Source organism: Longimicrobiales bacterium, assembly GCA_035764935.1.
GTDB lineage: Bacteria > Gemmatimonadota > Gemmatimonadetes > Longimicrobiales > RSA9 > DASTYK01.
In genome coordinates this window covers 1-57,671 of the sequence record DASTYK010000009.1, presented here as the reverse complement: position 1 = coordinate 57,671, position 57,671 = coordinate 1, and the positions used below count along the sequence as shown (strand labels likewise).

The following is a 57,671-nucleotide window of genomic DNA, read 5'->3' as shown; positions in this document are numbered from 1 at the left end:
GTGCTGGGCGTGGAGCCGCGCCTGGCGCGTTTGCTCACGCTCGGACTGGCAGCGCTCGTGGTCGTTATCCTGGTGATGGACGTGGGCGCCGCGGGGTTCGGGGCGGGGCTGGCGCTGGCCGCGCTGCCGGTGCCGGTCTACCTGGGCCTCGCGCTCTGGCTCGACCGCTTCGAGGCCGAGCCCGGTCCCGTGCTGCTGCGCGCGTTCCTCTGGGGTGCCATCGTCGCCATGATCGTGTCGCTGCTCGCGAACCAGGCAGCGTTCACGATGCTGGCCGGTGTGTTCGGCACGAGCGTCGGCGACTGGATGTCCGGCGTGCTCGCCGCGCCCGTGATCGAGGAGACGGCCAAGGGCGCGGCGCTGCTGCTGCTGTTCGTGCACCACGACGACGAGTTCGACAACGTGACCGACGGCGTCGTGTACGCCGCCATGGTCGGACTCGGGTTCGCCATGACGGAGAACGCCGTCTACTACGGGCGCGTGTGGGATACGACCTCGCTGAGCACGGTGTTCGTGCTGCGCGGCGTGATCGGCCCGTTCGCACACCCGCTGTTCACCGCGATGACGGGCGTCGGCATCGGCCTGGCGCGCGAGCGGCACGGCGCCAGCGGCACGTGGGTGGCACCGGCGATCGGCTTTGCGGTCGCCGTGCTGCTGCACTCGCTGTGGAATGCGGCCGCGTCCGCGAACCTGCTGTTCCCGGCAACGTACTTCCTCATCATGGTGCCCGCGTTCGTCGCGGCGCTGATCGTGGTCGTGCGCTCGACGCGGCGGGAAGTAGCCATCCTGCGACGTCACCTCCGCCCGCTCGTCGACGAGGGCTGCCTGCGCGGCGACGAGGTGGACGCGATCTGCACGCTGCGCGGGCGGGTGCGCGCGCTGCTCGGCGCCCTGCGCACCGACGGCCTGCGGGGGGCTGCGCGGCGCCGCCGTTTCCATGACGACCTGACCCACCTCGCGTTCCAGGCCTGGCGGCTGGAGCGCGGCATCGACGGAGACGGTGTGGCACGGGCGCGGCACCGTACGTACGTGGCGCGTGTGCGGGCGTGGCGGGTGAGCGACGCGGCGTAGGCCGGGGACAGAGGAGCGGCGCGACGGGGGCGACTGGCGGATCAGCGACGCGGCAGCCGCTGGCAGAGGAGCGACGCGGCGCAGGTCCGGGTGCCGGCGGCAGGACGTCGCATGCCTCCGTGTTGACATGACGGAGCGCGCCTTCGACATTCAGCATGCGCGGCGTTTTCCCCGACTTGGCGGGCCGCGCGCCGATTCATTTCGGCCATCCGTCTAAGTCGCGGCATGGGCCTGCGGCTTCGGAGCGCAGGCCTTTCGTGTTCCGGGGCGCCAGGGGTGTGCCGCCACCAGGCAGAGATGCACACCTGAACCGCAGGAGCATGATGTCCGACCGCAGCCGCTTCGTCTTCACCTCGGAGAGCGTCTCCGAGGGGCATCCCGACAAGGTCTCCGACTACATCGCCGACAGCATCCTGGATGCGCACTTCGCGCAGGACCCGGGCGCGCACGTCGCGTGCGAGGTCCTGGTCAAGGACGGCCATGTGGTGCTTGCGGGGGAGATCAGCTCGAACGCGGAGGTCGACACGGAGTCGATCGTGCGCGGCGCGATCGCGGAGATCGGCTACACGGACGAGTCGCAGGCGTTCTGCGCGAATCGCGTCCGCATCCAGTCGCTGCTGAGCGAGCAGGCGGGCGAGATCGGCGCGAGCGTGCGGCGCAGCGACGAGCAGATCCTGGAGCAGGGCGCGGGAGACCAGGGCATCATGTTCGGGTACGCGACGAACGAAACGCCCGAGCTCATGCCCCTGCCGATCCTCCTCGCCCACCGCCTCGCCCGGACCCTCGCGCAACACCGCAAGCAGAACGATGTGAGCTGGCTGCGCCCCGACTCCAAGACGCAGGTGAGCGTGGTGTACGAGGACGGCAGGCCGGTGCGCGTCACGGACGTGCTCGTCTCGACGATGCACGCGCCGGACGTCGGACAGGACCGGATCCGCGGGTTCGTCGGCGAGCAGCTCGTGCCCGAGGCGCTGGGCGAGTGGTGGCATGACGAGCTGCGGCTGATCGTGAACCCGTCGGGCAGCTTCGTGCAGGGTGGGCCGTCCGCCGATGCGGGTGTGACGGGTCGCAAGATCATCGTCGACACGTACGGCGGCATGGGCCGGCACGGCGGCGGTGCGTTCAGCGGCAAGGACCCGTCCAAGGTGGATCGTTCCGGTGCGTACTTCTGCCGCTTCGTTGCGCGCGAGCTGGTCGCGGCAGGACTCGCGGAGCGTGCGGAGATCCAGGTCGCCTACGCGATCGGCGTCGCACAGCCGGTCAGCGTGAAGGTCGACACGTTCGGCACCGGCGACGAGCGCGCCGCGGGGGACTTCGTGCGACGCTACGACTTCCGGCCGCGCGCGATCATCGAGCGCCTCGGGCTGCTGCGCCCGATCTATCGGCAGACGACCAACTACGGACACTTCGGAAAGCCGGAGCTGCCGTGGGAGGGCGCCGCGGTAGAGGCCGCAGTCCCGGCGGCAATCCAGGCGTGATCGTCAGATCGACGGGCACCGGGCTTCTGCGCCCGGTGCTCCGTCAGCGCTGCTGCGGCAGCCCGGGCGTGATCCGCTGCGCGTTCTGATAGTACAATTTCCGCAGCACTTCCTCGGGCAGGTCGATCCCGTACAGCTTCCAGAACGCGTGGTACGGCCGGTAGTAGTCGAAGTAGTCGTCGGCCGTCTCGAACACGCGCCAGTAGTAGGGATACTCGTCCGGCTGGAAGGAGTCCTTGCCGAACAGGATCCTGTCCTGGTAGCGGATGAAGAACTCGCGCGCAGTGCGCGGCTGGCGGCCGATGTCGTAGAGAACCGCCCCGACTTCCGTGTAGACATTGGGCAGCTCGTCCAGCAGCCGGCCGAGCGTGGCGAGGTCGTTCGCCTGCCAGCCGAGATGCGCCGTCACGAACGTCGTGTTCGGATGGCGGCGGAAGAGGTTGTCACGCTCCGCGACGAGCTGCTGGAAGCTGGGATACTCCTCCTGCGGGTAGCGGCGGTTTGGAAAGAGCGCGAGCTCGAGCCAGCGCTCATTGGTGTAGTCCAGCTCGCGGAAGAACTCGGCCGGATCCGCAGTGTGGATGAACACGGGCACGCCGAGTCGCGCGGCCGCCTCCCAGATCGGGTCCATCACCGGGTCGTCGATCGCGAGCCTGGAGCCGTCCGGCTTGCGCAGTGACAGGCCGAGCGACTTCGACACCTCACCAATTCCGACCGCGCCCGCCGCAACGTCCGCTTCGAGCTGCGCGACGGCGCGCTCGACCCAGCCGGGCTCGAGGTCGCCGAACTCGATGCCGGTGAACACGCGCACACGGTCGCGCATCGCGGGGGAGGCCTGGATCATCGCGAGCATCGCGCGGAGCCGCTCTCCCCGGACGTTGCTGGCGACGACCATCACGCCGAGGCCGATCCGGTCCATCTCGGCCTGCAGCCCGGCGAGGCTTTCCGGACCATCGAGTCGCGGGTGACCGTGAAAGTCGATGGCCGGATACTTCGGCTTCGGGACCAGGTGCTCGGGCACCACGAGCGTCGAGCGCGGCCGGTAGTCCAGGATGCCGGGCGGCTCGAGCTGCGGCGGCATGCACTGCAGCGGACGGATCTCCGTCATCCCGGCGGGGCAGGCTTCGCCGGGCTGAATGGGGGTCGTGTTCAGACGCTGCCCGGCCGAGGCGGCCGGAAGCAGGACCAGGGCAAGGATTCCGGAGCTGACGGCGGATCGAAGGCTCATGTCGATGGCGGCGGTGCAAGGGGGCGTATCCGCTGAAAGTGGTGTTGGGACGGGGGCGGCGCCAGCCAGAACCGCGGTGGGCGCACGGGGTAGATCAACGGATGACGTCTCCCGCATCCCCGCTGGCCCCGTTTCACCCGCTCGTTCAGCAGTGGTGGCGCCGCCGCTTCGCCGTGGAGCAGGCACCGTACGCCCCGCCCACCCCGGCGCAGGCCGACGGCTGGGCCGCGATCCGCGCCGGGCACGACACGCTGATCGCCGCACCGACCGGATCCGGCAAGACCCTCGCCGCATTTCTGCACTCGATCGACGCGCTGACACGCGAGTCGCTGGAGAACGGCGGATTGCCGGACGAGGTCCGCGTCGTCTACGTCTCGCCGCTCAAGGCCCTTTCGGGCGACATCCATCGCAACCTCGCCGAGCCACGCCGCGAGATGCGCGAGCTGGCGCAGCAGATGGGGCTGCCGCCGGTGCATCTGACCGCCGCGGTGCGCAGTGGTGACACGCCGGCGTCCGAGCGTGCTGCCATGCTGCGCAAGCCGCCGCACATCCTGGTCACCACGCCGGAATCGCTCTACCTGCTGCTCACGGCCGAGCGCAGCCGCGAGATGCTGCGCACGGCAACGACAGTGATCGTGGACGAGATCCACGCCGTGATCGAATCGCGCCGCGGACCGCACCTCGCCCTTTCGCTCGAGCGGCTCGATCACGTGGCGGGCCGGCGGCTGCAGCGCATCGGTCTTTCGGCGACGCAGAAGCCGATCGAGGAGGTTGCGAGCTTCCTGGTCGGCGTGCAGCGGGACGGGACGACGCTGCCAGCACGGGCCGTTGCCGGTGCGGATGGCGCTGCACGACCCGGTTCTGCACCGGTCGATGACTGCCCGGCGAGAAGCGTTCGTGCACGGCCGGCCGTGATCGTCGATCGCGGTCATTTCCGCGAGCTGGACGTCGCGCTCGAGATGCCGCTGTCGCCGCTCGAAGCAGTGATGTCGGGCGAGGTGTGGCAGGAGGTGTACGACAGGATTGCTGCGCTCGCGAACGAGCATCGCACCACGCTGGTGTTCGTCAACACGCGACGCCTGGCGGAGCGTGCCGCACGCGCGCTGTCGGAGCGCCTTGGCGGGGAGGCCGTCACGGCACACCACGGCAGCCTCGCGAAGGAAGTGCGGCTGGACGCCGAGGAGCGGCTGAAGAACGGCACGCTGCGCGTGCTCGTCGCAACCGCGTCACTGGAGCTGGGCATCGACATCGGCCACGTCGACCTGGTCGTGCAGCTCGGCTCGCCACACCGCATCGCGTCCTTCCTCCAGCGGGTCGGCCGCAGCGGGCACACGGTGAGCGGCACGCCGAAGGGACGGCTGGTGCCGCTCTCGCGCGACGACCTGGTTGAGTGCACGGCACTGCTGGCAGCGGTGCGCGCCGGTGAGCTGGACCGCATCATCATGCCGGACGCGCCCATCGACGTGCTCGCGCAGCAGATCGCCGCGGAAGTGGCGGCGGCAGAGTGGGACGAGGAGGCGCTGTACGCGCTCGTGACGCACGCCTGGCCGTACCGCAACCTGTCGCGTGAGCAGTTCGGCGAGACCGTGCAGATGATCGCGCGCGGCTTCTCCACGCAGCGGGGCCGCCGCGGCGCGCTGATCCACTACGACCCGGTGAACCGCACGCTGCGCGCACGCAAGGCGACGCGCATCCTCTCGCTCACCTCCGGTGGTGCGATTCCCGAAGTCTCCGATTACCGCGTCGTGCTGGAGCCGGAGGGCGTCGTGATCGGCAGCGTGAACGAGGACTTCGCTGTCGAGTCCATGGCCGGCGACGTGTTCCAGCTCGGCAACACGTCGTGGCGCGTGCTGCAGATCCAGCAGGGCACGATGCGGGTTGCGGATGCCGAGGGCGCGCCGCCGAACATCCCGTTCTGGTTCGGCGAGGCGCCTGCGCGCAGCGACGAGCTGTCGGCGGCGGTCGGCGCGTTGCGCGAGGACGTCGCATCGAGACTGGTTGACCGGCCGGGCGATGCGGAACGGCGCGCGGAGGTCGTGGCCTGGCTCGTCGAAGCGTACTCGCTGCCGCAATCCGCTGCCGAGCAGCTCGTGCTGTACCTCGGCGATGCGCAGCGGGTGCTCGGCGCCCTGCCGACGCAGCACACGCTGGTGCTCGAGCGGTTCTTCGACGACGGCGGCGGCATGCAGCTCCTGCTGCACGCGCCGTTCGGCAGCCGCGTGAATCGTGCGTGGGGTCTCGCGCTTCGCAAGAAGTTCTGTCAGAGCTACAACTTCGAGCTGCAGGCGGTCGCCACCGAGGAGGGCGTGCTGCTCTCGCTCGGGCCGACGCACAGCTTCCCGCTCGAGGACGTCTTCCGCTACCTCAACCCGGAGACGGTCCGCGAGACGCTGATCCAGGCGATGCTGGACTCGCCGATCTTCGAGACGCGCTGGCGCTGGAACTCGACGATCTCGCTGGCTGTGCGTCGCAACAGCAACGGTCGCAAGGTACCCGCCCAGTTGCAGCGCATGGATGCGGAGGACCTGCTCACGGCCGTGTTCCCGGATGCGACCGCCTGCTTCGAGAACATCCAGGGCGAGCGCGAAGTGCCGTCGCATCCGCTCGTCGACCAGGCGATCCGCGACTGCCTCGAGGAGGCAATGGACCTGCCGCACCTCGTCGAGGTGCTGAAGGCGATACGCGCTGACGAGCTGACACTGGTTGCACGCGATACGCCGGAGCCGTCCACGCTCGCCGCCGAGCTGGTGAATGCGCGCGTCTACCAGTTCCTCGACGACGCCCCGCTGGAGGAGCGCCGCACGCTGGCGGTACAGACGCGGCGCGCAACGGAGCCGTCATCGGCGAACGATCTCGGTGCACTGGACGCTGACGCGATCGAGCGTGTACGCGCGGAGGCGTGGCCGTACGCACGCGACGTGGACGAGCTGCAGGACGCGCTGGTGTCGGCCGGTGTGATCGTCGAGAGCGAGGCCCCGGCGGAATGGGGGCCGTTGTTCGAGCGGCTGGTCACCACGGGCCGCGCGACGCGCTGTGTTCCGATCGACGGCGCGCCGACGTACTGGCTGGCCGTCGAACGCCTGCCCGAAGCGCGCACGCTCTGGCCGGACCTGAGGTGTGCACCCGACCTGACCGTGCCACCCTCGCTCGAGCGGGAATGGCCACGCGAAGAGGCAGCGCGCGAGATCGTGCGCTCGCGTACCGAAGTCAGTGGACCGGTGACGATTCCGGGACTCGCCATCCTGCTCGCGCTCGACGAGAACACGGTCGAAGGGGCGCTGCTCGCACTGGAGGCGGAGGGCCGCGTGCTGCGGGGTCGCTTCACGCCCGGGCTCGACGTCCTCGAATGGTGCGACCGCAGGCTGCTCGCGCGCATTCATCGCTACACGCTGAACCGGCTGCGCGCGGAGATCCGGCCCGTCTCCCTCGCCGAGTACATGCGCTTCCTGTTCCGCTGGCAGCGCGTGGACGGCGAGCACCGCGCGCGCGGTGTGGAGGGGCTCGCGGCCGTGCTGGAGCAGCTGGACGGTGTCGAAGCTCCCGCCGCGGCGTGGGAGACGCACCTGCTGCCCGCACGCGTCGACCGCTATGACCTGCAGTGGCTCGACATGCTGTGCATGAGCGGACGCGTGGCGTGGGGACGTCGTACGCTCGCTCCAGCTAACAGCAATGGGCGCGGTGCGGCGCGACCGCTGCGCGCGACCCGCATCGCGCTGTTCAGTCGCGCGAGCGCCGCGCGCTGGATCGATGATGCCGGGGCCGCCGGTGCATACGCGCGGGTCAGCGGCGGTGCACAGCAGGCATACGACTGGCTCGCAGAAAACGGCGCGTCGTTCTTCCACGAGATCGTCGCAGGCGCGCACATGCTGCCGACACAGGTCGAACGTGCGCTGGGCGAGCTGGCCGCGAATGGACTGGCTACCGCAGACGGGTTCGCAGGATTGCGAGCACTGCTCACGCCCGAGAACAAACGGCCGCGCCGCGCACGTCGTCGCGGCGGCGTCGCACCGGCGTACGGCATCGAGAGCGCGGGGCGCTGGTCGGTCCTGCGGCGGGTCGCCGGCGACCGCGTGCCGTCACCGGAATCGAAGCGCGCCGCAGCACTCGAGCACGAGGCGGAGCTGGAGGCGTATGCGCGCATGCTGCTGCGACGCTGGGGCGTCGTGTTCCGGCGCGTCGTCACGCGCGAGCGCGGGGCACCCGCATGGCGCGAGCTGGTCTTCGTGCTCCGCCGCCTCGAGGCGCGCGGTGAGATCCGCGGTGGCCGCTTCGTGGAGGGGCCGCTCGGCGAACAGTTCGCACTGCCGGAAGCGATCCCGCTGCTGCGCTCGATCCGGCGGGATGGTCCGACCGGCAGTTTCGTCGTCATCTCCGCGGCCGATCCGCTCAACCTGGTAGGCATCGTGACGCCGGAGCCGGAGCGCGTGCCTGCACTCGCGCGCAACCGCATCGCGTTCCGCGACGGCATGGCGGTCGCCGCACGGATCGATGGGACGCTGCGCCGCTATCCGGGTGCCGAGGACCTCGACGACGACGCCCTTCGCACTCTCCTCGCCCGCGGCCGCCTCGCGTCGCCCGCGCAGCCGCTCAATGGACTCGAGTTACGGATGGAACGCTGGCGCGCGCGCGGTCGGGGCAGGGCGCCGCTGATTGTCGAGCCGGAGTAGCGAGCCGCGCTGGCGTATGCGGTTGCCGCCTGCGGCAGCGCGCTCAGCGCGGCGTATCCGCGAGTCGTGCCGTACCGCTCACCGGATCGAACGTCGCGCCCGGCGGCAGCAGGTGCATGCGGATGCCGGCGGCACCCAGCGCAGGTGACGCCAGCGGCGTGAGGTCGGCGTCACGGGCGTCGTATATGACGACCGCACCGCGACCGCGCACGGTCCATCGGCCGTCAGGCGCGACTTCGAGTGCAGTTCCTTCCGCGATGCCTGCACCGATCATGGACGGTCGTTCGAGCACCACGCTCAGCAGGCGGTTGTGCCGCTCGCGCTCGATGAAGTGCTGGTCGATGATCGCGCCCTGCAGGAAGCCGAAGCCGGTCACGATCTCGATCGACCCGCGCACGATGCGGCGGTATTCGTCGCCGTGATAGCCGATGGTATCCTCACCCGCCGCGACCTGGCTGCCCGTCAGCATCGAATCCGACATGATGGCCGCACCTGCGGACGTGCCGCCCAGCACGGCACCGGAGTCGTAGCGAGCGTGGATCGCACGGAGCACGGGCGTGTCCTCGAGCGCGTCCACGAGTCGCGCCTGGTCGCCGCCGACGAACCACACTCCCGTGACGTCGTCCAGCAGTGCAGCTGCAGAGTCCGTCATTGCCTGCGCGCGGGACAGGTTCAGGTTGAACGCCTCGGCACCGAACGCCACGAGCTGTTCCACCTTGCCGGCACCGGACTCCTGTGCAGCGCCGCTCGCCATCGGCACGACGGCGATGCGCGCGCGGCCGGGTCCGCCCGCGAGCTCGACGAAGCGGGTGACCAGCGCGTCCGGCTGACGACCGCCGCCGACGATGAACAGCGTGCCGCGCTGCTGTGCTGATGCGGGCAGGGACGTGAGCAGAAGGCAGAGCAGCGGCAGGCCGCTGCGAGCCAGGGATCCGGACATGACGCACCCCTCGGGTCTGTTGTGAACGGGCAAGCTAGGAGCGTCGATCCGCGGATGCCACTTGGCATTCTGTGCGGGCGCAACAGCTATCCTTGCCCTGACCGCACTTCCGCCGTATCTCAGTCGTCAGCGCGCATCTCCTCTCCGACTCCAACCACGGAACGGCCATGGCTCCCCATGCTCCACGCGGCCGGCTGCTGCTCACGCTGCTGGCTGCACTGCTGTCCGTATCACCCGCGCAGGCACAGGACTCGACGTTCTGGAAGGCCTTCGACTGGCGCAACATCGGCCCGGCAAACATGTCCGGTCGCATCACGGACGTGGAGGGCGTGCCCGGCGGCCGCGTCTTCTACCTCGCCTCGGCGGCAGGCGGCATCTGGAAGACGGTGAACAGCGGGACCTCATTCATTCCGCTCTTCACGGATGAGCGCGTGGTCTCCATGGGCGACATCGCGATCGCGCCGAGCGACACGTCGATCATCTGGGCGGGCACGGGCGAGGAGGACTCGCGGAATTCGATCTCGCCCGGCGCCGGCGTCTACAAGTCGACGGACGGCGGCCGCACCTGGCAGCTCATGGGGCTCGAGAAGACGCAGGCGATCGGGCGCATCCTCATCCATCCGACGAATCCCGACATCGTGTGGGTCGCAGCGCTCGGCGCGATCTGGAACCACAATCCGGAGCGCGGTCTCTACAAGACGGCGGACGGCGGCCGCACGTGGCGCGCGGTGAAGCAGATCAGCGACCGCGCAGGGTTCGTCGACATCGCCATGCATCCTGACAACCCGGACGTGCTCTTCGCTTCGAGCTGGGAACGCGTGCGCGGGCCGTACTTCCTGAAGAGCGGCGGGCCCGGCAGTGCGCTCTGGAAGAGCACCGATGGTGGCGAGACGTGGACGGAAGTTGCCGGCGGCGGGTTCCCGGAGACGGAGCTCGGCCGCATCGGCATCGCGATCTCGCCGTCGAATCCGGACGTCATGTACACCATGGTCGAGGCGGCTGCCGCGGAAGAGGGTGGTGAGCGCCTGAGCGGCCTCTACCGTTCGGCGGACGGCGGGCGCACATGGGAACGCACGAACAGCAACAACGTGCGTCCGTTCTACTACTCGCAGGTGCGCGTCGATCCGCAGGACCCGGATCGCGTGTACTGGTCGTCGACGCCGGTCAACTACTCGAACGACGGCGGCCGCACCGCGGGCACGACGACCGTCGGCATTCACGTCGATCATCATGCCATGTGGATCGACCCGCTCGATCCGAAGCACATCATCGTCGGCAACGATGGCGGCATCGCGATCACGTGGGATCGCGGCGGCAACTGGGACTTCGTCAACAACTTCGCGATCGGCCAGTTCTACGCGATCAGCTACGGCATGGAGATCCCGTACACGGTGTGCGGCGGGCTGCAGGACAACGGCTCGTGGTGCGGCCCCAGCCGCCGTGCGGACGGTGTGATCGACAACCACATGTGGGCGACCATCAATGGCGGTGACGGGTTCTACACCGCCCAGGATCCGGTCGATCATCACGTGGTCTATGCGGAGTCGCAGGGCGGCAACATGGCCCGTCTCAACCTGCGCACCGGTGAGCGCACCTCACTGCGCAAGCCGAGCTGGATCGACCGGTGGCGCGTGTTCGAGGACTCGATCCTGATCTACGGGGAAGGCGACCTCACGCCCGTCGTGCAGCGTCGCATAGAGGCACTGCGCGAGCGGCAGCGCGCCGATTCCGCGACATATGACCTGCGCTACAACTGGAACACGCCCTTCTTCATCTCGACGCACGACCCGCGCGTGTTCTACGCGGGCGCGAACCGCGTGCTGAAGTCGAGCAACCGCGGCGACGACCTGCAGCCGATCTCGCCGGACCTGACATATGCGGACACCATGAAGATCCGCATCAGCACGCGGGAGACGGGCGGTATCACGCCGGACGCCACGGGTGCGGAGACGTACGGCACGATCGTGACACTGGCGGAATCGCCGCTCCGCGGGGGCTGGCTGTACGCGGGCACCGACGACGGCCGCGTCTGGATGACGCGGGATGACGGGGCGAACTGGACCGAAGTGACGGACCGGCTGCCCGGTGTCCCTGCGAACACGTACGTGAGCCGGATCGAACCGTCATGGCATGACGAGAACGTGTTCTACGTCACGTTCGACGGTCATCGCACCGGCGACTTCACGCCGTATGTCTTCATGACGACGGATGGCGGCCGCAGCTTCGGCTCCATCGCGGGCAACCTGCCGCGCGGCAGCATCGACTTCGTGCACGTGATCCGCGAGGATCCCGTGAACCCGAACCTGCTGTTCGTCGGAACCGACGTCGGCGCGTACGTGTCGCTCGATCGCGGTGCGACGTGGCGGCGGTTCATGGAGGACATGGGATCGACGCCCGTGCACGACCTGAAGGTCCATCCCCGGGACCACGAGCTGATCGCCGGCACGCACGGCCGCTCGCTCCTCGTCGTCGACATCCTGCCGCTGCAGCAGATGCGGGGCACACGGCCGCCGCAGGAGATCACCTTCTTCGCACCGAAGCCGGGACTGCAGTACGGCGACATCTGGATCGGCGGTGAGTCGGCAGGCCAGCGCGTGTTCGAAGGAGAGAACGTCGAATACGGTGCGGAGCTGACGTACTGGATCCCCGAGGCTGCAGCAGCGGTGACGACACAGGACGATGCGGATCGTCGCAGCAGCACCGACCGGCAGGGGAGCGGTGATCCGGCCGGCAACGGAGCGGAGGCGACCGCACGGCAGCAGAGGCCGCAGGCGGAGATCGTGATCCTCGATGCGCAGGGCGACACGGTGCAGACGCTCACCGGGCCGGCGGATGCGGGGCTGCATCGCGTCTACTGGAACTTCCGCGTGCGCGACACCGACGATGAGCCGCTTTCGCGCTCGGAACGCGCGGACAGCATTGCGTTCATGGCGCGCGCCAACGCGATCGCGGACTCGCTCGTCGCGAGCGGTGCCGACAGTGCCGCCGTTGCGCGGATCCGCACCGCAATCGCGACCGGCGACATCCGCAGCCTCTTCCGTCGCGGTGGCCGCGGCAGCGAGCGCGGCGATCCGCTGCGCCCTGGCGAGACGCCGCCCGCTGCGTCGGCGGCCGGCGGCGACGTGGCCGACCTGGGCCGCGCGATGTGGCAGCAGCTTCGCCGCGAGGGCGGCGCCGTCAGCCGTGGGATGGAGGTCGTGAGCGGCGGCGGCTTCTTCGGCGGCGGTTCGGAGCCACCCGCCCCGCCCGGGCGGTACACCGTTCGCATCGAGATGAACGGCCAGACGCTGACGCAGCCGCTCGATGTGCTGCGCGCACCGGGCTACACCGAGGACCTGACGGCACAGTAGGTGGTCGGACCTCCGGATACCGGCGCCGGTCGATCCGGCGGTCCACCAGTCCGGCGCTTCAACGAGGAGGATGGAATTGGCGGAGCAGGAGAAGAGCTACCGGAAGCGCAGCATCGACGGGCATGCACTGCGCCCCGAGACGATGATGATGGGCTACGGCTACGAGCCCGCGCTTTCCGAGGGCGCGCTCAAGCCGCCGATCTTCCAGACGTCCACGTTCGTGTTCGGGTCGGCGCAGGAGGGCAAGGAGTTCTTCGAGGTCGCCTACGGCCTGCGCGAGCCGGGACGCGGCGAAGAAATCGGGCTCATCTACTCCCGTATCAACAACCCGAACCTGCAGCTCGTCGAGGAGCGGCTCTGCCTGTGGGACGGCGCGGAGTGCGCGCTGCTCTTTTCCAGCGGAATGGCGGCGATCTCGACCACGCTGTTCACGTTCCTGCGCCCGGGCGACGTCATCCTCCACAGCGAGCCGATCTACGGCGGCACCGATTACCTGGTGCGCAACATCCTGCCCGAGTACGGGGTCCGGCGCGTTCCATTCATGGCAGGCGATGACTCTTCACTCGAGCCCGCACTGGAGATGGCGCGCGGCATCGGCCGCGTGGCCGTGATCTACATCGAGACGCCCGCCAACCCGACGAATGCGCTCGTCAACATTGCTCGCTGTGCGGAGCTCGCACGCTCGATGACACAGCCGGACGGGTCACGGCCGCTCGTCGTAGTCGACAACACGTTCCTCGGTCCGCTCTGGCAGCAGCCGCTCGCGCACGGTGCCGACATCGTGCTGTACTCGCTCACCAAGTACGTCGGCGGGCACAGCGACCTGATCGCCGGTGCAGCACTCGGCGCGGAGTCGCTGCTGTCCAAGGTGCGCGGCATGCGCACGATCCTGGGCTCGGTTTCGGACGCCTGGACGGGCTGGCTGCTGCTCCGCTCCCTGGAAACGCTGAAGCTCCGGGTTACCTCGGGCATGAAGAACGCCCGCTACATCGCCGAGTTCCTCGCCGACCACCCGAAGGTGCGGCGCGTCCACTACCTCGGGATGCTCGACGACGAGAAGCAGCGCCGGATCTTCCAGAAGCAGGCGACGGCGCCCGGCTCCACCTTCTCCTTCGAGGTGCATGGCGGCGAGGCGGAGGCGTTCCGTGTGCTGGACGCGCTGCAGGTCGTCAAGCTCGCCGTTTCCCTGGGCGGCACCGAGTCGCTCGCCGAACATCCCGCTTCCATGACCCACTCCGACATCCCGCCGGAGGATCAGAAGCGCATGGGGATCACACCATCGATGATCCGGCTTTCGGTCGGGGTCGAGCATCCGGAGGACGTGATCGCGGACCTGAGGCAGGCGCTGGACCGGATCTAACACTGGTTGACCTCTGCGTCACGGGCTTCCTCGTTTTCACGCAGAGGCGCGGAGGAGCAGAGGCGCAGTTTTTTTCACACAGAGGTCACTGGGGACACAGCGGACACAGTGGGTTTGTCCCCGTCCGACGGAACTCTGTCAAGTCCGCCATCCCTTTTTTGTAATGGCTTCGCGGCCGCAGCACGATCATCGTGCCACGTCACGTTCGGGGCCGGTAAGCCCCACTACAAAAAGAAATGTTTCGATGCGGAAGAAGCTGCGGGTGTCTCGATCCACTGTGTCCGCTGTGTCCCCAGTGACCTCTGTGTGAAACAAGAAACCTGCGCCTCTGCTCCTACGCGCCTCTGCGTGAAACGAAACCGGCCACTCCCTGCGCCTCTGCTCCTCCGCGTCTCTGCGTGAAACGAGGCCAGCCACTCCCTAGTCCCACGGATCCCGCACCTTGCCGTTGACCCACACGTTGCGGAGCGAGTCCTCGACCCAGGGCCAGAGCGAAGAGCATGCGTTCTGGATCGGCTGCATGCGTTCGATCACCTGCTCGAGCGTGACGCCGTGCGAGCGCCAGGTTCCGCCCTGCGTGTGCAGGTTCTGCAGGAGCGGCTGCAGGCGGTCGAGTGCGTTGGCGAAGCGCGCGTCGGGGGTCTGGTTCGCCTCGAACTCTTCCCAGCAGGCGCGCAGCTCGTGCGCATGGTCGTCGGGGAGGAGCGCGAAGAGACGATCGGCGGCGCGGCGCTCGCGTTCCTCCTTGTCGAGGCGGCCGACTTCGTCGTAGGCGAAGGTGTCGCCGGCGTCGATTTCCACGATGTCGTGAACGAGGAGCATCTTCATGACGCGCATGAGATCGACGGGCGCGTCGGCATGCTCGTGGAGCAGCACGGCCATCAGTGTGAGGTGCCAGGAGTGCTCGGCGCTGTTCTCGCGACGGGACAGGTCGGTGAGCATGCTGCGGCGGAGCACGGTCTTGAGCTTGTCGACCTCCACGATGAAGGCGAGCTGGCGCTGGAAACGGTCGAGTTCGAGATGGTCAGCCATTGCGATCCACGTTGTCGCCGCCGGGTCGCGTTGGTGTCCGGCGTCGTCGTCGTCAGTCCCGGACCGCATCGCGATCCCCGGATCGTGGTGGTCGCGGGATTACCTGGTACGGGAAAGGTATCAGGAGCTGCATCGAGGGTGAACCTCGCGTGGCCGTGCGGTGCTCACTCCTGGCCGATCTGCAGCTCCGCCGCGTAGATCAGGTCGCCGAACGGGGAGGCGTCGTCGTTGCCGGCGTTGCCGACGACGTGCACGATTACGGGGGCGTCGCCGCTGAGGCCTTCCGTTCTCCACTCCAGCGCCCACTCGTGCACCTCACCCTCCACGAACGTGCCGGGCAGCGTGTGATGGATGTAGACGACGTCGCCTGCGACGGTGGTCGTCGTGCGTTCGTCGACGCTGCGCAGAACGCCCGCCTGCGTGCCGTCCGGCGTGCGCGTGCTGAGCATGAATCCGGCGCGCTGCATGCCCGGCTGCGCGAGCCGTACGACGACGCTGTACGTCGTGTCCGGCAGCACGCGGTCCGGCAACCCGCTCACCTGCAGGGTACCGGGGCCCTCATTGAGGCCGGCATCGAAGTGGCACTCCTGGCAGGTCGGCTCACCGAAGCCGCCGGTGTGCGCGGGTGGCGGATCCTGCGGCTCACTTCGCTCCAGCGCGCTGCCCGCTGCAGGGACGTCGCCTGCCTGAACTGCCGCGGCTGCGGTCACCGTGGCGAGGGCGAGCAGCGCGAGGGAGCGTCGGGTCATCGGGGAAGAACGATGCGCCCGATCGTGTTGGTGTCCGTGCCGAACCAGATGGTGTTGGACGGTGCGTCGAACACCATGTGCCGGATGGTCCCGCCGCCGCTCGGCACGGCGGTGGTGCCGAAGAACTCCTCCGTCCTCGGGTCGAATCCGACGAACCGGTTCGGCTCCGCGCCCGTCTCCACGGCCCAGATCCGGTCCTGTGCGTCGACGGCCATGGCGTAGGGGCGGCTGCCGGTCCCTCCGGGCAGGGCCCACTCCTGCACGTCGCCGCTGGCGGGATCGAGGCGGCCGAGGAAGCCCTGCGCGTAGTCGACGTACCACACCGCGCCGTCGGAGGTCAGGCCGATGCGCCGCGTGCGTGCGTCCTCGCGCTGGAGCGCGATCTCGCGCAGCTCGAACGTCTGCGGATCGACGGTCGCGAGCTTGTTGGAGCCGAACAGGTTGATCCAGGGGCGCCCGCTGTCGTCGACGACGATGCCGTAGGGGCGGGAGCGTGGAGTCTGCGAGGCCACGAGCCGGACCTCACGGGAACCGGTGTCGAGCCTGCCGATGAAGTTGCCGCCCTGGACGGTGAACCAGATGTCGCCGTTGGCGTCGAACGCGAGCGTGTGCGGGTCGCGCGCCGCGTCGTCCGGCATCGGGATCTGCTCGACCTCCCCCGTGGCCGGGTCGAGTCGGCCGATGTGCGCGTTGCCGTTGCCGGCGTACCAGACGATGCCGGCATCATCGACGATCAGGTTGTGTGGCAGTGCGCGCTCGGGCAGTTCGAAGCGGCGGAACTCGCCCGATTCGGGGTCGAGCGCTGCGACGTAGTTGCCGCGCTGCCCGACGAACCAGACCTGCCCGTTGCCGTCGACGAAGGGATCGCGGGGGCGCGAGTCCTCCCAGGGGACGGGCCACTCGCGGATGTCGAGCGACTGTGCGGCGGACGGCGCCGCCAGCGCTGCAGTCAGGACAAGAGCCAAGGCGGGAGCGATCGATCGCATGGTCTGGCCTCCTGTTGCAGATACGCGAACGGCCGCCCTTGTCGAGCGGCCGTGCATCGCCTGGAATGAAACGGTCGGGCGCGCGCTCAGGCGCGCTCGATCCGGTAGCAGACGCGCCAGTCCTTCAGGTTCTCCGGGTCCTCGTCCTCGTCGTGCGGCGAGTGCTCGCCCAGCCACGCGGAGGGGTCGCCCCGGAACGTGCGCTTGTACAGCTCGAGCGTGTCGTTGCCCGACGTCGTGTCGACTTCCTCGCCATGGAGCTGGATCTCGAGGCTGTCGCCCACCGGGCCATCGAAGATGACGCGGTCGAAATTGACCCGGTTCCAGGCCGGATGGTCGGAGATCTCGAACGTGCCGTCCTCCGGGATCCGCGTCTCCTGCGGGGCACCATTGCCGCGTACACTGGCGCGGAAGAAGAACTCACCGCGCTCCTTGTAGAACGGCTCCTTGTTGTCGAGGATCTGGACCCAGCGCAGCGTGACACGGATGCGCGTGTTCTCCGACATGACCGGCTCCTTGGCGGCCCGGTGCAGCAAACACCGTTCGGAACCGCCGCTAGTTGGTGCGCGAAGTTGTCTCGTGAGACGTGGTTTCGCTGGGCATTCTAGGGCTGCGTCCGGCTGCTGTAAAGGCGCGTGTGTTGCTGCATGCCGGCTGCTTCCTTCCTTTCGCGCTGGCCGGGGCCTTGCCGCTGTTGCCCGGGGGACCAACCTTCCAGGGCTCGTCGGCTTCCTGGGTGGCGGTGTGGTACGGGGGCGGAACGGCCGGAGCTTCGCATCACCGGAGGTGCCGCTGTGCGGAACGAACAGAAGCGTGACGGGCTCGCCAGCCTGCTGCTGGAGCGGATCCGCGACCACGCGATGATCGCACTGGACGATGCGGGCGTCGTGACGGAGTGGAACACGGGAGCGACGCGCCTGCTCGGCTGGGACGAACGCCAGGCGGTCGGCCGATCGATCCGCGAGCTGCTGGCGGAGGACCCCGGTGCGCAGGAACGCAAGCAGTCGGCGCTGGAGGCCGCGCGGGCGGCCGGCGAGTTCGAGTTCGAGGGCTGGCACCCCCGCGCGGACGGGACGCGCATCTGGACGCACACCCAGATCCTGCGCTATGCGCCGGAGCGGGGAGGTGCCGGCTTCGCCATCCTGCTGCGCGACCTGACGGAGCGGCGTCGCACGCAGGAGCAGCTCGAGGAGCACGGCCGGAGACTCGACGAGGCGCAGCGTGTCGCCCGGCTCGGGAGCTGGTCGTGGGACGTCGACACCGGCAAGCTGCAGTGGTCCCCGGCGCTGTACGACGTCTACGGCGTCGATCCCGACGGCTTCACCCCCTCCTACGACGCATTCCTGGAGCGGCTGCTGCCGGAGGAGCGCACGCGGGTGACGGCCGCCGTCGAGCACGCGCTGCAGACGGCCGGCGCCTTCCAGTGGGAGGAGCGGATCCAGCGGCCGGACGGCGCAGTGTGCGTGCTGCAGACGCACGGCCGGGCAGTGACCCGGAACGGCCGGGTCGTCCGCCTGGTCGGCACCTGCCAGGACGTGACGGAGCAGCGCGCCGCGGCCGAGCGTGAGCGGCAGCTGCTGCGTGAGCAGGCGGCGCGGGAAGCCGCCGAGTCCATGCTGGAGGAGAAGGGCGCGCTGCTGGCCGAGCTGCGGGCGTCGCACGAGCAGCTCGAGCAGCAGGCGATCGAGCTGGAAGCGCAGGCGGACGAGCTGATACAGCTGATGTCCGAGCTCGAGGAGCGCAACCGTGAGCTCCACGCCGCCAACGACGCGCTGCATGCGTCGAATGCCGCGGCCGAGCAGGCACGGCGCGTGGCCGAGGAGGCAAACGCTGCCAAGTCACAGTTCCTCGCCGCAATGAGCCACGAGCTGCGCACCCCGTTGAATGCGATCGCCGGCCACGCGCAGCTCCTCCAGCTCGAGATCCACGGTCCCATGACGGAGGCGCAGCTGCAGGCGCTGGAGCGCATCCAGCGCAGTGGCCACCACCTGCTCGCACTGATCAACGACATCCTCAACTTCGCGAAGCTGGAGGCGGGGAGCGTGCGTTTCGCCGCCCGCGACGTGGACCTGCCGAGTGCCGTGCAGGAGATCGTGACGCTGCTCACGCCGCAGCTGAATGCGCGTCGGCTGCACTGCGTGATTCCGCCCTCGCTCGCGGCCGCGCATGCGTTCGCCGATCCGGATAAGCTCGATCAGATCCTGATGAACCTGCTGTCCAACGCGATCAAGTTCACGCCGGAAGGCGGCCGCATCACCATCGAGTGCGAGGTCGACAGTACGAGCACGCGGGTACACGTGACGGACACCGGCGCGGGTGTCCCGGAGGAGCGGATCGAGGAGATCTTCGAGCCGTTCGTGCAGCTCCGACCCGACGCATCGACACTGACCGACGGCGTCGGCCTCGGACTGTCGATCAGTCGTGCGCTCGCGCGCGGGATGCGGGGCGACCTGCTCGCGTCCAACGTGCCGACCGGTGGCGCCCGCTTCACGCTCGTGTTGCCCGCCGCCGCCGGCGTGCTCAGCGCACAGGCGGTGGTACGGAGTTGAGCGTCCGGCCGCGACCGCTCGCCGGGATCCGTGTCGTCGACCTCTCGCAGAACATCGCGGGCCCATTCTGCACGCAGATCCTGGCGGACCTCGGCGCCGACGTCGTCAAGGTCGAGCCACCCGGCGGCGACCCGGCTCGCGAATGGGCGCCGCCGCAGTGGGGCGCGGACGGCACGATGTTCCTCTCGGTGAACCGTGGCAAGCGCAGCATCACGCTCGACCTGAAGCGCGACGACGCGCGAGCCGTGCTCGATGCGCTGGTCGCGCGCGCCGACATCTTCGTCGAGTCCTTCCGCCGCGGCGTCGCCGAGCGACTCGGGTGCGGCGCAGAGGCGCTGCGCGAGCGGCATCCTGCACTCATCTACGGTTCCGTGCGTGCCTACGGCGCAGATGGGCCGCTCGCCGACCTCGCGGGATACGACGCCCTCGCGCAGGCTCACGGCGGACTCATCAGCGTGACCGGTCAGCCGGACGCTCCCGCACGAGTGGGCACATCCGTCGTCGACTACGGGACTGGAACGTGGGCGGCGCTCGCGATCCTCGCGGCCCTGCGCGAGCGCGATCAGTCAGGGCAGGGGACACACGTGGTCGCGGCACTGTACGAGACGGCGATCGGGTACAACGCCTACCATCTCATGGGCTACTTCGCGGATGGCACCGTGCCGCAGCGCCACGGCACCGGGTTCCCCGCGATCGCGCCCTACGGCGCATTTGCCGCTGCCGATGGTGAGCTGATGATCGCCGGCGCGAACGACGCGCTCTTCCAGAAGCTGTGCGCAGCGCTCGACCTGGACAGCGCCGCACGCGAGCCACGGTGGCAGACCAACCCGCAGCGCGTGGCCGACGAGGCCACGCTGCGTGCCGAGATCGAGCGCGTCACGCGTCAGCTCCCCGTCGCAACGCTGGAGGCACGACTGCGCACCGCCGGTGTACCCTGCGCAGCGATCCGTTCGATCGACCAGGTCGCGGACGAACCGCAGACGTCAGCCGGCGGCCTGCTGCATGCAACGCCCCGCGACGACGCGCCAGCGCTGCGCGGCCCGCTGCCGCCGCTCCGGTGGAACGGCGCACGCGCCGCGGCAGACCGCCCGCCGCCACACGCAGGCGAGCACACGCAGCAGATACTCGAAGAGCTCGGCTTCGCACCGAACAGACCGGGCATCACACAGGAGGAGTGAGCGTCGTGAGCACGATGAGGTATCCGGAAATGATGATCGCCCCGTACCGCCAGCAGGTTACCCGCCTCGGCGCGCAGGAGCTGCGCACCCCCGAGCAGGTGGACTCGTTCGTCCAGCAGCACGCCGACGGGGCGCTGGTCGTGATCAACTCGATCTGCGGTTGCGCGGGCGGCACCATGCGCCCCGCACTCGAGATCCTGCACGATGAGGACGGCCTCCCCCAGGCGTTCGGCGTGGTGTTCGCCGGCGCCGACATCGAAGCCACCGACCGCGTCCGCGAGCTGCACGCGCCCGTCCCGCCATCCTCGCCCGCCATGGTCTACTTCCGCGACGGCAAGGTCGCGTTCATCATGGAGCGCAAGGACATCCAGGGCCGCGCGGTGGAAGAGGTCGCGGCTACGCTGAAGGAAGGGATCGCGGCGGGGCAGGGCTCGGTCTGAACGGCGCGTGTGGGCGGCGCGAGCGCATCGCCCTTGAGTATGGCAGGCAACGTTGCGCGCATTCCAGGTAGGCGTGATGCGAGCAACATTGGCTTTGATTATGGCAGGCGACGTTGCACGCATTCGAGATGGGCGCGATGCGAGCAACATTGGCTTTGATTATGGCAGGCAACGTTGCACGCATCACAGGAAAGCGCGATGCGAGCAACATTGCCCTGGATCGACGCAGCTCGGCGAGCGTGATCCGGCGCCAAAGCCGCCCCCGGCCCGTAATTGCGCCCGACCTGTCTGCACCCAGCGCGCGCCGAGGGCGGGCGCGTCACGCCCGCCCCTGTCTCACCCGCAATTCAACTGAACAGCGTTACAGCTCGCGGGACGTCCTGGACGCCACCGACGCCGCCGCGTCCCGTGCGACGTCGGCGTCGCTTGTCCTGGAGGGGTCCTCACCCGGGTTGATGTAGAGGTCGGACTCGAGCTGGTGCTGCCGCTCGTAGAGCCGGCGGTAGAGCCCGCCCACATCTATCAGCTCGCGATGGTTGCCGCGTTCCACGATGCGTCCCTCTTCCATGACCAGGATCTGGTCGGCACTGGTGATCGTGGAGAGGCGGTGCGCGATCACGAAGGTGGTGCGCCCGCGGCGCAGCTTGCGCAGGCCGTCGCGGATCAGCGCTTCGCTCTCGCTGTCGAGTGAGGACGTCGCCTCGTCCAGGATCAGGATGCGCGGGTCGGCCAGGATCGCGCGGGCGATTGCGACGCGCTGGCGCTGCCCGCCCGAGAGCTTCACGCCCCGCTCTCCGACGACGGTGTCGTAGCCGTCCTCGAAGCGGCTGACGAACTCGTCGCAGTGCGCGATGCGGCCGGCCTCGCGGATCTCCTCTTCCGTGGCGTCGGGCCGTGAGAACGCGATGTTCTCGCGGATCGTCCCGTCGAACAGGAAGTTGTCCTGCAGCACGACACCGATCTGGCTGCGGTAGTCGCGCAGGCGCAGCGCTGTCAGGTCCTTGCCGTCGACCAGCACGCGTCCGCCCTGGGGACGCGCGAACGCCATGACCAGCCCGATCAGCGTGCTCTTGCCGGCGCCGCTGGGGCCGACGAGTGCGGTGGTCGTGCCCGCGGGCGCATGGAACGAGACGTTGCGCAGGACGGGGGCGTCGGGCTCGTACTCGAAGCTCACATCGTCGAATACGACGTCGCCTTCCAGGTCCTCGGGTGCCTCGAGACCCCGGTCGAGATCATCTTCCGTTTCCATCTCGCGCAAATCGCGGATGCGGTCGAGGCCGGCGAAGGCCTCGCTGACCTGCGTGCTGATCGAGGCGATGCCGACGAGCGGAGTGACCATCATGCCGACCAGGAAGATGAAGCTGGTCAGCTCACCGACCGTCATGGTGCCGCTGAGGATCGCCCGCCCGCCGACCAGGATCACGAGCACGCTGATCGCGCCGACGATCACGGTCGAGAATGCCGTCACGGCAGACGTGCCGGTGATCGTGCTCGAGATGTTCTGGAAGAGGCGGTCCACGCCACCTGCGAACACGCTCTCCTCGCGGTTCTCGGCGGTGTAGACCTTCACGAGCCGCACACCGCCCAGCGCCTCGCCCAGCCGTCCGGTCACGTCCGCGGTGATCTCGCTCCGCTTGCGGAAGATCGGGCGCAGCTTCTTGAACGCGTAGCCGACCACACCCGCGAACATGAGCAGGATCGCCACCGTGGCCAGCGTGAGCTTCCAGTTGCGCTGGATCAGGAAGACGAACGCGATCACCGCAGTGAACAGCCCGCCCACGAGCTGGATCAGCCCCGTGCCGACCAGGTTCCGGATGCCCTCGGGATCGTTCATGATCCGTGAGATCAGGACCCCCGACTTGGTCGTGTCGTAGTAGCTGACGGGCAGCCGGATGACGTGGGACTGCACGACCTTGCGCATGTCACGGATCGCGCGCTGTGCGGTCACGCTGACGACCTTGGCCAGGCCGAAGCTGGTCAGCGCCTGCAGCACGGTCGCACCGGCGACGGCGAGCGCGAGCGGAACCAGCAGCTCCGGGCGCGTGCCGCCGATCACGTCGTCGAGCAGGACCTGCGAGCTGAGCGGCAGCACGAACCCGGCGAGGCGGCTGATCGCCATCAGCAGCAGGCCGAGGCCGAGCGGCCCGCGATGCTCCCACATGAGACGCTTCGCTTCGCCACTCGCCGTCCCGACACCGAAGAGGCCCTTCCGCTTCTCCTTCTTGCCGGGCTCATCGGGCGGGCGGGGCACACCGCCGCGCGCGCGACCGGGTCGTTCGGGATTCATGTGAACCGGCCCGCCGCGCAGCGAGTTGAGTCCGCTGCGCTGTGCGGGCAACGCATGTATGCCAGCAGTCATCGTGTCGTCCAGTTTTGGGCGGCCGCGTTCACGGCGGCCGGCCTTGCATCGATCATTCGCGACGCCGCCCGCTGGCGACGCGCACTTCTGTATTCACTGGCTCACTGCACCGGTGCCTCTCGCAGCAGCCGCTGCACGGCGAAGGGCGCGAGGTCGAGCTGGGTCCTTCCGTCGAGCGTGAGCTGCGCAATCATCTCGCCGGTCGCGCTCGCGAACTTGAAACCGTGGCCGGAGCAGGCGCTCGCGATCACGACCTGTTCATGGTACGGGTGCCGGTCGATCACGAAGTGATGGTCCGGCGTATTCGTGTACATGCAGACGCACGCATCGCGCAGCGCGCCGTTGGTGTCCGGGGCCAGGCGCGCGAGCAGCCAGCGGATCGCGCGCTCGTCGGCCTTGATCGGTGAGCGCTCCAGTGTTTCCGGATCGCACGTCGGTCCGCCGTGATGCAGCCCCGCCTTGAAGCCGTCGCCCAGATCCGGGAAAGTCGCGAAGATGCGACCGCGCTCGAACTCCCACAGTGCGATCGGCGAGTGCTCCGCATCGAACCGCTCCGCCTTGCGCGCGGGATCAAACCACATCAGCACCTGTCGCTCGATCTGCAGCACCGGCGCCAGCTCGGGAACGAGCTGTGGCAGCCACGCGCCCGCAGCGATCACGAGGCGCGACGCGTGGTACCGCTGCTGGTCCGTTTCGACCACGACGCCGTTGCTGTCAGCCTTCCACGCGATTGCTCGCTCATCCGTGCGCAGCTCGGCGCCGCGCGCGCGCGCGCACGCATGGAACGACTCGATGCACGCCTCCGGCAGCAGCAGCCCCGCCCGGTTTTCCACCAGCGCGACCCAGTCCGGCTGCAGCTGGTACCCCGGAAAGCGCGATTCGAACGAGGGTGCATCGAGCAGCTCGTGCGCGATCCCATGCTCGCGGGCGCTGGAAAGGGCTCCCGCGACGAGCTCGCCGTCGGGCGGGCCGATCATCGCGCCGCCGGTGGTCACGAGCAGCGTGCGGCCGGACTCCGTTTCCAGCGCGCGCCACAGGTCCAGGGAGCGTCGCAGAAAGGGTACGTACAGCGGGTGCTCGTAGTAGGCCTCACGGATGATGCGCGTGCGGCCGAAGCTGGAGCCGCGATCGTGCGGTGGTGCCCAGCGATCGATGCCGATCACGCGGGCACCGCGCGCGGCGCACTGCCATGCCGCGGCGCTGCCGGCTGCGCCCAGGCCGAGGACGAGGACGTCGGCAGTCACCGCCATGAAGCACCCGCACCCTGTTCGGGCACCCGGGCGGGCATCGGCACTGCACGCTGGGCTGCTGTCATGACTGCATCCGCGGAGGAGGTCGCCTGCGGCACTGTCCGTGTTCGGAACATACACACTCACGGGGTTCAGGATAACCACGCGGCGTGAACCGGGCCGCGGGGGGCTCGGGGCGGCGCCGTCGAACTCCGGCAGGCCGCGCCGCCGGACGCGGCCGTGCCCGCGCCGTCGAACTCCGGCAGGCCGCGCCGTCGGACCCGGCCGTGCCCGCGCCGTCGGACTCCGGCAGGCGACGTCGTACCCGGATCCCGGCAGGCTGCTTCGTCCGGCTTTCGCACCCGCGCCGTCCCGATTCCGCAACGCCCGCGCCCCGTGCCGCTCCTCCCCGCATGCCTAATTCTTTCACCGGCAACGACTTGGAAAACGAATGCGACTGGCGCGCTCCTTTCGTACGGCCCCGACGGGCAGCGCGTTCGCGCCGCCTGCACACCGGCCGCGGGCCGGCCGACCCTCGAGCGCCACGTATGGACACCCTGATCGCCGATCTGCGGTACGCGTTCCGCAAGCTGGCCGGCTCGCCCGGCTTCACTTTTGTCGCTCTTCTGACGCTCGCGCTCGGGATCGGCGCGAACAGCGCCATCTTCAGCGTCGTGTACGGCGTCCTGTTCCGGCCGCTGCCGTTTCCGGATTCGGAGCGGCTGGTCCGGGTGAGCAGCACCGTGAACGGGAACGCCCCGATCGACGCGTTCGCGTCCGCAACGTACCTGGACCTGGCCGGGCTGACGGAGGTCTTTACCGGCGTCGCGGCCGCCTCGAGTGGCACGCTGACCCTCACGGGTGCCGGTGAGCCGACGGACCTGGACGTGCGCGTGGCGAGCGCGAACTACTTCGACGTGCTCGGCATCCGTCCGCAGCTCGGCCGCAGCTTCGCCCGGGCGGAGAACGAGCCGGGTAGCACGCGCGTGGTCGTGCTGTCCAACGCGCTCTGGCAGCAGCGCTTCGGGGCCGATCCCGCGATCCTGAACCAGACGGTGCTGCTGGGCAGCGAGGCGTACACCGTCATCGGCATCATGCCCGCAGGGTTCGGGTATCCCGGGGACACGGACGCCTGGGTTCCGCTGGAGTATTCAGAGGGGTTCCGCAGCGACGGATCACGCGGCGGGTTCTACCTGGACGTGATCGGACGACTGCGCGGCGACGTATCGCTCGAGCGTACGCGAGCTGCGGTCGATGCACTCGCCCATCGGGTCAACCAGACGCTGGAGCCGGCCGGGTTCCGGTTTACCCTCGGCATCGTCACCACGCCGCTGCGCGAGGCGATCATCGGCGACGTGCGCACGCCGCTGCTGGTCCTGCTGGCGGCCGTCGGGTTCGTGCTGCTGATCGCATGCGTCAATGTGGCCAACCTGCTGCTCGCCCGTGCGTCCACCCGCGAGGGCGAGATGGCGGTGCGCACCGCACTCGGCGCCGGGCGCTCCCGCATCATCCGTCAGCTCGTCACAGAGAGCGTCGTGCTCGGCCTGCTGGGCGGATTGCTCGGTCTCGTCCTCTCGCTCTGGGGCACTGCCGCGATCGTGCGGATGCAGCCCGGCGACCTGCCGCGCATTTCGGAAGTGCGTGTCGACAGCGCCGTCATCGCGTTCACGTTCGGTCTCTCCCTGCTCGCGGCACTGCTGTTCGGCGTGCTGCCCGCGCTCCAGACTGCGCGGACGTCGCCGTACGACGCGCTGCGCGAGGCGGGACGCAGCCAGGTCGGAACGCGCCGCAGTCAGCGCATCCGCACGGGACTGGTCGTCGCGGAGATCGCGCTCGCCGTGCTGCTGCTGGCGGGCGCTGGCCTGCTGATCCGCAGCTTCGCGACGCTGATGGAGGTCGACCCGGGCTTCCGCGCGGATGGTGTGATCGCGTTCCCGGTGGGGCTGCCGAACGGGCCCTATCCGGACGACGCACGGCGATCGATGTTCGTCGAGCAGTACCTGCAGCGTGTGCGCGCACTCCCCGGCGTGGGCGCCGCAGCCGCCGTGTCCGCGCTGCCGCTCACCCCGGCCACACTGCGCACCGGCTTCTCGATCGAGGGCGAAGGCGAGATCTCGCCGGAGCAGGTGATGGACGTCCGGGTCATCACCCCCGGGTACCTGTCCGCGATGAACATCCCGCTTCGCGGCGGTCGTGACATCCAGGCCACGGACCGTGCAGGCGCACAGCCGGTGGCCCTGGTCAATGAAGCCGCCGTACGCCGCTACTTCGGCGGCAACGATCCCATCGGCCGCACGGTCACCATGGGCTGGGGGCGCGAAGCGCACCCGGACGGCGTGTCCGGCACGATCGTCGGTGTCGTGGCGGACGTGAAGCTGCAGGAGCTGGGCGAGGAGTCGCTGCCAACGGTGTATTTCGCGCACGCCCAGGTCGGCGTTCCGGGCATGAGCATCATCGTGCGCTCACCTGGCCGGAACCCGCTGCTCGTCGTGCCGCGCCTGCGCGACGAGCTGCACGCGCTGGACGCAAACCTGCCGCTCGACGAGGTGCGCCTGCTGGACGACGTCCTCGCAGACTCCGTCGCACAGCCGCGCTTCTACATGACACTGCTGCTGCTGTTCGCGGGCGTCGCTGTGGTGCTCGCGGCGGTCGGCATCTTCGGTGTCATGTCGTTCGCGGTCGCGCAGCGTCGACGCGAGATCGGAATCCGCATGGCGCTCGGCGCACCCCACGCCAGCGTGCTGCGCCTGGTGTTGCGTGAAGGGCTGCTGCTGACGGCAACGGGCGTGGTGATCGGCCTCGTCGCGGCCGTTGCACTCACGCGGGTAATGGAAAGCCTGCTCTACGGTGTAGCCGCAACCGATGCGGTTGCGCTGGTCGGCGCAACCGCCATCCTCGCCGGGACGGCGCTGGTCGCGAGCTGCCTGCCCGCACGCCGCGCAGCCGGCATGGACCCGCTGCTCGCGCTGCGCGCGGACTGATCACTGCGCGGCGAGCGCCGCATGCACGTGATGCTGCGTGTGTCAGACCCGGTCGCGCAACGCTTCCACGCCGCCCTTCTCGGCGCAGTGGTCGCAGCAGTAGAACGTTCCGTTCGCCTCGAGGCCGTGACCGATGATGGGCGTCGAGCACACCGTGCAGCGCGGCGCCATCCTGGCGATCGCGCACTCGAAGCTGTCGAAGGTGTGCGTCCGGTCACCCATCGTGACCTGGAACGCCTTGTCGTAGTCGTTGCCGCACTGATCGCAGGTCGCCATGGTCTGCTCCTTCGGTGGTTGGAGGACCGGAACGGTGCATGAGCCATGCCCTGCGGCGCTCAGCCGGCGCTCAGCCACTCCGCCCACGCATCGGGCTCGAACCCGACGGTGAGGCGGCTGCCGGAGCGGACCAGCGGCGTGCGCAGCAGCAGGGGGTCATCAGTCAGGCGCTCGAGCCAGCGCTCGTCGCTGTAGTGCGCAGCACCGAGGCCGAGCTCGCGGAACCGCCTGCCGTCGCGGTCGACCAGCGCCTGCACGCCGAACTTCTGCGCGAACCGCTGCAGCTCGCCGCGCGATGCGGCGCGCTGCGCGAGATCGACGAAATGCACACGGATGCGGCGCTCCGCGAACCAGCGCTGCGCCTTGCGGGTGTCGGCGGATTTCTTCGTGCCGAAGATCTGGACTTCCATGCGCGCAGGGTAGCCGGGCATCCGGCCGCGATCAAGCAGGTGGGCCGGCGAGCCGACTGCTCCTGCCTGGTGCCACGGCCGCGCTCGAGCAGGCGACGTGGCCTGCCGTCCGCTCCTGACCGTGCCACGGCCGCCACACACCCGCGGCTACAACCTTCTGCGCGTGTCGACTGTCTCACCCCGTATTCACGCACTTCACCAGGACGGGAGCGAATGGACGTACTGCGCCAGGATCTCCGCCATGCGGCCCGCCGGCTCGTGCGACGCCCCGGCTTCGCGGCCGTCGCGATCCTCACGCTCGCCCTCGGGATCGGCGCGAACGTCGCGATCTACACGGTCGTGCGCGCCGTGCTGCTGGAGCCGCTCCCGTATGCCGAGCCCGACCGGCTCGCGCTCGTGGTCAACCTGCGCAACGGCCTGATGGAGGGCGGCTGGATCTCGGAGCCGGAGGCACTGGAATACCGGGAGGACGTTTCCAGCTTCGAGCGCGTCGCATACTGGACCAGCGGCGCCGCCAACGTGGCTACCGGTGCGGGCGACCCGGAGCGGGTCGTGACGGCCCGGGTGACGGACGGCATCTTCGATGTGTTCGGCGTGCCGGCAGCGGCGGGACGGTACTTCGGGCCGGACGAATGGCGTCGGGGCGGTCCGCCGGTCGTCGTTCTCGGCCACGGGCTCTGGCAGCGCCGCTTCGCGGGCGACCGTGCGGTCGTCGGCTCGACGCTGCTGGTCAACAACGAGGCGCACACGATCGTCGGCGTGCTGCCCGCCGGCGTCGGTCTGCCGGCAGACTACGACGCGACGCGTCCGACGGAGCTGTTCCTGCCGCAACCGCTGGAGCGCGACAGCCTGCTCGAGGAGCGGGGCAGTCACTACCTGCTCGGGATTGCACGCCTGCGCCCCGAAGCGACCGTTGTCCGTGCGAATGCGGAGCTCGAGGCCATTGCGCGCGGCTGGGTGCGTGACGGTCTCGTGGACGAGGCGGAAGCGCTGGTCCCTGTCGCGCGTCCGCTGAACGAGTCCATCGTGGGGGCCGCGCGACCGCTCCTGCTGGTGCTTGCCGGGGCGGTTGCGTTCCTGCTGCTGATCGCGTGTGTCAATGTTGCCAACCTGCTGCTGGCACGTGGCGACGAGCGACGTCGCGAGATGGCTGTGCGCGCATCACTGGGCGCCGGCCGCGGCCGCATCGTCCGCCAGCTCCTGATGGAAAGCAGCCTGCTCGCGCTCGCCGGAGGTGCACTCGGCCTGCTGCTCGCCCAGGCGGGTGTACGTGCACTGGTAGCGTTCGGGCCGGCCGCGATCCCGCGCATCGAGGAGGTGCGGGTCGATACCCATGCGCTCGTGTTCACGGTGGCGATCGCACTGCTCACGGTCCTGCTCTTCGGCCTGGTGCCCGCACTGCAGCTTTCGCGTGCCGAGCTCGGCCGCGAGCTGCGCGAGGGCGGCCGCAGCGCTACGGGCGGCAAGCCGCGGCAACGCTTCCGCCAGTCGCTGGTGGTCGCGGAGCTCGCGCTCTCGGTGATGCTGGTGATCGGCGCCGGGCTGATGCTGCGCACGTTTGCCGCGTTGCAACGCATCGACCTGGGATTCGACGAATCGTCCGTGCTCACCGCCCAGCTCTCCCTGCCGCAGCTCGGCTACGAGGACGACCAGCAGGTGGAGCGTTTCATTCGCAGCACCGTGAACGACGTGCGCGCCCTTGCCGGCGTCCGGCACGCAGGCGCCGCCAGGCTGCTGCCCCTCACGGGCGAGATCGGCGACTGGTCGATCACGATCGAAGGCGTGCCCACGGGGCCGGGCGTGGATCACAACGCAGACTGGCAGATCGTGACCGACGGGTACTTCGAGGCGATGGGCATGCGGCTCGTCCGCGGGCGCTGGTTCACGGCGGGCGATGATCGCGAGGCACCTCCCGTCGCCGTCGTGAACCGGACACTGGCCGACGCGTACTGGGACGGCAACGCAATCGGCAGGCGCTTCAGGTTCGGGACCAACCCCGACCGGCCGTGGGTCACGATCATCGGAATCGTCGAGGACGTCCGCCACAACCAGGTGCTCGAGGACGCCCGTCGCGAGATGTACGTGCCGCACGCGCAGTGGAGCACGTCGTCGCAGACCGGCGCGCGGCGGACAATGGCGCTGGTCGCGCGCACGTCCGGTGATCCGCTGGCACTGGTGCCGGCATTGCGCGCGGCCGTGCGGGCCCGCGACCCCGGCGTTCCGCTCTCCGAGGTGCGCACGCTCGATCACATCGTGGGCGATGCCGTGTCGGGCACGCGCTTCACGACCCTGCTGCTCGCGCTCTTCGCCTCGATCGCCCTCGCCCTGGCGACCGTCGGCACGTACGGCGTCATCGCCTATGGCGTCGCACAACGGCGGCACGAGATGGGGATCCGCATGGCGCTGGGCGCAAGCCGCGGCGACGTCGTGCGTCTCGTGCTCGCCGGAGGCGGCGCCGTCGCGGCCGTCGGGATTGGCGTCGGCGTCGCCGGTGCACTCGCGCTCAGTCGCCTCATGAGCGGCCTCGTCTACGGCGTTGCGACCCTGGACCCGCTCACCTACCTGGCGGTGCCCGCCCTGCTCGCCGCGGCAGCGCTGCTCGCCTGCTGGATCCCGGCGCAGCGCGCCGCTGCGACGCACCCCGCCACGGCACTCCGGACCGACTAGCATCTCGCACGCGCTGCAGGACGGGGCGGGCCACGCGCTGCGCGTGGTCCGCCCTGTTGGTTCCTGCCCCCGTTGATTCCTGCGGCCCGCGCACCTCCGCCGCCCGCGCATGCCTGCCCACAACCGATCCCGCCGCGCGCCGGCGCACTCCGACTGGCAGTAGTAACCGCGCCCCTGTGCGCGTACCTTGCGGGAAGGAAGTGGCAACCCATTCCCGGACGAACACGATCATGCCTCGTCGCCCCGCCTGTACGATCCTGCTCGCACTCACCGCCGCCTGCACCGCGGCACCACCGCCGACCACGCCGGCGCCGCCGCCCGCGTCGGCCGCGACGGAACCGCCGCCGATCGAGGCGGGCCGCAAGCCCGCGCCCGGTGATTACGCTGGCCATTTCGATGCGCTGCATTACACGGTCGAGCTGGACCTTCGCGAGGCCACGGCGACACCGCCGCGCATCCAGGGGACAACACAGATCGACGTCGCGCGTACCGGCAGCACAGGCGACACCCTGGTGCTGGATTTCACCGGACTGCGCGTGCTCGGTATACGTGCCGGTGCAGCAATCCGCATGGGCGGGACGCAGGAGGATCGCGCCCGGAGCACGCTGCAGGACGTCGCATTCCGCTACGACGCCGGTCGCCTGCACATCCCGCTGGGCGGCATCACGGCGGACACGCTGCGCGTCGAGATCCGCTACGACGGCACGCCCGACGATGCACTGATCATCCGTGACAACGTGCACGGCACGCGCACGGCGTTCGCCGACAACTGGCCGAACCGCGCGCGCTTCTGGATCCCGTCGATCGATCACCCGAGCGACAAGGCGGGCGTGTCGTTCGCCGTGCGCGCACCCGAGGGCTGGACCGTGATCGCGAACGGTCCGCGCAGCGATGGACGCGCGCCGACGCAGCCACCGACTGACGGTGTGTGGCGTTTCGCGGCGACCGAGCCGATCCCCACGTACACGATGGTGATCGGCGCCGGGCCGCTGACGGAGACGGTGATCGACGAATGTGCCGAGGGCGGAACAGGGACGTGTGTCCCGACGCGGCTCTACACGTTCGCGCCGGATTCCGCGAAGGCGTGGCCGAGCTTCCGGCGGGCGGGGACGATGCTCGAGTACTACAGCCGGCTGATCGCACCCTACCCGTACGCCAAGCTCGATCACGCGCAGTCGGCGACGGCGTTCGGCGGGATGGAGAACGTGGGCGCAATCTTCTACTCGGAACAGGCGATCGCACAGGGGCAGGACATCGAGGTGACAGTCGCGCACGAGATCGTGCACCAGTGGTTCGGAGACGGCGTGACCGAGCGGAACTGGCAGCACCTGTGGCTGTCCGAGGGGTTCGCCACCTATTTCGCCAGCCTGTTCTTCGAGGACGCCGACGGGGCGGACGCGTTCCGCGCGCAGGTGGAGCAGGCGCGCGCGGCATATCTGCAGTCCGGCGACGCACGGTTCCCGCTGGTCGACACCACGGCGACGCTGATGCCCGACCTGTTCGCCCTGCTCAATACGAACTCGTACCAGAAGGGCGCGCTGGTGCTGCACATGCTGCGGGGGATGCTCGGTGACGACGCGTTCCTGGACGGCATCCGGCGCTACTACAACGCACACCGGTATGGCACCGCACTGAGCGAAGACCTCCGGCGATCGCTCGAGCAGTCGAGCGGTCGCGAGCTCGGCGCGTTCTTCCAGCAATGGGTCTACAGCCCGGGCCACCCTGTGCTGCGGCACACGCACACGTACGACGATGCGGCGGATGAGATCGTCGTGACGATCGAGCAGGTGCAGCCCGAGGAGTGGCCGGTGTTCCACTTCGATACGGAGCTGGTCGTGGTTGGCGGTGGCGAGAGCACGCGCGTGCCGGTGCGGGTCCGTGAGCGGATGACCACGGTGCGCGTGCCCGCCGCGAGCGCGCCGGACCGCATGGTCCTCGATCCGGACGGCTGGCTGCTGTATCAGCCCGCTGATGCCGGAGGAGCAGGCGGCACTCGATGATGGAGGTGCCCGCGCTGCGGGAGCTCGGGCTCATGCTCATCGCCGGGGCCGTGCTGGTGCTGCTCACCCGGCGCATCTTCATGCCATCCATCGTCGCCTACATCTTCGCGGGTCTCTTTCTCGGGCCGCTCACGGGCCTGGTCGTGGAGCAGGAGTCGGTGCAGCGCATCGCCGATGCCGGCATCGCGCTCCTGCTCTTCCTCGTGGGCCTCGAGCTGAGCCTCGACAAGCTGCGCGACATAGGCCGCACCGCGGTGCTCGCGGGCGTCGGCCAGATCATCCTGGCGGCAGTCGGCGGGGCGATCATCGCGTGGCTCTTCGGCTACGCGGCCATGGAGATCGCGTTCATCGCCGCCGCGCTCGCGTTCAGCAGCACGATCGTGCCTGTCAAGCTGCTCAGCCAGAAGAACCAGCTCAATTCTCTGCACGGGCGCGTGGCGGTCGGTATCTCGCTCGTGCAGAACCTGCTGGTGATCGTGGTGCTCACGTTTCTCACCGGACTCGGCGATCCGGATCAGCTGACGGGCGGCGCGATCGTGCGTGGGCTGGCGGTCTCCTTCGGCGGCATGCTGCTGCTGCTGGCCGGTGCACTGCTCTCGGCGCGGTTCCTCCTCCCGCACCTGTTCGGCTGGATGGGGCACAGCCAGGAGGGGCTGTTCATCTGGAGCCTCGGCTGGTGCTTCCTGTTCGTGCTGATCGCAGAGGCGTTCCGCCTGTCTCCGGAAATCGGCGCGTTCCTGGCCGGTGTCAGTCTCGCACAGCTCCGATTCAACGAGGACCTGCGACGTCGCGTGAATCCGCTGATGAACCTCTTCGTCGCGGTCTTCTTCATCTCGCTCGGTGCAGGCATGGAGCTGGGATCCGCCGCCGACCAGTGGTTGCCCGGGCTCGTGCTTTCCGCCTTCGTCCTGCTCACGGAGCTGGTCTTCTTCCTCTGGATCATGATCCGGCTCGGCTACGGCGATCGCACCGGCTGGATGACCGGGGGGGCCGTCGCACAGATCAGCGAGTTCTCCCTGGTCCTTGCCGCCCTCGGCGCCTCGATCGGCTATGTCGGCCAGCCGATCCTTTCCCTGGTCGCGATCATCGCGACCGTGACCATGGGCGTCACCGCGTACCTGATCCTCTACAGCGAGCTGATGTACGACTGGCTCGTGCAGCGGCGTATCCTGGGACACTGGCCTGCGCGTGCCGCCGGCGTCGATGTGCGGGAGGCGCATCGCGGTCACATCATCGTGGTCGGCATGAACGCGCTCGGCCGCAGGATCGTGCGCCGCCTCGTGGACTCCGGCGAGGATGTCCTGGCGGTGGACACGTCGCCGGGCAACCTCGAAGGCTTGAGTGCCCGCGTGATGCTGGGCAATGCTGAGCACGTGGGATTCCTCGAGGAGGCGGGCGTGCGCGACGCCCGGCTGCTCGTGTCGACACTGCAGATCGAGGAGACGAACCAGCTGCTCGCGTACTGGGGCACGCTTTTCGGCATTCCCACCAGTATCCACGCCTTCGACAACTCGCTGGCAGACGACCTGCTCAACGCCGGCGCGACGCACCTGATCCTTTCCAAGCCGGCCGGCACGCGTCGCATTGCCGACGCATTCCGCCGAGCGGGCATCTTCGAATGACCGGCCTCGCGATTCTGCTCGCGGCCGCGGCCGTCGCATTCGCGTTCTCACGCTGGCTCGACATGGCGCCGATCCCGTTTCTCGTCGTCGCGGGCATGGCGCTCGCCCGCATCGACGCGTTCCCGGTCGAGCTGCTGCAGGATGCGGTCGTCTACGGGCTGACCGTGGTCCTCTTCGTCGCCGGGATCGAGCTGAGCCCGACGCGTGTGCGAGGGCAGCGCGACATCGCCGTGCAGGTCGGCGTCACGCAGTTCATCGTGCTCGGCGTCGCAGGCACGGGCATCGCGCTGCTGCTCGGGTACCCGAACCTGCCCGCCGTCTATATCGGCCTGGCCCTGGCCGCGAGCTCCACGCTCGTGATCGTGCGCCTGCTGCAGCGACGGCGTCAGCTCTACGAGCCCTCCGGACGAGTAGTGGTTGGTGTGCTGCTGCTGCAGGACCTGCTCGTCATCCTCACGATCCCGCTGCTGACGTTCGCGCCCACCGGTATGACCGGCATTGTCCAGGGCATGGCCGGGATCGCCGCACTGGTCGCGCTCGCTTTCGTGTGCATGTACTGGCTCGCCCCGCGCATCGCCCGCCTGGCACTGGAGCCGGAGCCGCTGCTGCTCACCGCCCTCGCCGTCCTTGCCGTGTTCGTCGCGCTCGCGATGATGCTGGACCTCTCCATCCCGGCCGGTGCGTTCCTCGCCGGACTGGCACTCTCGCCCTTCCCCCTGCGCGGCGTGCTGCGCGGGCAGCTCTCGCCGATCAACGAGTTCTTCGCGGCCATCTTCTTCATCGCGCTCGGCGGACTGATCGGCAGCCCAGGCCCGCGCTCGCTGCTGCACGCCGCCATCTTTGTTGCGCTGGTGCTGCTCGTCACGCCGCCGCTCGTCGCGCTGGTCACGCAGCGCGCAGGCTTCACCACGCGCTCCGCACTGGAGAGCGGGCTGCTGCTCGCGCAGACCAGTGAGCTGTCGCTCGTGCTGGTGCTGCAGGGGATGCTGGCCGGGCAGCTCCAGCAGGAGACGTTTTCGACGCTGCTTCTCGTCACGGTCGTGACCATGGTGCTGACGCCGTGGCTCTCGTCCGACGCAACCGTGCAGCGGGCGCTCGAGCTGGTGCCGGGGAACCGGGGTTCGCACGTGCCCGTGCCGGATGCTGCCGGCCTGCTGCACGTCGCTTCAGGGGAGCCTGCTGCATCGGGCGCTCTGCAGCCCGCCGCGGGCGACGAGGATCTGCCATCCGGTCACGTGCTGCTGCTCGGCTGCGGCGCCGGCGGCCTGCCGCTGCTGGAAACGCTGTTCGCTGCCGGGCACCGCGTCGTCGCGGTGGACGACGACCCCAACATCGTCGAGCAGCTCCGTGGCGGCGACGTCGAGGTGGTGCGCGGCGACGCGTCGGATCCGGAAACGCTGCGCGCTGCGGGAGCGAGTCGCGCGCTCATCATCAGCTCGACGATCCGCCGGCCGCGCGACAATCAGCGGCTGCTCGAGACGATCCGGGGTGTTCCGGTCATGATCCGCGTGTTCGAGGACGACGATGCGGACTGGGTGCGTGCGTCGGGGGGGATCCCGATCGTATACTCCGACGCGGCCGCCGAAGAGTTCATGCGCTGGTTCGAGCGCTTCAGGCGGGGCGATGAGACGGCACAAGGATAGGTTCCGTTGGTGCACGGCGGTGCAGTGCGGGCTGTTGGATTGGTCAGTCATTGCTCGTTTCATCGTGCAGCCGTGGCTGTGCTCACCGCGGAGCCACGGGATTCTCTTCCAGGGCTGATCATGACACGAACACTGGCTGGGGCGGCCCTGGCGCTGGTTGCTGCGACAACGCTCGCGACTCCTGCGGCAGCGCAGTCCGCCCCATCTGTCGACGTGCAGCAGATACCGGCACCGCTCGCGGTCGGTGAGACATTCACGGTCCGCTCCCGGGTGCTGGACGAGGTGCGCGTGATCAACGTGTTCCGCCCGTACATGTGGTGGGATACGACCGACGCTGCACTGCCGGTCATGTACATGCCCGATGGCGGCACGCAGGAGGATTTCCTGCACGTCATGGGGCTGCTGCAGGTGTCCGTGATGAACGGCACGATGCGGCCGTTTCTGCTGGTCGGCATCGAGAACACGGAGCGTCGTCGTGATCTAACGGGTCCCACCGGGAACCCCGATGACCGGGCGATTGCGCCGCGCGTGGGCGGCTCTGCCGCGTTTCGCGAGTTCATTCGCACGGAGCTGATGCCGGCCGTCGAGGCGCGCTATGCGACGACCGACGAGTCCGCGATCGTGGGCGAGTCGCTGGCCGGCCTGTTCATCATCGAGACGCTGATCGAGGAGCCGGATCTCTTCGACACGTATATCGCCTTCGATCCGAGCCTGTGGTGGAACGATGCGGGCCTGCTGCGACGGGCCGCCGAGCGCAGCCATGCACTGCGCGGGCGCACGGTCTGGCTGGCGAGCAGCAGTGAACCGGAGATTGCGGAGCTGACCGCGCGGCTGGCGGCCCTGTTGAAGGAGGCCGGACCGGCCGACCTGCGAACCCACTTCGAGCCGATGCCGGAGGAGACGCATGCGACGATCTACCACCCGGCCGCGTTGCGTGCGTTTCGCACCCTGTTCGCGCCGCCGCCGGAGGCGCAATGAGCAGCAACGAGCCCGTCACGAGCAACGTGGGCGTCGTCGCACACGGCAGCGCCGCGGCGTTCCTCGACCGCGCCGGCGGCTGGCTCCTCGAGCGGGAGGCGGAGCACAACCTGCTCCTCGGGATCGCGCAGGGGCTGGCCGCAGGCGGCGGTGCGCAGGACCCGTCGATTCTGCTGGCCTCGGTCGAACAGGACGGCGCGGTCGCGGGTTGCGCGTTCCGCACGCCGCCGCACAAGCTCGGGCTGACACGCATGCCGATGGACGCAGTGCCGCGGGTGGTCGAGGCGGTGGCACAGCGCTACCCGCGGATCCCCGCGGTGCTCGGCCCTGACGGAGTCGCGCAGCGCTTTGCGGAGCTCTGGAGCGAGCTGCGCGGCACGCCGTGGAAGCAGGGCGCGCGTCAACGGATCTTTCAGCTCGAGGCGGTCACCTGGCCGCAGTCGATGCCGGCGGGCAGGCTGCGGCCCGCCACGCACGCGGATCTTCCGACCGTCCGTGCCTGGGTGAACGCATTCGCCGACGAGGTGCACGTGCTCATGGGGGATCGTGAGCACGTGGCCGTGGAGTACGTGAACCAGGGTGTGGTCTTCCTGTGGGAGGACGGCTGGGCCCGCTCCATGGCCGCCGTCCCCGCGGAAACGCCGAACGGCGCGCGCATCGGCTACGTCTACACGCCACCCGAGTGGCGGGGTCGCGGCTATGCGTCCGCATGCGTTGCACACCTGAGCGAAGCGGTGCTCGAGAGCGGCAGCCGGTACTGCTTTCTCTACACGGACCTGGCCAACCCCGTGTCCAATTCGATTTACCAGCGGATGGGCTACCATCCGGTAGCAGACGTGGTCGACTGCATTTTCCCGGAGCACGCGGACCGACCCGCGTGACCGGTGCGAACATTTGTCCACCCCCGGTGCGGGTGCGACCTGGAGAGATGACCATCATGGCGGAAGCGACACACGAGTACCGGGCGCATACGACGTGGACGGGCAACACCGGCGACGGCACGGCGTCCTACGACGGGTATGGCCGCGACTACGAGTTCGCGGTGGACGGCAAGCCGGTCCTGCGCGGCAGTGCGGATCCGCTGTTCCGCGGTGATCCGAATCTGCACAACCCCGAGGACCTCTTCCTCGCGGCGCTCTCGGGCTGTCATCTGCTTTCCTACCTGGCGCTGTGCGCGCGCAAGGGCATACGCGTGCTCGCCTACGAGGACTCGGTGAGCGGCACCCTGTCCCTGCGCGGCAATGGTCCCGCGCGCTTCACCGAGGTGCGCCTGGCACCGGTGGTCACGATCGCCGATGACGACGACGCGGAGCTGGCCATGCGCCTGCACAACGACGCGCATGCGCAGTGCTTCATCGCCAACTCGTGCAGCGTGCCGGTCCTGCACGACCCCGTGATCCGTACAGCGGCAGCACCGACCGCCCGCACGTGAGCGAAAAGGTCACGCTGCGTGTCCGCGCGGCACGCTACCTCCGCGATGCGGCGCGCGGCGTCCGGCAGGCACCCGTCGAGGTCGCAGCGACACTGACCGTCGCGCTCACGTTCTCGTATGCCATCGAGGCGGGCAGCGACGCGATGCAGGCGTGGACGGAGACCGCGGTCGCGTGCGCGCTCATCGCCGCCGTCGCGTGGACGGGAACGCTGCTGCACGCCATGGGCGCGTGGAGCGCCATGCGACGCTGGGTCGTCACGCTCGCGGGCGCGGTCGTGTTCGCCGCGTATGCACTGATCGTCGCTGATTTCGAGTACGAGGCGGAGCGCTGGCGCGCGTTCCTGCTCGTCTGGGCCGCCGTCGCCTGGCTCATCGCACTGCCCGCGTTCGCGGGCGCGCGCGCGAGCGCAGTCGAGCGCATGCGGCGCATGGATGGCCGCATACTGCTGCGCCTGATCGGTGCAGGGCTGTACGGCGTCGCACTCTTCGCCGGCCTGGCGCTGGCGTTGCGCGCGATCGACGTGCTCTTCGAGCTGGACCTGCGCGGCGAGATCTACGGCCACGTGTGGGGCTGGATCAGCTTCGTGCTCGTGCCCTGGGTCGTGCTCGGCGGGCTGCGCGACTACGTGCGGCCGATCGAACAGGAGAGCGCGGTCGCAGGCGTCGCGCAGCGCATCGCGCTCTTCCTCGTGCCGCCCCTCCTGGCCGTCTACTACGTGATCCTGTACGCGTACGTGGTGCGCATCTTCATCACGCAGGAGATCCCGAAGAACCTGGTATCACCGCTCGTGCTCGCGGCCGGCGGACTGGCAGCGCTCGGGCTGCTCCTGTTCGATCCGCGCCCCGCTGCACGCGGCATCGGCCGCTGGCTGCGCATCGCGCCGGCGCTGTTCCTGCCGCTCGCGCCGCTCGGTGCCTGGGCCCTGCTGCAGCGGACCGGGCAGTACGGCCTCACGGAGTTCCGGCTCATCCGCCTGATCGTGCTGGCGGTCCTCACACTGCTCGCCCTCGCCGCGACCGCTCAGCTCGTGCGTCGCCGCGCGTTTACCCTGCATGTCGTGCCGCTGGCGCTGGCGGTCACGCTGCTGGTCTTCGCTGTCGGCCCGTGGGGCGTGCTCGCGCTGTCGAAGCGCAGCCAGCAGGGGCGGCTACTGGACGCACTCGCACAGCTCGACATTCCTGCCACGGACAGCACATGGCAGAGCGAAGCGCCGGACTCGATGCCGCGTATCGTGGATGCAGGCATCTACGACCAGGTGCGAGGCAGCGCAGGCTACCTTGCCACACACTTCGGCGCCGACGCGCTGCCCCCGGTGCTGGAGCGCTACGCGCGTGACTTCGACAGCCGCTGGCGAGACTATGCGTCGGACCTGCGGCTGCAGCCGGACCGCACGACCGTGGCCGGGTCGGTCGTCCGGTTTGCCGCGATGCCGCTGACGGAGCCGTTTCCCGTGCAGGCCGGAACCGCATGGCGCATCGGCTGGTCGCCGGAGCCGGAAGAGATGCGCAGGCGGGACGTGCCCCTGCAGCCGACGTATGCCGTGCACATCGAGGCGCCGGACTCCGTGAGCCTCGTGCTGCAGGCCGCAGGGCGGCGAGTCCACGCGGACCTCGCGCGCCTCATCGCGACGCTTCCACCCGAGCCCGGCAATCGACCGGCGTCCGATGCGCTGCGCGCGGAGCAGGCGCTGATCCCCGTGACGGATGCAGCGGGTGCGCGCCGGGGCCAGCTGCTGGTGTGGCACCTGATGGTCGAGGCGGACTCGACCGGGATGCGCATCGGGCGTGTCGAGGGCCTGCTCATCCTGCACGACACGGCAGGAGTGACGGTCAACAATGACTGACCACGCGCGGCGGCCCGAGCGCCCGGAGTACTACATGGGCATCGCCAAGGCCGTACGGGCGCGCGCCAACTGTCTCGGCAATCGCGTCGGCGCGATTCTCGTCCTCGACGACCGCATCATCTCGACCGGCTACAACGGCACGCCGTCGGGCATGGTCAACTGCCTCGACGGCGGCTGCGAGCGCTGCGCGGATCGCGGAAAGTACGGGCCCGCTGCAGGCTACGACGTCTGCATCTGCGTCCACGCCGAGCAGAATGCGCTCATCGCCGCTGCACGCTTCGGCATCGCCGTGGCCGGTGCGACGCTCTACACCACCATGCAGCCCTGCTTCGGCTGCGCCAAGGAGCTGCTGCAGGCGCAGGTCAGGGGCGTGCGCTACCTGCATCCATGGCAGCCGTCCGACACCGAGCTGCTCCGGCAGTACCGCATGCTGCTCTCGCGCTTTCCGGACGGCGTGACACAGATCGTGATGCCCGACCCGGATGCTGCGTGGGCGGTCTCGCGGTTGCGTGAAATGGACACGGACACGGGGCATACGGTGGCCTGAACGCGCCTCCATTCCGACAAAAAGGTTGACATTCCAACGCGTGCGGCAGAACCATTCCCGCGCGCCGGGACGATGCCGTTCCGGCTCCTGTACGGGGATGCACCCACAATACGGATCCGTGACGGAGCGGAATCATGTCATTCGACAACAGTCGGCTGGGCCCTGTCGTAACCTCGAGCAGCGCCGTTTACGACGACGGGCGCACCCCCCTCGCACTCGCCGCAGGCCTCGCCGCCGCCCTGATCGCGGGCGGCATCTGGGCGGCCCTGGTGTTCCTGACCAACATGGAGATCGGCTACGTCGCCTGGGGCGTGGGCCTGCTGGTCGGCGTCGCCATGAGCAGGATGACCTCGCAGCGCACGCAGCAGCTTGCGTATGCAGCGGCTGCGTTTGCCGTGGTCGGGCTGCTCGCCGGCAAGATCTTCATCTACTCGGGCAGTGCGGGCCGCGTCGCTGACGACCTGGCGGAAAACGAGGAGGTGCTGCGCGGCGCCGTCGCCTGGCAGATGTACGGCGACGGCGAGCTGGACGCGGAGACCATGGCGGCGGTCGAGGCGGTCGAGACTGCCGGCGACACGCTCTCCGATGCGCTCTGGGCCGACATGCTGCGGCAGAGCGATGCACGGCTCGCACAGATGACGGCTGACGAGAAGCACGACGTGGCACTCTTCGTCGCCGACGGTGCGCTGCAGGAGATGGGCGTCGTCGAGGGCGTCAGGGCGCAGCTCAGCATGTTCGACCTGCTCTGGCTGTTCCTCGCCGTCGGCACTGCATACCGCATGATGGCGCCGGAGAACCGCCCGGCCGTGGCGCAGCGCGAGCAGGAGCCGACGGTGCCCGTCTAGGCCGCCACGCTGTCGTTTTCGTGCGCAGTCGCACGTTCTCCTCCTGAGGGCAGTACAGCACCCACGGAGGAGAACGTCATGCGACGTCGCACCCTGCAGCTCGTTCCACTCGTCAGCCTGCTCCTGGTGTCCGCCTGCAGCGCATTCGACACCGACGAGTGGGGCGAGCGCCGCGAAGCCAACGAGCGAGCCCGCGCCCGCTGGGAAGCGCTCGGCGCCACGTCGTACTCGTTTCTCTACCGGGAAAGCTGCTTCTGCGCGACCGCGGCCTACACGCCCGTCGCGATCACGGTGAGAAATGGTGCGATCGAGTCCGTCGAGATGGTCGGTCGCGACGGAGAGATCGATCCCACCGCACTGTCGCTGTTCCCGACGATCGATCAGCTGTTCGAACGGGTTGACGCCGGGATCGACGAGCGTGCGGATCGCTTCGACGTCGATTACCATCCACGCGACGGTTACCCCGTGAAGATCGTGCTCGACTTCCGCTTCAACACGGCGGACGACGAGTCGACGGCGAGCGTAACCGACCTGGAGTTGATCGAAGCGAGCCTGTAGCCCCGGAGCGCCGACCGACGCCGGGCCCGCAGCGCGGGACACGGACGCGGCGTTGATCAAAGAGTCAGCAGCCCATCGTGTCCACAAACGAAAACGGCCCCGTCCTGCGACGGGGCCGTTTGCGTGCTCAGGACCGCTGCGATCAGGACCCGCTGCTCAGCGCATCGACCTGCCCGCCGCCGGTCACGTCCCACCAGACCGGATCGCTCAGGTCGGCGCCGCCCTGGCGTGCCCGGGCCGCCTCCACCGCCTCGCGGTTGTAGGACTCCTCCGCCGCCGGGTAGAACAGGCGCAGCGGAATCTGGCCGTCGTTCTCCGCGTCGGGCCCGATCTCGAGCACCGGTGTGGCAGTACGGCGCCACTCCGCGTATGCCTCCGGGCCCTGGCCGAAGAGCGCGATCCACTTCTGCGTCCAGATCTGCTCGAGCCCCGCGTCACCGCCCTGGTACACGATCTCCGGCTGCGCCAGGTATGCGTCGATCTCGGCAGTCGCGATCTCGTTGAACTCCATCGCGGCACGGATGCCCGCGGCGTACAGCGTGGCCGGATCCGCTGCGATCCAGCCGCGCTCGGCCGCTTCCGCCTGGAGGAACAGCAGCTCCGCGTAGCTCATCAGCACGCCGGGCGCATCGGCCCGGCTGTAGAACTCGCCGATCCGCGAAACGGAGTCGAGCGGGGGATCCGCGAGCGTGGCGTTGGTGGCACCCCAGTAGTTGCCGGCCGCGTTCGGCTTGGCGTAGACCGGCAGCCGCGGATCGTTCAGATCGCGCAGCATCTCGATCATCGTGCGGCTGACCGAGTGGTCGTCGCGGCTCAGCTCGTACGCGTGGATCGGATGACGGTTCACGCCGTTGTCCAGGTACCAGAGGATGGCGCTGTCGTCGTTCGACGCGAAGCCGCCGTCCGCGTACGCGTCCGCAAACTGCTGCTGCGCGACGTCGGGCGCGACGTCGGAGAGGCGCATCGCCATCCGCATGCGCAGCGAGTTGGCGAACATGCTCCACCGGTCCATGTCGCCGCCGTAGATCAGGTCACCGTCGGTGATCTTGAGACCGTCCGGATCGATCATGGCTGCTGCTGCGGCGGTCTCCTGCAGCAGCTGCTCGTAGACGTGCTCCTGCGTGTCGTAGCCGACCGTGAGCACCTCCGACGTGCGACCCTGCAGCGCCTCGGAATAGCCGATGTCGCCCCACAGGTCGGTCATGACCTGCGCGGTCCACGCCTTCATGATCATCCCCATCGCCGTCGTGTTCGGGCGACTGGTCTCCGTCCCCTTCTCGATCACCTCCTGGAAGTCCTGGAGCGGGCCCGAGTAGAAGCTCGACCAGTGACCCGAGACAGCGCTGTTGCTGATGTCGTACAGGTCCTCGACCGTGTAGAGGTGCTCGACGTAGTGCTGCGCCCACAGGCCCGTCACATCCATGTTCAGCCCGGAGCCGATCACACGGCTCACGGACGCCTCGATGGCGTTCGGGAGCAGGTACTCCGGCCCGACCTCGACGGGGTTGTTGGGATCGACGTTCAGGCCGGCCAGGCCCTCATCACACGCAGTGACGCCCACGGCGAGGCCGAGCACGGCCGCCGCACCCCACCTTCTCATTCGCATCATCGTTCCTCGCATCATGAATTCCGATCTCGTGAGGGTGGCCATCAGTGCGTCACCGTGACGGAGAAGCCGAACGTGCGGCCCGACGGCGTCTGCGAGTACTCGAAGCCCTGCACGTTGCCCGCGTTGAATGCGGTCTCCGGATCGATGTGCGGCACGTCCGTCCAGAGCGCGAGGTTGCGTCCGATCAGCGCGATCTCCGCCGTGCCCAGTCCGATCCGGTTCGTCCACGTCTGCGGCACCTGGAACCCGAGGCGCACCTCGCGCAGCTTCACGTAGCTCGCGTCGTGCACGAACTCCTCGTGCAGCCCGGTCAGCCCCCGCCAGTAGTCCTGCGCGTCGACCACGATGTCGTTCGGGACCGTGTCCCCATCCACCACACGGACGCCATCGATGACCAGGCCGCCGCCCTCCGCGGGCGTGCGTCCCTCGCGGCGACCCTCCAGCGTCTCGATCAGCACGCCCGAGCGGACGCCGTACGCCTGCGTCAGCGAGTAGATCGCGCCGCCCTTCTGGCCATCGATCTGGACGTGCGCCGAGACCGGCCCGTAGCTGAACGTGTTGCCGAGTCCGCCCGTCCAGTCCGGGTTGTAGTTGCCCAGGTAGCCGTTCGGGTTGTCCGACGTGTTCAGCGGGCGGCCGTTGCTGCCCACCACGATGTTGCCCTGGCTGTCCCGCACGTACTGGCGGCCGTACATCGCGCCGTACGCCTCACCGACGCGCGCTTCCACGTTCACACCGTAGTAGGTGTCGAGCACCAGCGTCTCCAGCCCGTCCGCCAGCTCGACCACCTCGTTGTTGTTCTTGCCGAAGGTGGCATTCACGTCCCAGCGGAAGCCGTTGTCGAGCAGCACCGGCGTGCCGTCGACCAGCAGCTCGATCCCCTTGTTCGAGATCGTGCCGGCATTCAGCATCTTGGTCGTGAAGCCGGTCAGCGGCGAGATCTGCACGGGGACGATCTGGTTGCGCGTTTCCGTACTGTAGTACGTCACGTCGAAGCCGAGGCGGTCCTGCATGAAGCGCATCTCCGCGCCGAGCTCCCAGGACTCTGTGATCTCCGGCTTCAGCTTCGAGTTGCGCAGCGTGTTGCTCGCCGTGAAGCGCGGAGCCGTGCCGAACGGGAACGCGTCCGCCACGTACGGGTCGACGAGCTGGTAGGCCGACGCGTCGTTGCCGACCTGCGCCCAGCCGAGCCGCACCTTGCCGTACGACACGCCCGGCAGGTCGACCACGTCACTCAGGATCAGGCTGGTCGAGACCGACGGGTAGAAGTACGAGTTGTTCGCTTCCGGCAGCGTCGACGACCAGTCGTTGCGCCCCGTCGCTTCCACGAACCAGAAGTTGCGGAAGCCGAAGCTGAGCGAGCCGTACAGGCTGTTCACGCGCGTCTGCTCACGGTAGTCGTCCGCAGACACCTCGACCGCCGAGTTGCCGAAGTCCCACAGCATCGGCACGACCAGCTCGTTCGCCCACGCCCCCAGCCGCCTGTACTCGTTGTCGCGGCGGCTGCCGCCGAATGAACCGCTGATGCTGTAGTTCTCGAGGTTCGGCCACTCTGCACTCAGCAGGAAGTCCGCATTGACCTCCTCGCGCGAGAGCGACGTCTCACCGAATGCACCCGTCGGCGACGAGACCGACTTCGTGCCCGCCGCGTACACCTCCTTGCGGTGCTCGCTCGAAACGTCCGCACCCGCGCGCACCATCAGGTCCAGCCAGTCCGTGAAGCCGTACGTCAGCGAGCCGCCGCCGATGAAGCGGTCACGCGAGTCCCAGTTCTGGTCCTCGAGCTGCGTCCAGTACGGGTTGTTGTTCCAGCGGTTGTTCCAGTTGTACTGGCTGCCATCCTCGTTGCGACGCTTGCGGCGCAGCATCTCCGTGTCGACCTGCCGGCCGAACCACAGGAACTGCCACATCACGTTGTCCTCGCCGTACCCCTGGGCAGGACGGTTCGCCGCATCCGCGTTCATGTACTGCAGCGACGCCTCACCACGCAGCCGCTCCGTCAGGCCCAGCCCTCCTGCCAGCGAGACGGTCGTGCGCTCCTGCTCGAAGCCGGGGAGCATGCCGTCCTGGTTCATGTTGGAGAGGGAAAGACGAAGGGAGGAGTTCTCACTGCCGGTGCTGAGTGCGACGCTGGTGTTGTTCGTGCGGCCCGTCTCGAAGAAGTCCCGCACGTTGTCCGGGTGCGGGCTGAAGGGCGCCGGCTCGTCACCATACAGTGGTTGCACGATCGGCTGCCCCTCCATGAGCGGGCCCCAGCTCTCGTCGGTGGTCGCCTGGAACTCACCGCGCGAGCCCTGCCCGTACATGTTCTGGTACTCGGGCAGCCGGAGCGGTGTGTCGAACGTCATGTCCGCCCGCGCCGTGATCGTAAGGTCACGGGCGCGCGTGCCCTTCTTCGTCTGGATCAGCACGACGCCGTTCGCGGCACGGGAGCCGTACAGCGCAGCCGCGTTCGCGCCCTTCAGCACCGTGATCGACTGGATGTCGTTCGGATTCAGGTCCGAGATCAGGTTGCCGTAGTCGATCGCGTTGTAGCCGCGCGTGCCGGCGGTCGAGTACGAGTTGCTGACCGGGATGCCGTCCAGCACGAACAGCGGCTGGTTGTTGCCCGTCAGCGAGTTGACACCTCGGATCACCATGCGTGCGGAGCCGCCGGGCGTGTTCGAGCTGATGATGTGAACGCCCGAGATCTTGCCCGTCAGCGTGCTCACCAGGTTCGTTTCCGGGGCGCGCGCGAGCCGCTCACCACTCACCGACTGCACCGACGTCGTGACCTCGCGCCGCGTGCGCTCCACGCCGAGCGCCGTGACGACGATCTGGTCGAGCCCGATCGCCGACTCCGACAGCTGCAGCTGAATCGTCGCCGTGCCGCCGGCCGGAACGTCGATCTGTCGCTCGATTTCACCATATCCGATACGTTCCGCGCGCAGCGTTCGGGGTCCCGCCGGAATGTCCGCGAGGAGGAACCCGCCGTTCTGATCGGTCAGCGTGCCGCTCGTCGTGCCGACGATGAACACCTGCACGCCGCTGAGTGGGGCTCCGGAGAGCTGGTCCGTGACCGTTCCCTGGACCGAACCAGTCTGCTGCGCCTGCACTGCCGCCGGGAGGGCGGCCAGGACAAGGAGCACCCAGAGCCCGTGTAGCATTCTTCGCATGACCTCTCCTGTTGCTCGTGGACGGATCCCGACGCGGGACAGGTGCATCCATCGCGGCGGGTTGTGTTGTAGGCGAGCGTGAGCGGCGGGACGCGGGGTACTTCGGCAGTGGTCCCGTCCGCAAACGGGCGCCATTATACGAATCGCACGTCCGCTCCGCAAAGCAGTGGAGGAATGGATCCGCGAGGGCGCTGCGGGCGATCACGTGTTGACAACCATTCGAATGGAGTGACGAAATGTCTCAGCCGGAGGCCTGGCTCGGAGGACCCGTGGAGGGGATCAGTGCTGCGCTGCAGCCGGTCGCGCATTCCTTCGTGCAGGTGCAGCGCGATCTCGAGCAGGTCGTTCCGCTCATCGAGCCGCACGAGCTGTGGATCTCACCCGGCGGCGCCGCCTCGATCGGCTATCATCTGCAGCACCTCGCCGGCAGCACCGATCGGCTGCTTACCTACGCGCGCGGCGAACCACTGCAGGAGGCGCAGATGGAATGGCTGCGCTGCGAGGGGCGGATCCGGCAGGGGGCCACGCCGGTGGACCTCATGGAGCTCGTCGTCGCACAGCTCAGGCAGGCCATGGAGCAGCTCCGGACCACGCCGGACAGCGCACTCGACGAGGCGCGCCACGTCGGGCGCCAGCGGCTGCCTGCCACCGTGCGCGGACTGCTGTACCACGCGGGCGAGCATGCCACCCGACATACAGGGCAGGTCATCACCACGGCGCGCGTGGTGCGCGCGTTCGGCGCACGTTGACCCGGGAGCAGCATCCTACGAAGGAGCCAGCGTACGCCGAGCGTGCGTCGGCCTCGGACGAAACGAGCCGCACGATGCAGAAGATGCGGATGGCATCAAGCGAAGGAGCCGGTGCACGCATCCGCGTGCACCGGCTCCTCGACCCTCGTGCGCAGCGACCTGGTCAGTCGCGGTGCATACGACCCGTCGCCGGCTCGTAGCGCACACCCTTCATGCGCGTGACACCCTTCTCCGTCTGCTTGTAAACCGTCTGCAGCGACTTGGCGGCGGCATTCTTGTCCGACCAGAAGTAGGGTGTCGGCGAGCCGTCCTTACGGAAGATCTTGATGCGGGCCATAGGTGTCTCCGGCTTAGGAGTGGTTCGAATCACGCGGGGGCATTCGAGAGGCAACACATGAAATACCCGGAACCGCTGCCAACGGTCCTCAGCCGCTGATAACGCGGTGTGGCACAACGGCTCGCAGCACGCACGGGCGTTGGATTTCGCAGCCTTGTCCCGGCTCGATCCGGGCCCGCGACGTGCAGACGTTGCACGCGGTCGAGAGTGACGGTTTCACAGTGCCCGGGCGGAGGATCCATGAACAGCGACACGCATCCACGCGGCGACAGCGCTGCCCGCGGCATCGCGCCCGCTGCTGCGCCGTCAGCACCGCGCGGGGCGGCCGGCCGGCCGCAGCATGTCCGCACACCCACCGCGCCGGTCCTGGGCGGCATCCTGGAGGCGGCGGTCTATGGTGCCGATCTCGCCGCGCTCGAGCAGTTCTACGTGAGGGTGCTCGGCATGGCGCGGATCGCGCACACCGCAGGTCGCAATACCATGCTTCGCTGTGGCCACTCGGTCGTCATTCTCTTCGACCCCAAGCGCACGATCGAGCCCGGCGGCACGATTCCGCCGCATGGCGCACAGGGTCCCGGTCACGTCGCACTGGTCGCGTCCGACGACGACATCGCTGCATGGCGGGCACACTTCGCGACGTGCGGCGTACCCATCGAAAAGGAGATCGACTGGCCCGAGGCGGGCACGTCGCTCTACGTTCGCGATCCTGCAGGCAACAGCATCGAGATCGCGCCGGCATCGCTCTGGGGCGGCATTGGACGCCCGTTGCTTTACGAGGATTGAAGGACATGTCCCGCGCGTTCACCAAGGAGGACGGCGCCGAGCCGCAGCGGCGATTCGTGCTGCCGCCGATGCGTGACCCGTCGTACCCGGCTGCCGCCGCGCTCGCGCTGCTCGAGGCGGCCTGCGACGGTGAGACATCGCTGGCCGAGGACGCGACCGGCTACCGGTGGGGCGACCCGGTCCTGCGGGAGCACGTGGAGCGGCTGCTCGAGCAGGAGGAGGCACTGCCGTTCGCGGAGCAGAACGGTCGGTTCCTGCAGGTGGGGCGGAGATATCTGCGGGCGGCGGGTTCCTGAACTGCGGGCTTTGGGTGGTGGGTGGTGCGAGGGGGCTTCCTGAACTGCGGGATGTGGGCGGTGGGTGGTGCGAGGGGGGTGGCGGACACTTCGGGATTGAACGGCGGGTGGGGGGCGGAGGTGGACGGCGCTCATGTCCGTGCACGTCGCTCCGAGGCACACGCCTGCGAGCTGTCATCCGGGTGCGTGGGGTCGTAACTTCCGGCTTCAGTCTGACTGAGGGCTCCTCAGCAGCTCCGAGCTTCGAATTTCCTGGGACAGCGTGTCGATGCGATTGCTGCGGGTTCTGCCGGTCGTGCTCATTGCGCTTGCGGGTCCGTTGCGGGCGCAGGAGCCTGCGGCGGATCTGCACACGGTCGAGCTGATCGGCACGCCGGACCTGCGGCGGTTCGGCGGGACGGCGTTCCTCGTGCCGCCGGAGTCGCCGTTCACGGCGCCGGTCACGGCGGACGGGGTGCATCGCTGGCAGGTCTCGTTGCGCCTGGACTCCCTGCCGGATCCGCGGCTGCTCGGGGAGTACACGTCCTATGTCGCGTGGGCGGCGCCGCCGTCGCTCGCGCCGATGGTGCGACTGGGCGCGGTGAGCTGGCCGGGGCCGAACGTTGCGGTCGAGGCCACACTGGGTCAGGACGTCGCGTTCAACCGGTTCACGCTGTTCCTTTCGCTGGAAGCGCATCCGGATGCTGCTGCACCTGGTGGTCCGTTCGTGCTGCGCGGGCTCTCCCCCAGCATGCGGATGGGCGAAGCGCACATGGTGCAGGCGTCGTCGGCCGAGCCGGAGCACTCGCATCACCATGCGGAGGACGGGTGGGTCATGCCGCCGCCGCACCCGCGGGCCTCGATGATGTACATGCCGGGACTGCAGGGCATGACACCCGATGCGACGCCCTGGCTGCCGGGCGCGGACGTCGATATCGCCGGCATCCCGCACGTCGGGCCGCGCCAGCTTCTCGAGCCGGCGGAGGGCGACACGATCCGGCTCGAGGCAGCACTCGCGCGTCGTCGCGTGCGCGGGCGCGACGTCGTGATGTACGCGTTCAACGGCCAGCAGCCCGGGCCGCTGGTGCACGTGCGCCAGGGCATGACCGTGCACGTCAACTTCGTGAACCGCACCGAGCTGCCGACAGCTGTTCACTGGCATGGCATCCGGCTGGACAACCGCTTCGACGGTGTGCCGCACGTCACGCAGGAGCCGGTCATGCCGGGCGACTCGTTTCATTACGAGATCCGCTTCCCGGATGCCGGCATCTACTGGTACCACCCGCATCACCGCGAGGACATCCAGCAGGACCTCGGCCTGTACGGCAACCTGCTCGTGCGCGATGCTACGCCGGGCGCGTGGTCACCGGTGCACCGCGAGCAGGTCGTCATGCTGGACGACCTGCTGCTGGGCGACACGGGCCTCGTCCCCTATGGCGCGGAGCGCACGACGCACGCGCTGATGGGTCGCTTCGGCAATGTGCTGCTGGTGAACGGCGAGCCGGCACCTGCATACGAGCTGGACGTGCAGCGCGGTGCGGTGGTGCGCTTCTTCTTCACCAATGTCGCGAACACGCGCACATTCAATGTTTCCTTTCCGCACGCGCGCATGAAGGTGGTCGGCTCCGACATCGGCCGCTACGAGGAGGAGGCGTGGGTGGAGAGCGTGGTGATCGCGCCGGCGGAGCGCTACGTCGTCGACGTCGCATTCGACAGCGCCGGCACCGTGCCGCTGCTCAACCGCGTGCAGGCGATCGACCACACGTTCGGTGTGTTCTTCGAGGAGGAGGACACGCTCGGGTTCGTGCGAGTGTCCGACACGCCGGCGACGCCGGATTACGCGTCCGACTTCGACCGGCTGCGCCGCCACGAGGACGTGATCGAGGACGTCGCCCGCTACCGCGAGCATTTCACGCGCGCGCCGGACCTCACCCTCACGCTCACCATGAAGGACGAGGGGCTGCCGTTCCCGCTCGTCTCGCTCATGCGGCTGGACACGCTGTTCTTCAACCCGGTCGAGTGGAGCGGCACCATGCCGATGATGGACTGGCTGCCCACCAGCAACGAGGTGACCTGGACGCTGCGCGATGAAGCGACCGGCCTCGAGAACGAGGAGATCACCTGGCAGTTCGACGTCGGCGACCTGGTGCGCATCCGCCTCGTCAATGATCGCCACACGCTGCACGCGATGGCGCACCCGATCCACATCCACGGGCAGCGCTTCCTCGTGCTGGACGTGAACGGCCGGCCCACCACGAACCACGCCTGGAAGGACACCGTGCTCGTGCCGGTCGGCGGCGTGGTGGAGCTGCTGCTGGAGGTGACGAATCCGGGGATGTGGATGATCCACTGCCACATCGCCGAGCACCTGGAGGCGGGAATGAAGACCGTGTTCGCGGTCAGGCCGGGGTAGTCGGCCCGCCTCTCTTGCAGTGAACGGCCGTGCCGCGCAAGTTCGGCAGCACGGTTCCCCCACATCATCACCAGGAGCGCCCGATGGTTCGCTTCACGGCAGCACTCGCCGCATGCCTGCTCGTCGCGCCGTCCGCGCACGCGCAGTCCTTCGACCAGCTCAGTCGCAACTCGCAGGCGATGGTGTCCGTCCCCGAGCCGGTGGTTGCGCTCACCAACGTGCGGGTCATCGACGGCACGGGCGCACCCGCGCGGGATGGGCAGACCGTCGTCATCGAGAACGGCCGCATCAGCGCCGTCGGGCCCGCCGCGAGCACGCGCGTGCCGGATGGTGCACGCGTGATGGACCTGAACGGGCACACCGTCATCCCCGGCATCGTCGGGATGCACAACCACACGTTCTACACGACGTCCGGCCGCAGCATCCAGGCGAACTTCACCGCGCCGCGACTCTACCTCGCGAGCGGTGTGACGACGATCCGCACGACGGGCAGCATGTCGCCCTACAGCGAGCTGAACCTCAAGCGGCAGATCGAGGAGGGCCAGGCGCCCGGGCCCCGCATGCACGTCACCGGGCCGTACATCAGCGGCGATGGCGCCGGCAGCGGCATGTACGCCGTGGGCACGCCGGAGGACGCACGCCGCGTGGTGCAGTACTGGGCCGGCGAGGGCGCGACCTGGTTCAAGTTCTACACGCTGATCTCCCGCGACGAGATGAAGGCCGCCATCGACGAGGCGCACCGGCTCGGCGTGAAGCTGACCGGCCACCTCTGCTCCGTCGGCTATCGCGAGGCCGTCGAGCTCGGCATCGACGCCCTCGAGCACGGCCTCTTCGCCAACGCGGAGTACGACCCCAACAAGCAGCCCGACCGCTGCCCGCAGACGGCCGGCGCATCGCTCGCCAACGTCGACGTCCGCAGCGACGAGGTGCAGCAGACGATCCGCACCATGGTCGACAACGACGTCGCCATGACGTCCACGCTCGCCGTGTACGAGCTGTTCGTGCCGAACCGGCCGCAGGAGCTGGATCAGCGCATGCTCGACGCAATGTCCGAGGAAACTCGCGAGGAGTACCTCGCCACGCGGCGTCGCATCGCCGAGAACCCGCAGGCCGGCATCGCGCCCGAGGTCTTCCAGAAAGCGATGGCCTTCGAGCGCGCGTTCGTCGAGGCCGGCGGACTCCTCGCCGCGGGCGTCGACCCGACCGGCAACGGCGGCGCGCTGCCCGGCTTCGGCGACCAGCGCAACCTCGAGCTGCTCGTCGAGGCAGGCTTCGACGTGCCGCAGGCGATCCGCATCATGACGCTGAACGGCGCAAAGGCGCTCGGCGTCGACGACGAGCTCGGCTCTGTCGAGGTCGGCAAGATTGCGGACCTCGCCGTGGTGCGCGGCAACCCCGTCGCCGATCCCGCTCAGCTGCGCAACACCACGCTCGTCTTCAAGGACGGCGTGGGTTACGATTCCGCGAAGCTGATCGAATCGGTCAAGGGCGCCGTGGGCGTGCGCTGACCCGGCGCGCGTGTTGCAGCGACCGGCTCACACGTGAGCCGTGACGGCTCGCGTGACCAGGTGAATTCCAGTGTCTTGTGAGGAGGCGGAATGAAGCGGAAGGGACAGGCCGTCTGGCGCGGCGGCGGCAAGGACGGAAATGGCACGCTCAGCACGCCGAGTGGCGTGCTCGCTGATACGCCGTACTCGGCGAAGCTGCGCTTCGAAAACGAGGACGGCCGCGCCGGCACGAACCCGGAGGAATTGATCGCCGCGGCGCATGCCGGGTGTTTCTCCATGGCGCTCGCGTTCCAGCTCGCTGGCGCCGGCGTCACGGCCGAGGAGCTCAGCACGTCGGCCGAGATCGACCTGCAGCAGGAGGAGGGCGGCTGGTCCATCAAGGCCGTGCACCTCACACTGCGCGCCCGCGTGCCGGGCATCGACAGGGCGAAGTTCGAGGAGCTGGCGCAGAAGGCCAAGGAGGGCTGCCCGGTTTCCCGCGTGCTGAACGCGAACATCACGCTGGACGCAGCGCTGGCGTAGAGCGACGAGGCAGGGCGGGAGCGCATGCCGGCTCCCGCCAGGCGCTCCCGCTCCGACCGGCCGTATCAGGGCTGCATCGCGACTGCACCGCAGGCGCTGCGAGCGTGCCCGTCGCGGCCCGCTCGGCGCGCTGTCGTTGCAGCGGGATTCGCGGTGGCCGCCCGCACATTGTATACTATCTGACCAGCACCCGGACGCCTTCCGGGAACCCAATCCACATCCTTTCGACGAGGACTCCGATGCAGACGACACGGCTGCGGATCGTCCGTGCGATCGCGACTTCGCTGTTCCTGACGTCCACGCTGGCTGCGCTCGCGCACGCGCAGCGGCCGATGACGTTCCTGGACGTGCAGGAGATGCGACGCGCGGGCTCGACGGACCTGAGCCCGGACGGCCGCTGGATGCTCTACACGGTCTCCTTCCCGGACTGGGAAGAGGCGGAGCGCCAGAGCGACATCTTCCTCGTTTCGACGCGTGACGGGCTGGCCTCGACGCGGCAGATGACGTTCACGGCGGAGAAGGACGAGCAGTCGCCGGCGTGGTCGGCAGACGGCAGCTTCTTCGTGTTCGCGTCCAACCGTGATGCCGCGAACAACGGCAACCAGCGTCAGCTCTACCTGATGCGGCCGGACGGCGGGGAGGCACGCAAGCTGACGTCGGCAAAGGATGGCGTTGCGGATTTCGCGTTCTCTCGCGACGGGAAGTGGCTGGTCTACCGTGCGGGCAAGAGCGGCGAGCAGCAGCTGTACCGGCTGCCGGTCGCGTCGATCGCGCAGGCGACGACGGAGGAGGTCGAGCCGGAGCAGCTGACGAAGCAGGTCGCGGGTGTCGGCAACTGGGAGCTCACGCGCGACAGCCGACGGATCTATTTCATCACGGCGGACACGCTCGATGCGGACGAGAAGGAGCGTCGCGAAAAGAAGTTCACGGTCGACATCCGCAACGCGGAGACGCCGCTGTCCAGCCTGTGGGCGCTGGACCTGGAGCCGGTCCGTGCGACGCGCCTGACGCGCGACTCGTCGATCACGGTGGACGGCTTCCAGATCTCGCCGGACGGTCGCTGGATCGGTTTCCGCGGCGTCTCGGCGGAGCGATACAAGCGCAACATCACGGAAGAGGGCATCAACAGCGATCTCTTCCTGCTCGAGGTCGCGACGGGGACGATCGAGCGGCTGACACAGAACGAGGAGGTCGGTGAGAACGGCCCGTTCTTCTCGCCCGACAGCCGGCTGGTCGGCTTCATCGCGCCGGACGACCTGACACAGTACAGCATGAAGAACCGTCGCGCGTACGTTCGCCCGGTGGGTGAGCGGGGCGGCGAGTTCCGCAAGCTGGGTGTGAACTTCGACGGCGACATCGGCGGCGGCTTCTGGTCGGAGGACGGTCGCACGTACTACTTCAACGCCGGCATCCGCGCGACGCGGCAGCTCATGGCGCTGGACACCCGCAGCGGCGAGGTGCGCCAGGTGACGGAGGAGCGAGCGGCGCTCGCCGTCGACTTCGATGAGGACAGTGGTCTCTACCTGATCAGCTACCAGGATCCGAAGACGCCGCCGACGCTGTTCGCGGTGGACGACATCGACGATGTCACGCGCCGCAACCGCTGGCGCCAGCTCTACGACGTGAACCCGCAGATCCGCAACATCGCGCTGGGTGAGGAGGAGGAGATCACCTGGACGTCGACGGACGGCAGGGAAGTCGGCGGTGTGCTGGTGAAGCCGGTCGGCTACCGCGAGGGGCAGCGTTACCCGCTGATCGTGGCGATCCACGGCGGCCCGGCCTCCGCCGACGTGCTGGGCTTCAACGGCGGCTACGGCGCGCAGGTCTATGCCGGCGACGGCTACGTCGTGCTGCGACCCAACTACCGTGGCTCGACGAACTATGGTGAGGCGCACAAGACGGACATCGTGGGCAACTACTTCCCGCAGGGCTATGAGGACATCATGGCCGGCGTGGACCACCTGATCGAGCAGGGCATCGTCGACGGCGACCGGATGGGCGCTCTCGGCTGGAGCGCGGGCGGTCACTGGTCCAACTGGATCCTCGTGAACACCGATCGTTTCAAGGCGATCAGCTCGGGCGCGGGCACGTCCAACTGGATCTCGATGTTCGCGCAGAGCGACGTGCAGCGGAACCGCCAGCACTACCTCGGCGGGAGGCTCCCATACGAGGACTACGATGCGTACTGGAACCAGTCTCCGCTCAAGTACATCACGAATGCGAAGACGCCTACGATGATCCACGTGGTCGAGGGCGATCCGCGCGTGCCGAGCCCGCAGTCGGTCGAGCTGCACATGGCGCTGAAGAAGCTCGGCGTCGACACGGAGCTGTTCATGTACCCGGGCAACAGCCACGGCATCCCGGACGCCCGCAACCAGCTCGTCAAGTCGGTCAGCGAGAAGGCGTGGATGGACTACTACGTCCGCGGGCAGGGTGAGAAGTTCGCGTGGCGTGATGTGCTGAAGACGCTGGAGGAGTCGGAAGCGACGCCGGCACCCGCAGTTTCGCAGGAGAACTGACGCAGCCGGACTCCGGCAGCACGGCGCGGGCACGCTCGACGATGGTCGAGCGTGCCCGCAGTCGTTTCTACTGGCCCGGCCCGACCGATGGATCGCGCCCGTCGATGTGCGCGCACTGGCGCAGATGATGCACCTGCAATGTGCGACGCAGGCATTCAACAGGAGGCATCATGGCAGAGCACACACACCGGTCGGACGACATCCGCAGAGATCACCTGGGCGACGACGTGCGCGAGAACGCGCGCGATCGTGACCCCGGTGCCGGCGAGCAGGCCGGTGAGGCCGTGGGCGGGATCGGCGGCACACTCGCAGGCGCGGGAATCGGCTCGCTGGCGGGCCCGGTCGGCACCATCATCGGCGGGATCGCCGGAGCAGTGGGCGGCTGGTGGGCCGGCGAGAAGGCGGGCCGCGCGATCGAGAACATGAACGACGAGGATGACGACTACTACCGTCGCCGCTTCGAATCTTCGGATCGTCGTGACGTGACCTACGACGACGCGCGCGTCGGCTATGGTGTCGGACACGTGGCGGGCCACAATCCGGACTATCGCGGCCGATCGTTCGACGAGGTCGAGTCGGACGTGCGACGCGGCTGGCGTCACGAGCGCCACGACTACGAGTCCATGCGCCCGTACGTGCGTGAGGGCTACGAGCGGAGCTCGCGCAGGGAGCGCCGCGACTGAGGAGGCGAGCGCCGCACGCGGCTCGCGTGCGGTGCTCCCGGAGCACTCGACTGCAGCAGAACGGGGCGGCGCATGAGTCGATGCGTCGCCCCGTTCTGCTGACCACCCCGCGATTTCCGACGGTCCGGCAACCAGTCAGCGGTCGGGCACCGATTCCCAGGTGATCTCGTCACCGATCCGGAACCGGAACTCGGGTCGGATGCCCGCCGCCTCGAACGCGGGGCGCAGCATGGCCTCGATGGCGCGCGCCGTGTTCACGCGCGGCTGCACGGACTGCATCATGTGGCGGTGTCCCTGCGCGCGCAGCGAACGCTCGACCAGGCCGATGGCGCGCTCGCGCACCTGCTCCTCCGTCTCGCGCGACAGGCGTGCCCAGCCGCGGCTGGTCTCCACCTGCATGTTCGACAGCTGTGGCTCCACCGCGTACACGCGCGGCGTCGGGAGCGTGATCTCGATCACGCTGTCGTCCGCCATGCGGATCCGGCCGCGCGTGAGCGAGTCGGCATAGATGCCGTAGATGACGCGGCCGGGCACACGAACCTGTGCGCTGGTGGTACCGAGATCGACGTCCAGCAGCCCCGGCAGCAGCGTCTTGGTGTTCTGCACGCGCGTGTCTGCAGTGACGATCAGCTCGCCGGTGACGAGGAATGCGGCGGAGATCTCCTGCTGCAGCGTCGTGTGCGCCAGGTCGACCATGTC

The 57,671-nt window shown here is 68.8% G+C and carries 42 protein-coding genes (1 of these 42 running past the window's edge); 28 read left to right on the top strand and 14 right to left on the bottom strand.

Annotation, left to right across the window (positions count from 1 at the left end):
• Window positions 1-1,071 carry the 3' portion of a PrsW family intramembrane metalloprotease gene (locus VFU06_00580; GenBank protein HEU5207876.1) on the top strand. 45 nt of this gene lie to the left of the window's left edge, so only the last 1,071 of its 1,116 coding nucleotides appear in the window; its start codon lies off the left edge, out of view; it ends in the stop codon at window positions 1,069-1,071.
• Between the two features lie 320 nt (window positions 1,072-1,391).
• The gene (gene metK, locus VFU06_00575; protein HEU5207875.1) at window positions 1,392-2,549 is read left to right on the top strand and encodes a methionine adenosyltransferase; all 1,158 of its coding nucleotides are present in this window, start codon (window positions 1,392-1,394) and stop codon (window positions 2,547-2,549) included.
• A gap of 43 nt (window positions 2,550-2,592) precedes the next feature.
• Here the strand turns inward: metK and VFU06_00570 are convergent, their stop codons facing one another.
• Complete coding sequence (locus VFU06_00570) at window positions 2,593-3,657, bottom strand: amidohydrolase family protein (GenBank protein HEU5207874.1); 1,065 nt, start codon at window positions 3,655-3,657, stop codon at window positions 2,593-2,595.
• A 221-nt stretch (window positions 3,658-3,878) separates the two neighbouring features.
• Between VFU06_00570 and VFU06_00565 the strand changes: the two genes are divergently transcribed.
• On the top strand, window positions 3,879-8,444 hold the full coding sequence (locus VFU06_00565) for a DEAD/DEAH box helicase (GenBank protein HEU5207873.1): 4,566 nt from the start codon (window positions 3,879-3,881) through the stop codon (window positions 8,442-8,444).
• Between the two features lie 43 nt (window positions 8,445-8,487).
• Here VFU06_00565 and VFU06_00560 read toward each other — a convergent pair whose 3' ends face one another.
• Window positions 8,488-9,384: a cyanophycinase gene (locus VFU06_00560; GenBank protein ID HEU5207872.1), complete on the bottom strand. Its 897-nt coding sequence runs from the start codon at window positions 9,382-9,384 to the stop codon at window positions 8,488-8,490.
• A 167-nt stretch (window positions 9,385-9,551) separates the two neighbouring features.
• On the opposite strand from VFU06_00560, the gene VFU06_00555 reads away from it, so the two are divergent.
• Window positions 9,552-12,734, top strand: coding sequence for a hypothetical protein (locus VFU06_00555; protein HEU5207871.1), 3,183 nt, complete (start codon window positions 9,552-9,554; stop codon window positions 12,732-12,734).
• A 76-nt stretch (window positions 12,735-12,810) separates the two neighbouring features.
• Window positions 12,811-14,094 (top strand): cystathionine gamma-synthase family protein, encoded by a 1,284-nt coding sequence (locus VFU06_00550; protein ID HEU5207870.1) that lies wholly within the window; start codon window positions 12,811-12,813, stop codon window positions 14,092-14,094.
• A 420-nt stretch (window positions 14,095-14,514) separates the two neighbouring features.
• Here VFU06_00550 and VFU06_00545 read toward each other — a convergent pair whose 3' ends face one another.
• The 4 genes from VFU06_00545 to VFU06_00530 all read right to left on the bottom strand — a co-directional run bounded on the left by VFU06_00545 (window position 14,515) and on the right by VFU06_00530 (window position 17,367).
• Entirely contained in the window at window positions 14,515-15,126 is a 612-nt protein-coding gene (locus VFU06_00545) for an HD domain-containing protein (protein ID HEU5207869.1), read from the bottom strand.
• 164 nt (window positions 15,127-15,290) lie between these two features.
• Entirely contained in the window at window positions 15,291-15,875 is a 585-nt protein-coding gene (locus VFU06_00540) for a choice-of-anchor V domain-containing protein (GenBank protein HEU5207868.1), read from the bottom strand.
• The gene (locus tag VFU06_00535; GenBank protein ID HEU5207867.1) at window positions 15,872-16,861 is read right to left on the bottom strand and encodes a hypothetical protein; all 990 of its coding nucleotides are present in this window, start codon (window positions 16,859-16,861) and stop codon (window positions 15,872-15,874) included. Before VFU06_00535 ends, VFU06_00540 begins: the two co-directional genes overlap by 4 nt.
• 86 nt (window positions 16,862-16,947) lie before the next feature.
• Window positions 16,948-17,367 carry a hypothetical protein gene (locus VFU06_00530; GenBank protein HEU5207866.1) on the bottom strand — a complete coding sequence of 140 codons (420 nt, stop codon included), beginning with the start codon at window positions 17,365-17,367 and terminating at the stop codon, window positions 16,948-16,950.
• A 288-nt stretch (window positions 17,368-17,655) separates the two neighbouring features.
• Here VFU06_00530 and VFU06_00525 point away from each other — a divergent pair, with 288 nt between their 5' ends.
• The 3 genes from VFU06_00525 to VFU06_00515 are packed head-to-tail and all read left to right on the top strand — an operon-like array spanning window position 17,656 to window position 21,028.
• Window positions 17,656-19,410, top strand: a complete 1,755-nt coding sequence (locus tag VFU06_00525) for an ATP-binding protein (protein ID HEU5207865.1) — start codon at window positions 17,656-17,658, stop codon at window positions 19,408-19,410.
• A complete protein-coding gene (locus tag VFU06_00520) occupies window positions 19,407-20,588 on the top strand; it encodes a CoA transferase (protein HEU5207864.1) in 1,182 nt (393 codons plus the stop codon). Before VFU06_00525 ends, VFU06_00520 begins: the two co-directional genes overlap by 4 nt.
• Window positions 20,589-20,602: 14 nt before the next feature.
• Window positions 20,603-21,028: a BrxA/BrxB family bacilliredoxin gene (locus tag VFU06_00515; protein ID HEU5207863.1), complete on the top strand. Its 426-nt coding sequence runs from the start codon at window positions 20,603-20,605 to the stop codon at window positions 21,026-21,028.
• A gap of 361 nt (window positions 21,029-21,389) precedes the next feature.
• Here the strand turns inward: VFU06_00515 and VFU06_00510 are convergent, their stop codons facing one another.
• Together VFU06_00510 and solA are read right to left on the bottom strand one after the other, a co-directional pair.
• On the bottom strand, window positions 21,390-23,387 hold the full coding sequence (locus tag VFU06_00510; GenBank protein ID HEU5207862.1) for an ABC transporter ATP-binding protein: 1,998 nt from the start codon (window positions 23,385-23,387) through the stop codon (window positions 21,390-21,392).
• Window positions 23,388-23,488: 101 nt separating this feature from the next.
• Window positions 23,489-24,637, bottom strand: a complete 1,149-nt coding sequence (gene solA / locus VFU06_00505; GenBank protein ID HEU5207861.1) for an N-methyl-L-tryptophan oxidase — start codon at window positions 24,635-24,637, stop codon at window positions 23,489-23,491.
• A gap of 527 nt (window positions 24,638-25,164) precedes the next feature.
• Between solA and VFU06_00500 the strand changes: the two genes are divergently transcribed.
• Window positions 25,165-27,597: an ABC transporter permease gene (locus VFU06_00500; protein ID HEU5207860.1), complete on the top strand. Its 2,433-nt coding sequence runs from the start codon at window positions 25,165-25,167 to the stop codon at window positions 27,595-27,597.
• A 42-nt stretch (window positions 27,598-27,639) separates the two neighbouring features.
• Here VFU06_00500 and VFU06_00495 read toward each other — a convergent pair whose 3' ends face one another.
• Together VFU06_00495 and VFU06_00490 are read right to left on the bottom strand one after the other, a co-directional pair.
• Window positions 27,640-27,873: a hypothetical protein gene (locus VFU06_00495; GenBank protein HEU5207859.1), complete on the bottom strand. Its 234-nt coding sequence runs from the start codon at window positions 27,871-27,873 to the stop codon at window positions 27,640-27,642.
• A gap of 59 nt (window positions 27,874-27,932) precedes the next feature.
• Window positions 27,933-28,304, bottom strand: a complete 372-nt coding sequence (locus VFU06_00490) for an arsenate reductase family protein (GenBank protein ID HEU5207858.1) — start codon at window positions 28,302-28,304, stop codon at window positions 27,933-27,935.
• Between the two features lie 192 nt (window positions 28,305-28,496).
• On the opposite strand from VFU06_00490, the gene VFU06_00485 reads away from it, so the two are divergent.
• From VFU06_00485 to VFU06_00435, 11 genes are all read left to right on the top strand, one after another.
• Window positions 28,497-30,950, top strand: coding sequence for an ABC transporter permease (locus VFU06_00485; GenBank protein HEU5207857.1), 2,454 nt, complete (start codon window positions 28,497-28,499; stop codon window positions 30,948-30,950).
• Window positions 30,951-31,180: 230 nt separating this feature from the next.
• Window positions 31,181-32,950 carry a M1 family metallopeptidase gene (locus VFU06_00480; GenBank protein HEU5207856.1) on the top strand — a complete coding sequence of 590 codons (1,770 nt, stop codon included), beginning with the start codon at window positions 31,181-31,183 and terminating at the stop codon, window positions 32,948-32,950.
• Window positions 32,947-34,572, top strand: a complete 1,626-nt coding sequence (locus VFU06_00475; GenBank protein ID HEU5207855.1) for a cation:proton antiporter — start codon at window positions 32,947-32,949, stop codon at window positions 34,570-34,572. The genes VFU06_00480 and VFU06_00475 overlap by 4 nt, the downstream gene beginning before the upstream one ends.
• Window positions 34,569-36,215: a cation:proton antiporter gene (locus tag VFU06_00470; GenBank protein ID HEU5207854.1), complete on the top strand. Its 1,647-nt coding sequence runs from the start codon at window positions 34,569-34,571 to the stop codon at window positions 36,213-36,215. The genes VFU06_00475 and VFU06_00470 overlap by 4 nt, the downstream gene beginning before the upstream one ends.
• Before the next feature lie 120 nt (window positions 36,216-36,335).
• Complete coding sequence (locus tag VFU06_00465; protein HEU5207853.1) at window positions 36,336-37,193, top strand: alpha/beta hydrolase-fold protein; 858 nt, start codon at window positions 36,336-36,338, stop codon at window positions 37,191-37,193.
• Entirely contained in the window at window positions 37,190-38,074 is an 885-nt protein-coding gene (locus VFU06_00460) for a GNAT family N-acetyltransferase (protein HEU5207852.1), read from the top strand. The genes VFU06_00465 and VFU06_00460 overlap by 4 nt, the downstream gene beginning before the upstream one ends.
• 56 nt (window positions 38,075-38,130) lie before the next feature.
• Complete coding sequence (locus VFU06_00455; GenBank protein ID HEU5207851.1) at window positions 38,131-38,625, top strand: OsmC family protein; 495 nt, start codon at window positions 38,131-38,133, stop codon at window positions 38,623-38,625.
• Window positions 38,622-40,469, top strand: coding sequence for a DUF4153 domain-containing protein (locus VFU06_00450; GenBank protein HEU5207850.1), 1,848 nt, complete (start codon window positions 38,622-38,624; stop codon window positions 40,467-40,469). Before VFU06_00455 ends, VFU06_00450 begins: the two co-directional genes overlap by 4 nt.
• Window positions 40,462-41,016 carry a dCMP deaminase family protein gene (locus VFU06_00445; GenBank protein ID HEU5207849.1) on the top strand — a complete coding sequence of 185 codons (555 nt, stop codon included), beginning with the start codon at window positions 40,462-40,464 and terminating at the stop codon, window positions 41,014-41,016. The genes VFU06_00450 and VFU06_00445 overlap by 8 nt, the downstream gene beginning before the upstream one ends.
• Before the next feature lie 134 nt (window positions 41,017-41,150).
• On the top strand, window positions 41,151-41,861 hold the full coding sequence (locus VFU06_00440; protein HEU5207848.1) for a hypothetical protein: 711 nt from the start codon (window positions 41,151-41,153) through the stop codon (window positions 41,859-41,861).
• Window positions 41,862-41,939: 78 nt separating this feature from the next.
• Window positions 41,940-42,419 carry a DUF6174 domain-containing protein gene (locus VFU06_00435; GenBank protein ID HEU5207847.1) on the top strand — a complete coding sequence of 160 codons (480 nt, stop codon included), beginning with the start codon at window positions 41,940-41,942 and terminating at the stop codon, window positions 42,417-42,419.
• 142 nt (window positions 42,420-42,561) lie between these two features.
• On the opposite strand, the gene VFU06_00430 is transcribed toward VFU06_00435, so the two are convergent.
• Window positions 42,562-44,028: a SusD/RagB family nutrient-binding outer membrane lipoprotein gene (locus VFU06_00430; protein ID HEU5207846.1), complete on the bottom strand. Its 1,467-nt coding sequence runs from the start codon at window positions 44,026-44,028 to the stop codon at window positions 42,562-42,564.
• A 41-nt stretch (window positions 44,029-44,069) separates the two neighbouring features.
• Window positions 44,070-47,183 carry a SusC/RagA family TonB-linked outer membrane protein gene (locus VFU06_00425; GenBank protein ID HEU5207845.1) on the bottom strand — a complete coding sequence of 1,038 codons (3,114 nt, stop codon included), beginning with the start codon at window positions 47,181-47,183 and terminating at the stop codon, window positions 44,070-44,072.
• A 236-nt stretch (window positions 47,184-47,419) separates the two neighbouring features.
• Here VFU06_00425 and VFU06_00420 point away from each other — a divergent pair, with 236 nt between their 5' ends.
• Complete coding sequence (locus VFU06_00420) at window positions 47,420-47,932, top strand: DinB family protein (protein HEU5207844.1); 513 nt, start codon at window positions 47,420-47,422, stop codon at window positions 47,930-47,932.
• Window positions 47,933-48,095: 163 nt separating this feature from the next.
• Here the strand turns inward: VFU06_00420 and VFU06_00415 are convergent, their stop codons facing one another.
• Window positions 48,096-48,269: a hypothetical protein gene (locus tag VFU06_00415; GenBank protein HEU5207843.1), complete on the bottom strand. Its 174-nt coding sequence runs from the start codon at window positions 48,267-48,269 to the stop codon at window positions 48,096-48,098.
• Window positions 48,270-48,509: 240 nt separating this feature from the next.
• Between VFU06_00415 and VFU06_00410 the strand changes: the two genes are divergently transcribed.
• The 7 genes from VFU06_00410 to VFU06_00380 all read left to right on the top strand — a co-directional run bounded on the left by VFU06_00410 (window position 48,510) and on the right by VFU06_00380 (window position 56,972).
• Window positions 48,510-49,052 (top strand): VOC family protein, encoded by a 543-nt coding sequence (locus VFU06_00410; protein ID HEU5207842.1) that lies wholly within the window; start codon window positions 48,510-48,512, stop codon window positions 49,050-49,052.
• 5 nt (window positions 49,053-49,057) lie between these two features.
• A complete protein-coding gene (locus VFU06_00405) occupies window positions 49,058-49,348 on the top strand; it encodes a hypothetical protein (GenBank protein HEU5207841.1) in 291 nt (96 codons plus the stop codon).
• Between the two features lie 268 nt (window positions 49,349-49,616).
• Entirely contained in the window at window positions 49,617-51,740 is a 2,124-nt protein-coding gene (locus VFU06_00400; protein HEU5207840.1) for a multicopper oxidase family protein, read from the top strand.
• A gap of 83 nt (window positions 51,741-51,823) precedes the next feature.
• Window positions 51,824-53,248, top strand: coding sequence for an amidohydrolase family protein (locus VFU06_00395; protein HEU5207839.1), 1,425 nt, complete (start codon window positions 51,824-51,826; stop codon window positions 53,246-53,248).
• A 90-nt stretch (window positions 53,249-53,338) separates the two neighbouring features.
• Window positions 53,339-53,770: an OsmC family protein gene (locus VFU06_00390; protein ID HEU5207838.1), complete on the top strand. Its 432-nt coding sequence runs from the start codon at window positions 53,339-53,341 to the stop codon at window positions 53,768-53,770.
• A 239-nt stretch (window positions 53,771-54,009) separates the two neighbouring features.
• Window positions 54,010-56,289, top strand: a complete 2,280-nt coding sequence (locus VFU06_00385; GenBank protein ID HEU5207837.1) for a S9 family peptidase — start codon at window positions 54,010-54,012, stop codon at window positions 56,287-56,289.
• 170 nt (window positions 56,290-56,459) lie between these two features.
• Window positions 56,460-56,972, top strand: a complete 513-nt coding sequence (locus VFU06_00380; GenBank protein HEU5207836.1) for a hypothetical protein — start codon at window positions 56,460-56,462, stop codon at window positions 56,970-56,972.
• A gap of 135 nt (window positions 56,973-57,107) precedes the next feature.
• Here the strand turns inward: VFU06_00380 and VFU06_00375 are convergent.
• A partial coding sequence (locus tag VFU06_00375) for a DUF4230 domain-containing protein (protein HEU5207835.1) occupies window positions 57,108-57,671 on the bottom strand: 564 nt, incomplete at its 5' end.

What these genes read in the sequence shown, in the direction of transcription:
- VFU06_00445 (HEU5207849.1), top strand. Translation starts at nt 40,462, where the DNA reads ATGACTGACCACGCGCGGCGGCCCGAGCGCCCGGAGTACTACATGGGC.
- VFU06_00555 (HEU5207871.1), top strand. Translation starts at nt 9,552, where the DNA reads ATGGCTCCCCATGCTCCACGCGGCCGGCTGCTGCTCACGCTGCTGGCT.
- VFU06_00535 (HEU5207867.1), bottom strand. Translation starts at nt 16,861, where the DNA reads ATGCGATCGATCGCTCCCGCCTTGGCTCTTGTCCTGACTGCAGCGCTG.
- VFU06_00440 (HEU5207848.1), top strand. Translation starts at nt 41,151, where the DNA reads ATGTCATTCGACAACAGTCGGCTGGGCCCTGTCGTAACCTCGAGCAGC.
- VFU06_00455 (HEU5207851.1), top strand. Translation starts at nt 38,131, where the DNA reads ATGGCGGAAGCGACACACGAGTACCGGGCGCATACGACGTGGACGGGC.
- VFU06_00490 (HEU5207858.1), bottom strand. Translation starts at nt 28,304, where the DNA reads ATGCCCGGCTACCCTGCGCGCATGGAAGTCCAGATCTTCGGCACGAAG.
- VFU06_00395 (HEU5207839.1), top strand. Translation starts at nt 51,824, where the DNA reads ATGGTTCGCTTCACGGCAGCACTCGCCGCATGCCTGCTCGTCGCGCCG.
- VFU06_00500 (HEU5207860.1), top strand. Translation starts at nt 25,165, where the DNA reads ATGGACACCCTGATCGCCGATCTGCGGTACGCGTTCCGCAAGCTGGCC.
- VFU06_00475 (HEU5207855.1), top strand. Translation starts at nt 32,947, where the DNA reads ATGATGGAGGTGCCCGCGCTGCGGGAGCTCGGGCTCATGCTCATCGCC.
- VFU06_00390 (HEU5207838.1), top strand. Translation starts at nt 53,339, where the DNA reads ATGAAGCGGAAGGGACAGGCCGTCTGGCGCGGCGGCGGCAAGGACGGA.
- VFU06_00460 (HEU5207852.1), top strand. Translation starts at nt 37,190, where the DNA reads ATGAGCAGCAACGAGCCCGTCACGAGCAACGTGGGCGTCGTCGCACAC.
- VFU06_00530 (HEU5207866.1), bottom strand. Translation starts at nt 17,367, where the DNA reads ATGTCGGAGAACACGCGCATCCGTGTCACGCTGCGCTGGGTCCAGATC.
- VFU06_00415 (HEU5207843.1), bottom strand. Translation starts at nt 48,269, where the DNA reads ATGGCCCGCATCAAGATCTTCCGTAAGGACGGCTCGCCGACACCCTAC.
- VFU06_00400 (HEU5207840.1), top strand. Translation starts at nt 49,617, where the DNA reads ATGCGATTGCTGCGGGTTCTGCCGGTCGTGCTCATTGCGCTTGCGGGT.
- VFU06_00430 (HEU5207846.1), bottom strand. Translation starts at nt 44,028, where the DNA reads ATGATGCGAATGAGAAGGTGGGGTGCGGCGGCCGTGCTCGGCCTCGCC.
- VFU06_00540 (HEU5207868.1), bottom strand. Translation starts at nt 15,875, where the DNA reads ATGACCCGACGCTCCCTCGCGCTGCTCGCCCTCGCCACGGTGACCGCA.
- VFU06_00435 (HEU5207847.1), top strand. Translation starts at nt 41,940, where the DNA reads ATGCGACGTCGCACCCTGCAGCTCGTTCCACTCGTCAGCCTGCTCCTG.
- VFU06_00495 (HEU5207859.1), bottom strand. Translation starts at nt 27,873, where the DNA reads ATGGCGACCTGCGATCAGTGCGGCAACGACTACGACAAGGCGTTCCAG.
- metK (HEU5207875.1), top strand. Translation starts at nt 1,392, where the DNA reads ATGATGTCCGACCGCAGCCGCTTCGTCTTCACCTCGGAGAGCGTCTCC.
- VFU06_00545 (HEU5207869.1), bottom strand. Translation starts at nt 15,126, where the DNA reads ATGGCTGACCATCTCGAACTCGACCGTTTCCAGCGCCAGCTCGCCTTC.
- VFU06_00410 (HEU5207842.1), top strand. Translation starts at nt 48,510, where the DNA reads ATGAACAGCGACACGCATCCACGCGGCGACAGCGCTGCCCGCGGCATC.
- VFU06_00470 (HEU5207854.1), top strand. Translation starts at nt 34,569, where the DNA reads ATGACCGGCCTCGCGATTCTGCTCGCGGCCGCGGCCGTCGCATTCGCG.
- VFU06_00380 (HEU5207836.1), top strand. Translation starts at nt 56,460, where the DNA reads ATGGCAGAGCACACACACCGGTCGGACGACATCCGCAGAGATCACCTG.
- VFU06_00485 (HEU5207857.1), top strand. Translation starts at nt 28,497, where the DNA reads ATGGACGTACTGCGCCAGGATCTCCGCCATGCGGCCCGCCGGCTCGTG.
- VFU06_00560 (HEU5207872.1), bottom strand. Translation starts at nt 9,384, where the DNA reads ATGTCCGGATCCCTGGCTCGCAGCGGCCTGCCGCTGCTCTGCCTTCTG.
- VFU06_00510 (HEU5207862.1), bottom strand. Translation starts at nt 23,387, where the DNA reads ATGACTGCTGGCATACATGCGTTGCCCGCACAGCGCAGCGGACTCAAC.
- VFU06_00570 (HEU5207874.1), bottom strand. Translation starts at nt 3,657, where the DNA reads ATGACGGAGATCCGTCCGCTGCAGTGCATGCCGCCGCAGCTCGAGCCG.
- VFU06_00425 (HEU5207845.1), bottom strand. Translation starts at nt 47,183, where the DNA reads ATGCGAAGAATGCTACACGGGCTCTGGGTGCTCCTTGTCCTGGCCGCC.
- VFU06_00515 (HEU5207863.1), top strand. Translation starts at nt 20,603, where the DNA reads ATGAGGTATCCGGAAATGATGATCGCCCCGTACCGCCAGCAGGTTACC.
- VFU06_00465 (HEU5207853.1), top strand. Translation starts at nt 36,336, where the DNA reads ATGACACGAACACTGGCTGGGGCGGCCCTGGCGCTGGTTGCTGCGACA.
- VFU06_00420 (HEU5207844.1), top strand. Translation starts at nt 47,420, where the DNA reads ATGTCTCAGCCGGAGGCCTGGCTCGGAGGACCCGTGGAGGGGATCAGT.
- VFU06_00565 (HEU5207873.1), top strand. Translation starts at nt 3,879, where the DNA reads ATGACGTCTCCCGCATCCCCGCTGGCCCCGTTTCACCCGCTCGTTCAG.
- VFU06_00385 (HEU5207837.1), top strand. Translation starts at nt 54,010, where the DNA reads ATGCAGACGACACGGCTGCGGATCGTCCGTGCGATCGCGACTTCGCTG.
- VFU06_00480 (HEU5207856.1), top strand. Translation starts at nt 31,181, where the DNA reads ATGCCTCGTCGCCCCGCCTGTACGATCCTGCTCGCACTCACCGCCGCC.
- solA (HEU5207861.1), bottom strand. Translation starts at nt 24,637, where the DNA reads ATGGCGGTGACTGCCGACGTCCTCGTCCTCGGCCTGGGCGCAGCCGGC.
- VFU06_00405 (HEU5207841.1), top strand. Translation starts at nt 49,058, where the DNA reads ATGTCCCGCGCGTTCACCAAGGAGGACGGCGCCGAGCCGCAGCGGCGA.